General features: G+C 57.2%; 54 protein-coding genes (2 of these 54 running past the window's edge). 31 read left to right on the top strand and 23 right to left on the bottom strand.

The genetic code is table 11. The features are described from left to right. The 4 genes from ACWKV9_RS11850 to ACWKV9_RS11865 all read right to left on the bottom strand — a co-directional run. On the bottom strand, positions 1–50 hold the beginning of the coding sequence (locus ACWKV9_RS11850) for a dermonecrotic toxin domain-containing protein (RefSeq protein WP_483836293.1). Its footprint begins 3,430 nt before the window's first position; 50 of the gene's 3,480 nt are visible here — the first part of the coding sequence; the start codon lies at positions 48–50; its stop codon lies beyond the left edge, outside the window. A 330-nt stretch (positions 51–380) separates the two neighbouring features. Continuing rightward, on the bottom strand, positions 381–1,754 hold the full coding sequence (locus tag ACWKV9_RS11855) for a PepSY-associated TM helix domain-containing protein (RefSeq protein ID WP_483836294.1): 1,374 nt from the start codon (positions 1,752–1,754) through the stop codon (positions 381–383). A gap of 94 nt (positions 1,755–1,848) precedes the next feature. Continuing rightward, complete coding sequence (locus tag ACWKV9_RS11860) at positions 1,849–2,292, bottom strand: DUF2946 domain-containing protein (RefSeq protein ID WP_483836295.1); 444 nt, start codon at positions 2,290–2,292, stop codon at positions 1,849–1,851. Between the two features lie 25 nt (positions 2,293–2,317). Next, on the bottom strand, positions 2,318–2,797 hold the full coding sequence (locus tag ACWKV9_RS11865; RefSeq protein WP_483836296.1) for a copper chaperone PCu(A)C: 480 nt from the start codon (positions 2,795–2,797) through the stop codon (positions 2,318–2,320). 454 nt (positions 2,798–3,251) lie between these two features. Between ACWKV9_RS11865 and ACWKV9_RS11870 the strand changes: the two genes are divergently transcribed. The 12 genes from ACWKV9_RS11870 to ACWKV9_RS11925 all read left to right on the top strand — a co-directional run bounded on the left by ACWKV9_RS11870 (position 3,252) and on the right by ACWKV9_RS11925 (position 18,681). After that, positions 3,252–4,268, top strand: coding sequence for a glycoside hydrolase family 5 protein (locus tag ACWKV9_RS11870; protein ID WP_483836297.1), 1,017 nt, complete (start codon positions 3,252–3,254; stop codon positions 4,266–4,268). A gap of 589 nt (positions 4,269–4,857) precedes the next feature. Continuing rightward, on the top strand, positions 4,858–6,027 hold the full coding sequence (locus tag ACWKV9_RS11875; RefSeq protein WP_483836298.1) for an outer membrane beta-barrel protein: 1,170 nt from the start codon (positions 4,858–4,860) through the stop codon (positions 6,025–6,027). 69 nt (positions 6,028–6,096) lie between these two features. After that, entirely contained in the window at positions 6,097–6,639 is a 543-nt protein-coding gene (locus ACWKV9_RS11880; RefSeq protein ID WP_483836299.1) for a polysaccharide biosynthesis/export family protein, read from the top strand. An 80-nt stretch (positions 6,640–6,719) separates the two neighbouring features. Continuing rightward, positions 6,720–8,963 (top strand): GumC family protein, encoded by a 2,244-nt coding sequence (locus ACWKV9_RS11885; RefSeq protein ID WP_483836300.1) that lies wholly within the window; start codon positions 6,720–6,722, stop codon positions 8,961–8,963. Positions 8,964–9,041: 78 nt separating this feature from the next. Beyond that, positions 9,042–10,298 (top strand): hypothetical protein, encoded by a 1,257-nt coding sequence (locus ACWKV9_RS11890; protein ID WP_483836301.1) that lies wholly within the window; start codon positions 9,042–9,044, stop codon positions 10,296–10,298. Positions 10,299–10,348: 50 nt separating this feature from the next. After that, positions 10,349–11,470, top strand: coding sequence for a glycosyltransferase family 4 protein (locus tag ACWKV9_RS11895; protein ID WP_483836302.1), 1,122 nt, complete (start codon positions 10,349–10,351; stop codon positions 11,468–11,470). Further along, a complete protein-coding gene (locus tag ACWKV9_RS11900; protein WP_483836303.1) occupies positions 11,424–12,167 on the top strand; it encodes a WecB/TagA/CpsF family glycosyltransferase in 744 nt (247 codons plus the stop codon). Before ACWKV9_RS11895 ends, ACWKV9_RS11900 begins: the two co-directional genes overlap by 47 nt. A 56-nt stretch (positions 12,168–12,223) precedes the next feature. After that, positions 12,224–13,312 (top strand): GumK N-terminal domain-containing glycosyltransferase, encoded by a 1,089-nt coding sequence (locus tag ACWKV9_RS11905; protein WP_483836304.1) that lies wholly within the window; start codon positions 12,224–12,226, stop codon positions 13,310–13,312. Positions 13,313–13,386: 74 nt separating this feature from the next. Beyond that, positions 13,387–14,844 carry a lipopolysaccharide biosynthesis protein gene (locus tag ACWKV9_RS11910; RefSeq protein ID WP_483836305.1) on the top strand — a complete coding sequence of 486 codons (1,458 nt, stop codon included), beginning with the start codon at positions 13,387–13,389 and terminating at the stop codon, positions 14,842–14,844. Between the two features lie 94 nt (positions 14,845–14,938). Further along, positions 14,939–16,138, top strand: coding sequence for a polysaccharide pyruvyl transferase family protein (locus tag ACWKV9_RS11915; protein WP_483836306.1), 1,200 nt, complete (start codon positions 14,939–14,941; stop codon positions 16,136–16,138). 66 nt (positions 16,139–16,204) lie between these two features. After that, positions 16,205–17,014 carry a hypothetical protein gene (locus ACWKV9_RS11920; RefSeq protein WP_483836307.1) on the top strand — a complete coding sequence of 270 codons (810 nt, stop codon included), beginning with the start codon at positions 16,205–16,207 and terminating at the stop codon, positions 17,012–17,014. A gap of 188 nt (positions 17,015–17,202) precedes the next feature. Continuing rightward, positions 17,203–18,681, top strand: a complete 1,479-nt coding sequence (locus tag ACWKV9_RS11925; protein ID WP_483836308.1) for an undecaprenyl-phosphate glucose phosphotransferase — start codon at positions 17,203–17,205, stop codon at positions 18,679–18,681. Between the two features lie 154 nt (positions 18,682–18,835). Here ACWKV9_RS11925 and ACWKV9_RS11930 read toward each other — a convergent pair whose 3' ends face one another. The 9 genes from ACWKV9_RS11930 to exaC form a co-directional block, all read right to left on the bottom strand. Beyond that, a complete protein-coding gene (locus tag ACWKV9_RS11930) occupies positions 18,836–20,797 on the bottom strand; it encodes an acyltransferase family protein (RefSeq protein WP_483836309.1) in 1,962 nt (653 codons plus the stop codon). 652 nt (positions 20,798–21,449) lie between these two features. Continuing rightward, complete coding sequence (locus ACWKV9_RS11935; RefSeq protein ID WP_483836310.1) at positions 21,450–22,178, bottom strand: LexA family transcriptional regulator; 729 nt, start codon at positions 22,176–22,178, stop codon at positions 21,450–21,452. Between the two features lie 414 nt (positions 22,179–22,592). Beyond that, the gene (gene ppa, locus ACWKV9_RS11940) at positions 22,593–23,120 is read right to left on the bottom strand and encodes an inorganic diphosphatase (RefSeq protein WP_282379152.1); all 528 of its coding nucleotides are present in this window, start codon (positions 23,118–23,120) and stop codon (positions 22,593–22,595) included. A gap of 107 nt (positions 23,121–23,227) precedes the next feature. Further along, positions 23,228–24,046 carry a M90 family metallopeptidase gene (locus tag ACWKV9_RS11945; RefSeq protein ID WP_483836311.1) on the bottom strand — a complete coding sequence of 273 codons (819 nt, stop codon included), beginning with the start codon at positions 24,044–24,046 and terminating at the stop codon, positions 23,228–23,230. A 3-nt stretch (positions 24,047–24,049) separates the two neighbouring features. Further along, positions 24,050–24,697 carry a DedA family protein gene (locus ACWKV9_RS11950; protein WP_483836312.1) on the bottom strand — a complete coding sequence of 216 codons (648 nt, stop codon included), beginning with the start codon at positions 24,695–24,697 and terminating at the stop codon, positions 24,050–24,052. Between the two features lie 258 nt (positions 24,698–24,955). After that, complete coding sequence (locus ACWKV9_RS11955) at positions 24,956–25,414, bottom strand: GNAT family N-acetyltransferase (protein WP_483836313.1); 459 nt, start codon at positions 25,412–25,414, stop codon at positions 24,956–24,958. A 116-nt stretch (positions 25,415–25,530) separates the two neighbouring features. After that, positions 25,531–26,364: an ethanolamine ammonia-lyase subunit EutC gene (eutC, locus tag ACWKV9_RS11960; RefSeq protein WP_483836409.1), complete on the bottom strand. Its 834-nt coding sequence runs from the start codon at positions 26,362–26,364 to the stop codon at positions 25,531–25,533. 11 nt (positions 26,365–26,375) lie between these two features. Beyond that, entirely contained in the window at positions 26,376–27,770 is a 1,395-nt protein-coding gene (gene eutB / locus ACWKV9_RS11965) for an ethanolamine ammonia-lyase subunit EutB (RefSeq protein ID WP_483836314.1), read from the bottom strand. Positions 27,771–28,157: 387 nt separating this feature from the next. Further along, positions 28,158–29,678 carry an acetaldehyde dehydrogenase ExaC gene (gene exaC / locus ACWKV9_RS11970; RefSeq protein WP_483836315.1) on the bottom strand — a complete coding sequence of 507 codons (1,521 nt, stop codon included), beginning with the start codon at positions 29,676–29,678 and terminating at the stop codon, positions 28,158–28,160. Positions 29,679–29,976: 298 nt separating this feature from the next. Here exaC and ACWKV9_RS11975 point away from each other — a divergent pair, with 298 nt between their 5' ends. The 4 genes from ACWKV9_RS11975 (at position 29,977) to ACWKV9_RS11990 (ending at position 34,366) form a co-directional block, all read left to right on the top strand. After that, the gene (locus ACWKV9_RS11975; RefSeq protein ID WP_483836316.1) at positions 29,977–31,890 is read left to right on the top strand and encodes a sigma-54-dependent Fis family transcriptional regulator; all 1,914 of its coding nucleotides are present in this window, start codon (positions 29,977–29,979) and stop codon (positions 31,888–31,890) included. 217 nt (positions 31,891–32,107) lie between these two features. Then, positions 32,108–33,457 (top strand): UDP-N-acetylmuramate:L-alanyl-gamma-D-glutamyl-meso-diaminopimelate ligase, encoded by a 1,350-nt coding sequence (gene mpl / locus ACWKV9_RS11980; protein WP_483836317.1) that lies wholly within the window; start codon positions 32,108–32,110, stop codon positions 33,455–33,457. Then, on the top strand, positions 33,454–34,083 hold the full coding sequence (gene ubiX / locus ACWKV9_RS11985; RefSeq protein ID WP_483836318.1) for a flavin prenyltransferase UbiX: 630 nt from the start codon (positions 33,454–33,456) through the stop codon (positions 34,081–34,083). Before mpl ends, ubiX begins: the two co-directional genes overlap by 4 nt. After that, positions 34,076–34,366 carry a YceK/YidQ family lipoprotein gene (locus ACWKV9_RS11990; RefSeq protein WP_483836319.1) on the top strand — a complete coding sequence of 97 codons (291 nt, stop codon included), beginning with the start codon at positions 34,076–34,078 and terminating at the stop codon, positions 34,364–34,366. The genes ubiX and ACWKV9_RS11990 overlap by 8 nt, the downstream gene beginning before the upstream one ends. A 153-nt stretch (positions 34,367–34,519) precedes the next feature. On the opposite strand, the gene ACWKV9_RS11995 is transcribed toward ACWKV9_RS11990, so the two are convergent. The 3 genes from ACWKV9_RS11995 to ACWKV9_RS12005 all read right to left on the bottom strand — a co-directional run bounded on the left by ACWKV9_RS11995 (position 34,520) and on the right by ACWKV9_RS12005 (position 37,604). Next, positions 34,520–35,161 (bottom strand): NAD(P)H-binding protein, encoded by a 642-nt coding sequence (locus tag ACWKV9_RS11995; protein ID WP_483836320.1) that lies wholly within the window; start codon positions 35,159–35,161, stop codon positions 34,520–34,522. A 119-nt stretch (positions 35,162–35,280) separates the two neighbouring features. Further along, on the bottom strand, positions 35,281–37,008 hold the full coding sequence (locus tag ACWKV9_RS12000; RefSeq protein WP_483836321.1) for a C13 family peptidase: 1,728 nt from the start codon (positions 37,006–37,008) through the stop codon (positions 35,281–35,283). A gap of 140 nt (positions 37,009–37,148) precedes the next feature. Then, entirely contained in the window at positions 37,149–37,604 is a 456-nt protein-coding gene (locus ACWKV9_RS12005) for a MaoC family dehydratase (RefSeq protein ID WP_483836322.1), read from the bottom strand. Positions 37,605–38,019: 415 nt separating this feature from the next. On the opposite strand from ACWKV9_RS12005, the gene ACWKV9_RS12010 reads away from it, so the two are divergent. From ACWKV9_RS12010 to ACWKV9_RS12020, 3 genes are read left to right on the top strand one after another with little or no spacing between them, the layout of a single operon-like run. After that, positions 38,020–38,382 (top strand): CidA/LrgA family protein, encoded by a 363-nt coding sequence (locus ACWKV9_RS12010; RefSeq protein WP_483836323.1) that lies wholly within the window; start codon positions 38,020–38,022, stop codon positions 38,380–38,382. Continuing rightward, complete coding sequence (locus tag ACWKV9_RS12015; RefSeq protein WP_483836324.1) at positions 38,379–39,095, top strand: LrgB family protein; 717 nt, start codon at positions 38,379–38,381, stop codon at positions 39,093–39,095. The genes ACWKV9_RS12010 and ACWKV9_RS12015 overlap by 4 nt, the downstream gene beginning before the upstream one ends. Positions 39,096–39,106: 11 nt before the next feature. Then, positions 39,107–39,697: an LON peptidase substrate-binding domain-containing protein gene (locus ACWKV9_RS12020; protein ID WP_483836325.1), complete on the top strand. Its 591-nt coding sequence runs from the start codon at positions 39,107–39,109 to the stop codon at positions 39,695–39,697. 106 nt (positions 39,698–39,803) lie between these two features. Here ACWKV9_RS12020 and ACWKV9_RS12025 read toward each other — a convergent pair whose 3' ends face one another. Both ACWKV9_RS12025 and ACWKV9_RS12030 read right to left on the bottom strand, forming a co-directional pair. Next, positions 39,804–41,120 carry a bifunctional DedA family/phosphatase PAP2 family protein gene (locus ACWKV9_RS12025; RefSeq protein ID WP_483836326.1) on the bottom strand — a complete coding sequence of 439 codons (1,317 nt, stop codon included), beginning with the start codon at positions 41,118–41,120 and terminating at the stop codon, positions 39,804–39,806. Between the two features lie 3 nt (positions 41,121–41,123). Continuing rightward, positions 41,124–41,795, bottom strand: a complete 672-nt coding sequence (locus ACWKV9_RS12030; protein WP_483836410.1) for a DNA-3-methyladenine glycosylase — start codon at positions 41,793–41,795, stop codon at positions 41,124–41,126. A 302-nt stretch (positions 41,796–42,097) separates the two neighbouring features. Here ACWKV9_RS12030 and ACWKV9_RS12035 point away from each other — a divergent pair, with 302 nt between their 5' ends. The 12 genes from ACWKV9_RS12035 (at position 42,098) to lipA (ending at position 53,546) form a co-directional block, all read left to right on the top strand. Next, positions 42,098–43,372, top strand: coding sequence for a glutamate-5-semialdehyde dehydrogenase (locus ACWKV9_RS12035; protein WP_483836327.1), 1,275 nt, complete (start codon positions 42,098–42,100; stop codon positions 43,370–43,372). A 49-nt stretch (positions 43,373–43,421) separates the two neighbouring features. Continuing rightward, positions 43,422–44,099 carry a nicotinate-nucleotide adenylyltransferase gene (gene nadD / locus ACWKV9_RS12040; RefSeq protein ID WP_483836411.1) on the top strand — a complete coding sequence of 226 codons (678 nt, stop codon included), beginning with the start codon at positions 43,422–43,424 and terminating at the stop codon, positions 44,097–44,099. 16 nt (positions 44,100–44,115) lie between these two features. Further along, on the top strand, positions 44,116–44,544 hold the full coding sequence (gene rsfS, locus ACWKV9_RS12045; RefSeq protein ID WP_483836328.1) for a ribosome silencing factor: 429 nt from the start codon (positions 44,116–44,118) through the stop codon (positions 44,542–44,544). A 9-nt stretch (positions 44,545–44,553) separates the two neighbouring features. Then, positions 44,554–45,021, top strand: a complete 468-nt coding sequence (gene rlmH, locus ACWKV9_RS12050) for a 23S rRNA (pseudouridine(1915)-N(3))-methyltransferase RlmH (protein ID WP_483836329.1) — start codon at positions 44,554–44,556, stop codon at positions 45,019–45,021. 32 nt (positions 45,022–45,053) lie between these two features. After that, positions 45,054–46,952: a penicillin-binding protein 2 gene (gene mrdA, locus ACWKV9_RS12055; protein ID WP_483836330.1), complete on the top strand. Its 1,899-nt coding sequence runs from the start codon at positions 45,054–45,056 to the stop codon at positions 46,950–46,952. Positions 46,953–46,983: 31 nt separating this feature from the next. Next, positions 46,984–48,087: a rod shape-determining protein RodA gene (rodA, locus tag ACWKV9_RS12060; protein ID WP_483836412.1), complete on the top strand. Its 1,104-nt coding sequence runs from the start codon at positions 46,984–46,986 to the stop codon at positions 48,085–48,087. A gap of 17 nt (positions 48,088–48,104) precedes the next feature. Further along, positions 48,105–49,115 (top strand): lytic murein transglycosylase B, encoded by a 1,011-nt coding sequence (gene mltB / locus ACWKV9_RS12065; protein WP_483836331.1) that lies wholly within the window; start codon positions 48,105–48,107, stop codon positions 49,113–49,115. After that, a complete protein-coding gene (locus tag ACWKV9_RS12070; protein ID WP_483836332.1) occupies positions 49,115–50,155 on the top strand; it encodes a septal ring lytic transglycosylase RlpA family protein in 1,041 nt (346 codons plus the stop codon). The genes mltB and ACWKV9_RS12070 overlap by 1 nt, the downstream gene beginning before the upstream one ends. 181 nt (positions 50,156–50,336) lie before the next feature. Then, entirely contained in the window at positions 50,337–51,497 is a 1,161-nt protein-coding gene (locus ACWKV9_RS12075) for a D-alanyl-D-alanine carboxypeptidase family protein (RefSeq protein ID WP_483836333.1), read from the top strand. A gap of 78 nt (positions 51,498–51,575) precedes the next feature. Then, positions 51,576–51,851, top strand: a complete 276-nt coding sequence (locus tag ACWKV9_RS12080; protein WP_268799432.1) for a DUF493 domain-containing protein — start codon at positions 51,576–51,578, stop codon at positions 51,849–51,851. Then, on the top strand, positions 51,851–52,498 hold the full coding sequence (lipB, locus tag ACWKV9_RS12085) for a lipoyl(octanoyl) transferase LipB (protein ID WP_483836334.1): 648 nt from the start codon (positions 51,851–51,853) through the stop codon (positions 52,496–52,498). The genes ACWKV9_RS12080 and lipB overlap by 1 nt, the downstream gene beginning before the upstream one ends. A gap of 1 nt (position 52,499) precedes the next feature. Beyond that, positions 52,500–53,546: a lipoyl synthase gene (gene lipA / locus ACWKV9_RS12090; protein WP_483836335.1), complete on the top strand. Its 1,047-nt coding sequence runs from the start codon at positions 52,500–52,502 to the stop codon at positions 53,544–53,546. Between the two features lie 190 nt (positions 53,547–53,736). On the opposite strand, the gene ACWKV9_RS12095 is transcribed toward lipA, so the two are convergent. The 5 genes from ACWKV9_RS12095 to leuS all read right to left on the bottom strand — a co-directional run. Continuing rightward, entirely contained in the window at positions 53,737–55,056 is a 1,320-nt protein-coding gene (locus ACWKV9_RS12095; RefSeq protein WP_483836336.1) for a lytic murein transglycosylase, read from the bottom strand. A gap of 85 nt (positions 55,057–55,141) precedes the next feature. Continuing rightward, positions 55,142–55,300, bottom strand: coding sequence for an alternative ribosome rescue factor ArfA (gene arfA / locus ACWKV9_RS12100; protein WP_483836337.1), 159 nt, complete (start codon positions 55,298–55,300; stop codon positions 55,142–55,144). Between the two features lie 222 nt (positions 55,301–55,522). Next, entirely contained in the window at positions 55,523–56,560 is a 1,038-nt protein-coding gene (gene holA / locus ACWKV9_RS12105) for a DNA polymerase III subunit delta (RefSeq protein ID WP_483836338.1), read from the bottom strand. A 42-nt stretch (positions 56,561–56,602) separates the two neighbouring features. Continuing rightward, complete coding sequence (locus ACWKV9_RS12110; protein WP_483836339.1) at positions 56,603–57,208, bottom strand: LPS-assembly lipoprotein LptE; 606 nt, start codon at positions 57,206–57,208, stop codon at positions 56,603–56,605. Between the two features lie 88 nt (positions 57,209–57,296). After that, positions 57,297–57,299, bottom strand: partial view of a leucine--tRNA ligase gene (leuS, locus tag ACWKV9_RS12115; protein WP_483836340.1) — the 3' end only. It continues 2,619 nt past the right edge of the window; 3 of the gene's 2,622 nt are visible here — the last part of the coding sequence; the start codon falls outside the window, past its right edge; its stop codon occupies positions 57,297–57,299.

The following is a 57,299-nucleotide window of genomic DNA, read 5'->3' on the forward strand; positions in this document are numbered from 1 at the left end:
GGAGCGCGTGTTGGCGTCGTACTGACCGATGAGTGAACAGGGGTATTCATGTTGCTGGCCTCAATGGCAATGATGGAGGTTCGGCAAAACGTCACCGAATGCTTCATGCCATGGAGTCAGAGCTGACGTGGACTGTCTGTAGGACCTGGTAGACCCATGCTTGTGGGCTTTGTATGCGCGACTTGTAGGAAAAGGCGCAGTCCGAAGGCGAAAACAGAATTTGTAGGAACGGATTTGTCCGTAAAGAAGCCTGTGTTTTCAACATCGATAGGGCGGGCGTTCATCTTCGAGCGAAGTGAACGGAGCGGAGCCTGAAACCGTATATGAGGAGGAATTCATCACAAAGCCACTCACTGGTCTCAGGCCCCGCAGGACGCAATCTATGCTGTTGCGGCGGATTTGGCAAAGCGCGAAAGGACTATCCGATCGAGCAACCACACAATCAGCATCGAAACGCCCACCAGCGGGAACATCACACCGAGCGCAATCATCACCATCGTCGCGGTTTTCCAGCGTGGCAAGTCATGACGCAGTGGTGGTACACCTAGCCCGTTTTGTGGACGGCGTTTCCACCAGATCACCAGCCCGCTGACCGAACTGAGCAGCACCATCAGGCACACCAGGAGGATCAGCAACTGATTGAGCCAGCCGAAAAACTTGCCTTCGTGCAGCATCACGCCCAGCTCGGTCGCTTTGGACACGGCGCTGTAATCGGCATAACGCACGTCCGCCAGCACCTTGCCGGTGTATTGATCGATATGCAGGGTGGCGTCGTTACGTGGATCGTCCGCGAACACTGAAACCGTGAACACGCCGTCGGCGCTGGCCGGCGCGCTGATGCTGTAACCGGGCTCAATACCCTTGTCGCGAGCGATATCGACTACCTGTTGCAGCGATATATGGGGCGCAGCGGGGGCGCTGGACATGCTGCCGTGATTCATATGCTCGGCGTGATCACCCGTAGAAACCGGCATGGGCGTGTTTTCCATGGCCCACGGCACGGTCTGCACGCGGGCAGTGTTCAACTCCCCGGCTTGCCTGTCCGACTTAGGCACTTCGTTCCACATGGCAGCGGGGAAGGTGTTCCAGACATCTGCGTATTGCTTGCCCCACAGACCGGTCCACGTCATGCCGCTCACCAGCATGAACAGCAGCAACAGCGCGCCCCAGAATCCGGTGACAGCATGCAGGTCGCGCCATAACACGCGACCGCGCGCGGTCATGCGCGGCCACAGAACGCCAGCCGGAGAACGCCCGCGTGGCCACCACAAATACAAACCCGATACCACCAGTACGATGCCCCAGCCTGCGGCCAGCTCCACCAGTCGATCACCTACTTTGCCGATCATCAACTCGCCGTGCAGCTCCCGCGCGATTGCTTGCAAGTTCTGCTTGGCGTCCTGGGTGCCAAGGATTTTTCCGCTGTAAGGATCGATGAACAGGTTCACCTCACGACCGTCAATTTTCACCACGAACTGCGCGCTGCCTGCTGCGTTGAGTGGCGGCAGGTATTTGCTCACCGCCGCGTTCGGGTAAGCCTGCAAGATCAGGCGCTGTTGCTCATCGGCGCTGAGTTGATGGTGCGCCGGGGTGACGCTCAGCAGGTCGTTGTACATCAGCGAATCGAGCTGCGGTTTGAACAGATAAATGATCCCGGTGAGCGACAGCAGGATCATGAACGGCGCAACAAACAGGCCAGCATAGAAATGCCAGCGCCACGCCAGGTTGTAGAAAGATACGTTCGGTTTGGACATGAGAAAACGCTCCCGTCAGGGATGACACACGGCGCAATCCGCTGGCAGCAGAAGGGCTGACAGCGGTTGCGAAATCATTGTTCGATTGTGGGATTCAAGCCAGTGACGAGGGCGGCGGGGCACGACTGCGGGCGTTGGGGAAGACGCTGCGCTGGGCATGGCCCTGGTGCGGCGCGGCGTTAAAGAAGTCAGTAGGTTTGGGCGGCGTTGGCGCAAGAATCGTCAGCGCCTGAGGCAATGCCGGGCAACTGAACAGCAGCGTGCAGTACCCGCATTTGGCCCACAGCACGTGATCCATTGCTGCAGGATCGGCTGCGGTTTCGTGCTGCATGCCCGCGTGCTCGCCGGACATTTGCATGGACGATGACATGTCCATCGTCGCTGGCATCGACATCCCGGCGTGATGTTCCATCGGCATCGCTTGGGAAATCAGCGGTCCGATGAAGATCATCAGCATGGCAAACAGGCTCAGCCAAGTGCCCGAGGTTTTGCGCTGGGGGCTGGATGCTCTGTTGCGAGGTGCGGCAGTGCGGTTCACGTCAGGTCAGGGTCGTGTTTATCAGTCAGTGCGCGTGGGCCGGAGCGGTTGCAACTTCGGGTGGTTGTTTGAGTACCTGAACCTCGACCGTTACATCACCGGCTTTCTCGAAATGCAGGGTCAGAGCAAACTGCTTTCCTTCCACCAGCATCGAGCGGTCTTTGAGGTCCAGCAGCATGACGTGATACGCCATGGGCGCAAAGCTGACATTGCCGCCTGCCGGGATGTCGACATTCTGCACCTGCTGCATCTTCATCAGGCCATCTTTATGTACGTGTTCGTGCAATTGAGCGCTGCCGGCAATCGGGCTATCGACACTTGTCAGGCGATCCGGCGCCGCGCCGCTGTTGTGAATCGAGAAGTAGGCGGCCACAGTCGGCGCGTTTGGAGGCAACTCCATGGACCACGGTTGATCAATGCTCAACGAGCCTGCGCTGTATTCATGAGCCTGGGCAGAAAAGGCGGGCAGCAGTAGCGCGGTCAGGAGCAGATATTTTTTTAACATTTGGGGCTTGGCTCTCCAATGTTCTGATGCAGGCAGCGCGTGAGGGGAGGGAAATTCAACGCGGCGCATAATTATTTTTGGGGGAGTGGTGCCGTTGCAGTTTGCCTGGCATTACCCCGTATCTGCGGGCGCACAGGGTAGATATTTAGCCTGAATAAGCGGGCGATGTAAAAAAGGAGGATGTGACGTGGGTCGCCGTCTGTGCAATTGCTGCCGTTGGGTGTTCCTTACTCCACCTGAACCTGTGCTAGGTTGTCTTGGGTGCTGGCCCGAACATATGAACAGCGGCGGATAAGAGAACAACATCACAGGCTTCAGGATTGCTTGATCCCAGTGAGAATCCGAGCCCATTGCCGCAGCGCCACGATCACCTTCAATTGCTAACGAAATACCCTGCCAAGGCTATACGTGACCCAACTTAATGCGTTATCACGCAAGCGAGCAGGACGACGTCATGACACGGTTTTTAAGCGCTTTATTGTTAGTCAGTTCCGGCCTTCTCGGGGTGTGCGCCCAGGCCGCAGATCCGCATCCCATGATTCAAATCAATGTTTCCGGCGCCGAGTTCAATGCCAAGCTCCTACCGGGCAGACCCGGTTACGACTTCATGTTCCCCTCCGCCACGTACCTGGATCAATGGCAGGCAAAGGGCATTAAAGTTGTCCGCGTGCCCCTGACTTGGGAGCGCTTGCAGCCTGCTTTGGATGGTCCCCTCGACCCGACCTACGCCAAGCTTATCGATAACCTGGTGACCCAGGCCGAAAGCAGGCAGATGGCTGTTCTGCTCGATATCCACAATTACGGGGTTTATCGCAAACAGCCTATCGGGTCGGTGGATGTGCCCTACACCGCATACGAGAATTTTTTGTCCCAGTTGGCTGAGCGTTGGCAGGGGCGTGCGGGGGTTCATGGCTACGACATCATGAATGAGCCAAACGGCCCGGCCGATGCGAATTGGCCGAGCGCGGCCCAGGCGGGTATCAGGGGTGTGCGAGCTTACGACAAGGTCAAGCCGATTTATGTAGAAGGCCGTTCATGGTCGAGTGCTTCTCAGTGGGCCAAAAATAATGATGCTCTACTGACGCTTCAGGACCCGGTTAATAATCTGATTTTTTCTGCACACCTCTACCTGGATTCCGACGCCAGTGGGACCTACCAGGCAGGGCCCGGACCTAATTTTGACCCAGACATCGGCGTCAAACGGGCTAAGCCGTTCGTCGACTGGTTAGTGCAAAACGGTAAAAAGGGACATATAGGTGAGTTCGGCATACCCGGTAATGATCCTCAGTGGGCAGAAGCAGCCACACGGTTGTTAACCTATCTGAAGACTAACTGTGTACCTCTGGCCTACTGGGCTGCGGGGTCGTTCTGGGGGTCTTATTCACTTTCGGTCGAACCGAAGGCGGGTGTTGAAAAACCTCAGTGGGCAGTGCTCGCGCCGTTCGTCGACGGCAATAGTAATTGCCAGTAGTGCGGCCACAACTTTATTCATGTAAAGCAAGTACTTAGTGGGCTAAATATTCGGCGCAGTGTAAGTGGTGTTTTTTTTTGACGACTAATGCACGGCGTCGATTAACAGTAGTGGCACTTTGGAATAATAGATAGTGGCCTTTTGTACTAGTTGAAAAAAGTAAGTCGTCAGTTGAACTTATACGAAGCTTCAAGGCTCGTATCAGGTGTAAGTATCTGTTCAGATCCGCTGGATGTACTCAAACTGAAACAGCTGTACCAGTAGAGTTACATTTAATGCCGTGGTTCCGGACAAAGCATTTTGGCTCGTTAGTCTTCAAGCGCTAGACGCATTGGCTACGGGACCAACGTTCACACAGCGCTGGCGCAGATCAGCGTTTGAATAATAAGGAGCCGAGAGGCTCCTTTTCGATTTTAAATCCTGCCCGTGTGTTGACGACTCCCCTTTTTGAGAGGGGCGGGGTCTCTGTGTCATTCATCATTGTGCTACCCCACGTCTTCAAGGATTGACGGAAAATCTTGGGGCGGTAGCGTGGGTAGCGTCAATCCTGTTCAAATGACATTTCCTCACTGATTCCGCCGGAAATACTATGAGCTTGAAATCCAGTGCCCGATCTCTGATGAAACTCTCGGCTTTGCTGTGCGCCAACGCTTGCGCGGAAGAGCTGCACATCCCCCAAAGCATCAAGTTCGACAACGGCCTGACCTTCACACCGGTGCTGCAGACCAGTGAGCGCTACGATGACAACTTCAGAGAGGTCGAGCGTCACGTCGAATCCTCCTGGATCACGGCGGTGACCCCAAGCTTCAACCTTGCCTCCACCAACAGCAAAAGAGCCTTTAAGCTGTCATATAAAGCTGATAGCGATACATTCCATTCAAGCCCGAAAGACAACAATACCGACCAGTATCTTGATGGTACGGCCCGCTTTGAATTCAATGCGCGTAACCGTTTGAAGTTGGACACGGGTTATAAGAAAGTCGAAGACACCGCGACGCTTGATCAGCACATAGAAAACGACAAGTACACCTATACCCACGCGGGTGGGATGTACACTTATGGCGCGCGAACAGCACGTGGGCAGATCGAGCTCAGTACTGACTATTCGCAAATGCGATATCAGAACAGCGATGGCATCAACAACGACAAAGAGCGTGACGCCCACGCAACAATCGGAACTTTCTACTTCAAGGTCGCCCCCAGCACTCGTGCATTGGTGGAATCACGCTGGACCCGATTTGATTATGTGTCTAATACCCGTCTGGATAACGACACAGTGGCATTGCTTGGCGGCTTGAGTTGGGACGCTACTGCCAATACCACTGGTACCGCCAAGCTGGGTGCCGAGCGCAAGCGTTATGACGATAAGACTGTCGGCAATAAAGGCGGGTCGCTGTGGGAAGTAGGGGTCGACTATAAGCCGCGGTCGTATTCGACATTTACATTAAAGACCCACCACTCGTTGGACGAAGGCACCAACGGCGCATCGGCTATCGATAACCTGACCACTTCGCTGGCATGGGAACACGAATGGCTACAGCGACTCAGCACCGTAGCTACCGTATCGCACACGACCAAGGAGTATCAGGAGGTCGATCGCGAAGACAAAATCAATCGCTACGGCTTTGCGGTGAAATACCAGATGCGTCGCTGGCTGGGCTTTGATCTTGGGTACCGCCATGGCAAAGAAGATTCAACGGTTGCGGATGAAAGCTACGAACGCAATATTTACAAGCTCAGTATTACTGCAACACTGTAGCCACTCAGGCGCACTTGGCATGTCCAGTCAGTGGCCGTTTCACGACATCCTTCAGGAGCGGACTACTTTATGATCATTCGTACCATCAGCAGCCTGTTCCTGGGCCTTTTGATGCTTGTTGCCGGTCAGCAGGGGGCGTACGCCGCCGGTAATTCCGAATACAAGCTTGCCTCTGGCGACGTGATCAGCATCACGGTGTATGGCGAAGAAGATATGAGTTTCAAAAGCCTGCGGCTTACCGATGCAGGCACCTTCTCCTATCCGTTCATCGGAGAGGTCAATGCCAAGGGTAAGACGGCTTCGGAGATCGAGGGGCTGCTGGTGGCCAAGCTCAAGGGCGATTATCTGGTCAACCCGCGCGTCTCGGTCAGTGTGTTGCAGTATCGCGAGTTCTACATCAGTGGCGAGGTCAAGACTCCGGGTGGTTACCCGTTCCAGCCTGGTTTGACTGTTCGACGCGCTGTAGCGTTGGCAGGCGGTTTTACTGAACGCGCGTCGGAAGGGAAGATCACGATCAATCGTGATCTCAGTGCCAAGCCGACCGAAAAGGCCAGTCTTGATGCATTGGTCAGTCCTGGAGACACCATCACCGTGCCTCAGGGTTTTTTCTAGTAAAGACTATGCGGTGATGGTCCATGCGTCGCTACTGGCGCGATTCGTCCCGCAATACGTCCTTTTCAGGGTTGCCCATCATGGATACAAATATTCCAGTCTCTGCGTCCCGCATCGGTTCATCCCGCAAAGATAACGGTGACGACGCCATCGATTTGCTCAAGCTGTGGCAAACGATTTGGCACCGCAAGAATGCAATTTTTGCTTTCACAGGCGTTGTGATCGTCATTGCGCTCGTGGCCGTCTCGTCAATGACTCCGGTATATCGGGCGCAAGCGACGCTGGTGATGGATGCCAAAGGCTCGAAGGCTGTGTCGTTCGACGCGGCAGTCGCGGGCGGTGAAAGCAATGCTAGCCAGTACATGGAAACCCAGGCTGAGCTGTTGCAGTCGCGGACGTTGGCCGAACGCGTAGTGCGCGACCTGGATTTATCCAATAAGCCTCAATTCGACCCCGGCGTCCAAAGCAAGCCATTTGCGTTCATTGGACGCTGGCTCGCGAGCACTGGCCTGGACAAACACCTCCCAGATGGCGTGGTCGCCAAGTTCAGCGAGGCTCGACAACCCACTGAGCAGCAGCGCCTGGCTCGCACCACTCGCGCGTTCATGGAGCTGGTGAGTGTTGAGCCCCAGGGTAAAAGTCAGCTGGCCAATGTCATGGTGGACATGCAAGACCCTGAGCTCGCTGCACAGGCGGCCAACGCGCTCTCGCGCGCCTTTATCGAAAGTCAGCTGCAGTCCACCATCGGCGCGTCGGAGTCGGCAACCGTCTGGATGAACAGCCGCCTGGTGGAGTTAGGCGAAAAGCTGAAGGAATCGGAGTCGCGCCTGCAGGCCTATCGCGAGTCGGAAGGTCTGGTGGACGTGAAAGGCGTCAGCACGATCAGCGCTACCGAGTTGTCGCTGACCAGCGAAAGAATGATCGACGCCCGGCGCCAGCGTGCCGAAGCCGAAAGCCAGTTCCGACAAGTCCAGGCGATGGGTAAGGGCGGATGGCAGAAAATGGCCAGTGTTCCAGCGGTTCTCGCCGATCCATTGGTCCAGCAATTCAAAGCGCAGGAAGCTCAGGCCCGAGCCAAAGTCGATGAGCTGTCGAACCGTTATGGCCCTAAACACCCCGCGATGGACGCTGCGCGGTCTGACCTGAATGCTGCATCCGCCGCTTTGCGTGGCCAGGTAGAGCAAGTAGTCGCCGGTATCGAGCGCAATTATCAGCTTGCCGCTGCAAACGAAAGTTCGTTGCAGTCATCGTTCAATACCAACAAGTCGCAAATTCAGGACATCTCGCGCAAGGAGTTCAAGTTGCAAGAACTCCAGCGTGAGGTGGACGGCAACCGTGCGCTGTATGACACCTTCATGACCCGCCTGAAAGAAACCGCTGCAACCGCTGATATCGACAGCGCGAACATTCGCGTGGTCGACCCTGCAGTTGTTCCGATCGCTCCGATCAAACCAAAAAAATCACTGATTCTGGTCATCGCCGCAGTCTTGGGACTATTCCTGAGCGCGTTGTGTGCCCTGCTTATCGATGCGTTGAACAATACCTTCCGCAGCGTCGAACAAGTTGAAAACCATCTGAACATCCCGGTAGTAGGCATCTTGCCGTTAATCACCCGTCGGGACAGAAAGGATCTGGCCAAGACCTTCAACGACCCAAGGTTCAACCGCTTCACAGAATCGATCCGGACTATTCGCACCAATGTTGTATTGAGTGGCTACGACAAGCCCCATCAGATCATTCTGGTGACTTCATCCGTTCCGGGCGAGGGTAAAACCACTGTGTCGATTAATCTTGCGGTGGCATTAGGTCAGATGGAGCCGGTGCTATTGATGGATGGCGATCTGCGTCGCCCATCACTCGCCAAAGCATTGGGCGTGTCGGCTGACAAGCCAGGCTTGTCCGATCTGATTGCCGGCAAGGCCACGCTAGAACAGTGCATCAGTCATATCGACGGAATCGACGTGCTTTGCGCAGGCAGCGCGACCAGCAATCCGCTTGAGCAATTGGCGTCGCAACGCTTCGCACAACTGCTTGAGTCCCTTAAGGCCAAATACAAGCGGGTCATCATTGACTCGTCCCCAACCCAAGGGGTCAGTGACACGAAAGTGATCTCTACTCTGGCGCAGTCGGTCATCTATGTTGTGAAGTCTGGCGCTACGTCGATTTCGCTGACGGAAAAAGGCATTGCTCAGTTGCTCCAGCATAAAGCCCCGGTGCGCGGCATCATCGTCAATCAGGTGGACATCAACAAAGCCAACCAATACGGCCATCGTTTTGACGGCTTCTACGATTACCACGGTTACAGCCAGAAAAAACCTGCGTAAGAAGTCGTGTCGTCAGCCTGCCCGAGCGGCAGGCGCATGTGATTGACCAAAACGGGAAGCGATCAAATGGAGCGCTCAATGCCGCGAACGGCAAACTTTGCTGGCGTCCACACGCAAAATAAAACGGCGGATGTCGCCGATCGGCGGGTAGTGGTTTTAACGTTTTTCGCTGTTGGTTATAACGCCTTGCTGTCCTTCGTTAACGCCCATGCCGCCGGCCTGAATTTCGGCGTAGTGGCGCTGACCGAGATATTGGTCATCTTCGGCGGGTTGTTTTTGATCCTCCGTGGCGGCCTGGCCAAAGCAGACAAAAACATTATTTACCTCGTATGCCTGTTTGTAGTGCTCGGCCTCATGGTCAGCATGATCAACCAGCGGATTTTTGTGGATGCGCTGAGAAACGCACTGATTGTCTCGATATTTGTGTGCCTTGGCCGCCGGTCGTCCCGTGAAACAGTAATGGCAACCTTCCTTTGCTGCAGCGTGTTGGTGCTGGCTGTGCTGATTCTTGAAGTGTCGTCGGTGACCACATACGCGGCCATGCTCAAACCGGCCCAGTACTTCATCAATACCCGGGGTATGGTTGAGTTCAAGTACAACGAAACCGGGTTGTTCAACAACGCACTGGGGTTCAAGGGGCGGTTTTCCTACGGGATATTCGACGGCCCCAGGACCTCCTCTATCTTTCTGGAACAAGTGTCGTTGGCAAACTACGCGGCGGTGACAGGAGTTTTTCTGGTGTCGCTGTGGAAGTTCATCAGTCCGAAGCAGCGCGCGCTTCACATCGCGGTTGTGCTACTGATCATTGTTTCCAACAACACCCGCATGACATCTATTCTGACGTTGCTTTCGCTGGTGGGTTACTTCCTGTATCCAAAGGTGCCGAAGTATTCAAATACGTTTTTGGCTCCCATCATCATGGCGATTGCGGTAATGGTTTATCTCGCATTCCCGCTTGATCACTCTGATACCTTCGTCGGAAGGACTTCGAAGACGGGAGACTTTCTGTTCAATATGCCGTTAGGTGAATATTTCGGTAACAACGTTGGTGCCACCGGCGCACTGCTGGACAGTGGTTATCCTTACTTGATTTCGACAGCGACCATTATTGGGTTCATCGCGTACTGGCTTTTTGTATGTTTCATTGTTCCCCAGAACACGCCAGAACGCAGGCGCTGCGCGAACGCCTTGTCACTCTATATATTCATGAATTTGCTGGTGTCTGGAACAGCCATCTTTTCGATGAAAACAGGAGCGCCTTTGTGGTTGCTGGTTGGGCTGATGTCGGGCCCCCTTTTTAAACGCCCCGATAGGTTTATTCAAACCGCTGCATAAGATGCGCCTCTTTCCATCGAGCGAATTACTTCGACTGATAAAGGTTCTCCATGAAAATAGTTCATGTCGTGAGACAGTTTTATCCGAGCGTCGGCGGTCTTGAGGACTACGTCCTCAACTTGTCAAAGGAACAGCGCTCGGCAGGTCACGAAGTTGTTGTACTGACGTTGGATTCCGATTTTCAGACAGGTAAAAAACTCCCTGATACCGAAGAGCATCAGGGGGTGAAGGTTTTAAGGCTTCCGTGGAAAGGCTCGAAACGTTATCCGATTTGCAAGCCAGACCTTGAACTGCTGAATCAGATGGATATGGTTCATGTTCATGCGGTTGATTTCTTCATCGATTATTTGTCGCTCATGCGAAGGCTCGGCCGACTCACCGCGCCATTGGTACTGTCGACGCATGGGGGATTTTTCCACACACGGAAAAATCAGTGGTTAAAAAAGGTTTTCTTCGAAGTCATTACGCGCTGGACGCTGGGGGGAGTTGAGGCAGTAGTCTGCAATAGCTCCAACGACTATTCAGTGTTTGCACCTATCTCGCGCCGCGCTCAACTGGTGAATAACGGGATACGGGTGAAAAAGTTTGGGACGGGTACGTCGAGCGGATCTGCACCGGTTGATGATTTGGTTTACTTGGGCCGGTTTAGTGAAAACAAACGCTTACCTTGGCTCATCGAAAACTTCGCAAAACTGGAACGTCCTGCCGGTCTGTTGAAAATCATTGGGCGAAGCAAGACCGGGGATGCCGCAGAGCTAACGTCGCTGGTGCAACGTCTGGGTTGCGACGCGAAAGTAAAACTTATATTCGATATCAGCGATGAAGAAATCGCTGATCATATTGTCAATTCAAAATACACAGTAAGCGCTTCGGAATATGAAGGGTTCGGGCTGGGTGTTGTGGAATTAATGTCATATGGACATGTACCGTTTTTGGCTGAGGAGCCGCTGTCGTTCAAGGACTTCGTGAATGATTCTGGAGTTGGGCAGATATTTACTGTTAGCCCGTCCAACTTCAGTTTGAAATACGAGGCTCTGATCAGTGAGTGGACTCCTTCAGCCGCAGTAAGCGCGGCATCATATGCCAAACAATTCTCATGGACCACAGTCGCAGAGGAAATCTTCCATGTATACGAAAGCACCCTTGAGAACAGCGTCAGCGCTTATCGATAGGCTTCATATAATAGAAGACGATAGCCTCGACACCTTTATTGATGAGCTGCTTGAAAGCAAGGATCAAAAAGTTCTCGGGTTCTTGAATCAATATGGTTATAACCTGGCTGCAGAAGAAGAGTCCGTACTGTCCAGTTTTGCGAATATTGATTACCTGCTGCGCGACGGAGTCGGGATCAAGCTTGCTTGCAAATGGAACAAACTGGCGCCTGGAGCAAACCTGAACGGGACGGACTTTATTCCTGAGCTGATCAAAAAGTCGCAGGACTCTCCGCTCGAGATCGACTATTTCGTATTCGGTACGCAATCGCCCTGGCTCGAAACCGGAGCGCAGAAGTTGATGGAAGGGAAGGCCTGCCACACCTTGCACGGCTTTCACAGCGAAGAGAAATACCTGAAGTACCTGAAGACATGGGCCCGTAAAAACGTGCTCGTGATTGTCGTTCTGGCGATGGGAATGCCCAAGCAGGAACACCTTGCGGGTCTATTGCGCAAGGCCGTAAACGGGCCGATGCTGGTGGTCTGTGGCGGGGCAATCATCGACTTCCAGGCAGAGCGCTTTGACCGCGCGCCCCCGCTCATGCGTCGCATGAATCTTGAGTGGCTATTTCGATTGATCAGAGAGCCACAACGGCTGTTTCGGCGTTATTTGCTAGGCATCCCCAAGTTCTTTTATTACCTGGTGGCTAACAAATAATTTCGCGCTTCAAATCGGTCATCACTAAGCCCCAAAGGTATACAGGAACGTAGCCCATGAATGTCTTCTTTGTCTCAGGGCATGATGCAAGTGCAGGTCGAAAAGTGGATTTTCATTTTTGGGCGGACTGCCTGGAAAGAAAGGGAATACACGTCGACTTCATGACAGTGGGTCTGAGCTATGCCACAGGTATGAAGAAAAACAGCCGGCACTTCAGTCGGCCATTCAATACCTGGATTCGCATGTCGGACCTCGTGCAGAAATACGTCTGGCGGCCGTTCGTTCACCCCTTCAGCCTGGGCAACAAAAATCTCGACAACATCACCGCCCCGGTCTTTTCGATCTATCCAAGTCTGGTCCCCGAGGCAGTAAAGGATCGGGTGCGTCAGGCGGATATCGTGGTGATAGAAAGCGGTGTGGGCTTGATGCTGGTGAAGCTGTTCGCAAAGTTGGCGCCTAACGCAAAGTTCATCTACAGCGTTAGCGATTTGCTGGAAACACTGACCTTTCACCCTATGGTGCTTCAGGCGGAAAGAGCAGCACTCCCGCTGTTTGATTCCATCCGGGTTCCCGCTGCCGTCATGCAGGAAAGCTTTCCAGCAAGCGCACCTATCACATACGTACCGCCCGGACTGGACACCGACGTTTTCGATGCGCCAGCTCGTAATCCATTCACAACATCGAAGAACGCGATCAGTGTTGGCGACATGCTTTTCAACCCGGTTGTGATTGAAACGCTTGCCGGGCGTTTTCCAGACTGGACATTTCATGTGTTCGGCAAGAAATCTCACCTGACCAAACCCTTTGAGAATGTCGTCGAGCATGGCGAGCGTCCGTTTTCAGATCTCGTGCCTTATTTGCTGTATTCCGACATTGGTCTGGCCCCTTATAAAGACGCACCCAGTGTTGCTTACATCAGCCAGTCCAGTTTGAAGATGGTTCAGTACACGTACTGCCAGTTACCGATCGTAGCGCCTCATTTTGCAGCCGCCGGCCGTCCCCATGTGCGTTCGTTCCACCCGGATGCAGACGAAGCCTCACTGGTGTCGGCGTTCGAAAGCGCGATGGCCTATGACCGCAATTCGATTGACCGCTCTCAAGTCATGAACTGGGAAAAAGTGACTGAACAAATGTTTCTTTCCTGATCCGGATTCGGGGTTGTCGCTGCGTCGTGTCATGCGCATCCGTTCGATGTTTCCACTCATATCAACAGGTCCTTATGTCAGCTAACTTCACCGCCAACAACATTGGCCGGGGCGCATTTTGGTCCATCATCAATCAGTCGGTTGCGCAAATTCTCGCGCTGCTGGTTTTTCTGGTAACCGCTCGATTTGTTTCAAAAGAAGCGTTTGGCATCATGGCTGTATGCCTACTTCTGGTTGAAGCGTTCCGGCAGATAGGGATTGAAAGCGTCGCAGCGTCGATTGTTTCCCGGCGCGATGTCGGAGACTCAACGTTCAATGCAGCGTTCGTTCTGATGCTGGGCAGTGGTGCGGTCGGGGCGCTGTTGTTGTTTCTGCTGGCCGAACCTATTGCCCGACTTTTAGATAACAGTGAAATCGCATCGTCACTGCAGTGGACCAGCATTCTGCTGTTCACCACTGGACTGTCGAAGACGCATGAGGCTTGGCTGACCAAGCAATTGATGTTCAAGGTTCTGGCGATACGGTCTTTGCTGGCGATTTCAGTCGGCGGTGCGATCGGTATCGGCATGGCCATTCAGGGGTACGGTTTGTTGAGTCTTATCGCTCAACAGTTAGTGACCTCGCTGGTTGGGACCGTAACCTTGTGGCTGACCACTCGCTGGAAGCCCAGTCTTAACACCACGTACAAAGACGTTGCATCAGTGCTTCACCATTCGCGACACGTATCGTTATCGGCGGCCGCTTCATTCGTGAGTATGCAAAGCGATGTGTTCTTTGCGTCTTACTACCTGGGCGCTGCTGAAACCGGCGTGTTCAATGCAGCGAAGCGCATCAGCGTCGCTATGTGGCTGATGATTTCCAGTTCGCTGAATTCCGTGGCACTGCCTATCCAGGCGGCGCTGCGCGATGACGCGAAACGCTCTAGCGAAGCGTATCTAAAATGCGTTTATCTGAGCATCTGCATTACCGGGCCGTTGTATGTCGGAATCGCCGCGCTGTCGCCTGACGTCGTGTATGTATTGTTGGGAGCGAAGTGGGCTGATGTTGCACCGGTTCTGGCATTTCTCTCGCTTAGCGCTTTCGTCACTGCGCTGTCTCAATACAACTCCAACATTTTGATGGTCTTCAGCAAGGCTCATTGGCAAACCAGCATCACGCTCATTAGCGGTGCGGGCAACTTCATCCTGTTTTTCGCGCTTGCCCGGCATGGACTCATTGCGCTGACGAGTGGCTTTTTGATTAAGACGATTGTGTTTTCGCCGCTCTCGATTCTGCCCACTTTGCGCTTGCTCGGCATTGGTTGGACGACTTACCTCAAATGCATTATTGCGCCGCTCGTTTCGTCGTTAGTCATGGGCGCCTGCGTCTATCTTCTCGCGCAGCAAATGGCGGCGCTTTCATCGGGGGTGCGGCTTTTGCTGCTCATTCCTGCCGGCGTTTTTATCTATCTGGTGGCTATGCTGGTGACCAATCGCCGCGCCGTGGTTGAAGTGCTTAGTTTGCTCAAGCAAACACTTCGACGGGAAACGTGACTGCACCGTCTAAACGCGCCCACGGTCGGGGCTTATATATTCAGCGCACCGTGGGATGGCTCATCCAACGAGTCGTCATGTGGGGAATATTTTCATGAATGTTTTGATCTTCAACGATAAGTACAGCACCAACGTAGGCGACGGGCTCCTTTCCGACTGCCTTGAACACGAGCTTAGAAAGTGTTTGCCCGACGCTCACGTGAGCTCCATCGACATTGACGGCAAATCGGATTTTCCTGTCAGTGAAAGCGTTGGCAAAGCGCAATTGAAAGGCACGTTGAAAAAGGTCATGCCCGAATGGCTGCTCTCGCGCATTGCGGACATCAAAAACATAAAGCGCACTGATCGCAGGCTCTCTGCGCAGATAACCGTGGCGCCTCCAGCCCAGACCACTCGATTCGTCATTGGCGGCGGCCAGCTCGTCACCGCCACGTCTTCTTATTTTCCGGCCCGGCTGTATTCGATCATGCGTCTGGCGCAGCGACTGAATGTTCAGGTGTCGTTTTATGCAGTGGGTGTCTCCAGCGAGAAAACCTGGCTTGCTCATTCCGCCCGCCTATTGCGCAAAGCGCTGCACAGACAACCACTGATTCGCTTTGTCTCTGTGCGAGACGGGTTGTCGGCCCAACACTGGACCGCCTACGTCGATGCCGACGTCCAGCCGCAGTTTTGCCGTGATCCCGGTTTGCTGGCCTCCAGGGTTTACCCGGAACGACTGGCAATCCCTGCGGGCGAGCGGCAACTGACCGGCCGTGTTGGCGTCGGCGTAATTGATTCCAAGATGGTCAATGCAATCATCCGCGCTGAGGATGTGGCCGAGGACGCAATGATCACGTTCTTCGCTGACGTGTCACTGCGGTTGATCGACAAAGGTTTTACCCCTGTGTTGTTCACCAATGGCGATGTCGAGGATGAAGAAGTTCTGGCGAAAGTGGCGGCGCGTGTTCCCGGTTGCGAGATTTCACCACGGCCTTTGAACGGCGGAGAGCTGTATCGCGTTATCTCAAGTTTTGATGGCCTGATAGCTCACCGAATGCATGCAAACATCACGGCTTACTCTTTGAAAATTCCCCATGTCGGCCTCGGCTGGGACGTCAAACTGAAAAGTTTCTACAAGTCGGTAGACCGCGACGCGTTTTTTGTGGAAACCAGCCGGTCCTCGCCAGCAGATGTGGTTGAGATTTTTATCGCGGCCATGACACAAGGTATCGATCCGGATATGCACACTCAGGTACTTGAAGAGGCTCGCGCCGGGGTCAAGACCTTGGCTCGAGCGCTTCAGACGGGAAAATAACTTACAGATATCTGCCTGGAATATCACAGGTTGCCGGCTGATCAATTTCTAAGAGAGGCATATAACGTGGTTTTCAAACTGACCTTTGTTATTCCGGTGAGGCACCCGGCCAACTCTAAGGATTGGGAGCAGAACAAAAGAAACATAGCCGAAACGGTGAAGTCGATTGTTGCCCAGCAGGGCGATGATTGGGCTGCAGTGATCGTTGCCAACGAAGGCGCCGAATTACCCCCTCTGCCATCACGCATTCAGGTTGTGCGTGTCGATTTTGAGCCCAACCCACTGCATGAATTGAGTGATGCGGGGCGTGCGGCATTTTACGATGCAGTACGGCTGGATAAGGGCCGTCGGGTCCTCGCAGGAATGCTGGCGGCGGCGCCCACCGACTATTTCATGATCGTGGATGACGATGACTTCCTCAGCAACAAGCTCGCAGCCTTTGTGTCGGAACAACCGCTCTCCAACGGTTGGTACATCAATACTGGCTTTGTTTGGTCTGAGGGTACCCGTTGGGTCTTCCTGCATCCCGAGTTCAACGAGTACTGCGGCACGTCTTACATCGTGCAGGCCGGTCTTATGAAGCTGCCCGGCTCCTTTGCCCAAGCCACTGATGAATATGTGAAGGAAGTGCTGGGCAGTCACAAATTTATCAAAGCCTTGATGATCGAAAACGGGACGCCTTTGGCGCCGCTACCATTCCCAGGTGCGGTTTACCGGGTCGGTCACTCCGGAGCGCACAGCAAGTCAAACTCTGTAGTGCGTACGTTTTTGTTGAATAAGAGCAACTTGAGTTCGCCTGTAAAACTCGTTACTTCAGCCAGAAAATTTCGACACGTGAATAAGTCGATGAACAGTGAATTTACTCTGCCTCTCTAATCTGCCTTTTTTGGCTGTTTTAAAAACTGATATCAGATAGATCCTGAGCGAGCATTTCGAAGTCGCCGTTCGGTTTAATTAGCTTAAGGGTTTTCATTGTGGCGAGTGCTGACACGCTTGCGCTGATAAGCGCTTGTGCGCGATGAAAAGTTCAAACATCTAACTTCTATCTCTAAGGTGCTCTTGCAATGGACAACCACATTCAACGATCTATGGACGATCTAACAGCGTTCCAGCGTACGCCGACCGTTCTACAGAGCTACGCCAACTACCTTCTTTATTTCACTGACATTCTCGCGATGACGCTCACGTCGCTGATCGTCTATTTCGGCGTGCAGTATTACGTCGAAGATGGGCCTGCGTCGTACGTTCGCTACGGTACTGCCGTGGTCATTGCCGTCGTCACGTTCAGTATCTTTGGCTTCTCCAGTGGCCAGTACGAATGGCAGCGCTTCAAGCAACAGGTCAGAGCGCCTTTCATCACGTTTGGCGGGCTGGTCTTCGCGTTCGGTGCGCTATTGCTGATCGGTTTTGTTTTCCGGATGACCGAGAGTTTTTCCCGCCTGTGGGTAACCACATGGTTTGGCGGCTTCTCGCTCTACATCCTGTGCAGTCGTCTGATGTTGATGTGGTATTTCGCACGTCCTTCTCAAGCCACGCGCGGCAGCATTTTCCGACGCCGAGCATTGGTTCTGGGTGCTGGTGCGGTAGGCCAGCAAGTGGTTGAGCACATGCGTCGCTTCAATGATCAGAACATTGATGTGGTGGGGTTTCTCGACGATCGGGTTACCCGTATGCCGCCAAATAATCACGGCATCCCTCTGCTGGGAAGAACCGATTTGTCTGACGAAATGGTGCGCAAGCACGGTATCGATCTGGTGATCGTTGCCGAGCCATGGCAGGAAACCGCCCGCATCGAGGCGCTCGTGAGCCGGTTTTCATCTTGGAGCGTCGACGTGTACCTGGCCCCGGACAAGCTGGGCTTTATGTATGCGGACCACCCCGTATTGCAAGTAGGCGGCGCGTACTTTCTAAGCCTTCAGGCTCGGCCCATCAGCGAATGGAACGCGGTCGTCAAACGTGTCAAAGACGTCGTCCTTTCCCTGACGGCTATTGTTCTACTGTTCCCTGTGCTGGCATTCGTCGCGCTGGCCATCAAGCTTGAGTCCAAAGGGCCGGTGTTGTTCATCCAGGAGCGTTTCGGCTTCAACAACGAGACTATCCGGGTCTTTAAATTCCGTTCGATGTACACAGACCGGGGTGATCAGCGCGGCGCACAACAAACGGTAGCGGATGACCCGAGGGTTACGCGCGTAGGTCGCTTTATCCGTAAAACCAGCATCGATGAGTTACCTCAGCTGTTTAACGTGCTGCTGGGCACCATGTCGTTAGTGGGGCCCCGTCCTCACGCCACAGGTATGCACTCGGGCGGCTGCCTGCTGCATGACTTGTTAAGCGATTACGCCCGGCGCCATCGCGTGAAACCTGGCGTAACCGGCTGGGCGCAATGCAACGGCTGGCGCGGCGAAACCGACACCCAGGAGAAACTCGATAAGCGCATTGAGCATGATTTGTTCTATATCGAAAACTGGAGCGTCTCGCTGGATATCATGATCATCATCAAAACAGCCTTGATGCTGGTGAAGCGCGATAAAAATGCTTATTGATGCCTCTCGTCCTCAACTTCGACATGCAAGGGGGGCCGCTCATCAGTGATTGTTAATTCGTATCATCCAAAATTGAAAAACCCCGTCCTTGAAAAAGCACGGGGTTTTTTTTGGCTTTGAAAAAGCACGGTATCAGCGTACGGGCTTGGTCAGGTCACTCAGCAATCGCCATTTTCAAGGGTTCGCTCAGTAGCTTCGCACCCGACGCACTAAGGTGGTTGTCGTCCAGGTAATAGAAGCGCTTGTCCTTGCCTATTTCGCACGTCGTGGCATCGCAGAAGTACTGTTTGGTGCGGATGACCTTAAGTAGTCCGCCGCTGGCCTCACTGTCCAGCATTGCCATTTCCCCTTGATCCCATGCATCGATCGCCGTGCGCGGCACGTTATCGCCCAGCGCACTGACGACCGCTTTGACGTGACCGAACATCTGGATGTCTGGCACCTGCTCAACGATGAACAATTTGCTAGAAGGCGTCGTGCGGGTGAAGAACTTGACCGTAGCCTCCACGCCCGCCGCCACGACTTGCTGCGGCGTCAGCCCTTTCTCCCCGGTTTCGAGCTGCAACAGATGGTGTTTTTTCTGCAGCACGTTCTTCTTCTGCCAGCCATGCATGTACAGCGTCCAGCGCCCCACGAGAATAATTTTCTCGGGTTGAAGGCTGGCCACCTGATCGGCGTATCGCGCCAGCTGTCCCGGTTTGTCGCAATTGGAGCTATTGCCGATCCCGTCATAGCGCTCAAGCCCAACTAGAGGCGGGCAGCCCGGTATTGAGATGAACATGTACGTCATCGCCGCGTCTTCGGTGAAGGCGTCAATCAGCGGCAATACGTGGGAGTCTCCGAACAGCACCACCAATCGGCTGCCGTTGCCGATCTTCTTGCACACCAGTTCCGAGCCGCCAGCGTCGTAGCCTGGACAGTCCTGCACGTTGACGGCCAACGGGTCGACTTTGGGTGTGAAGACCGCATTTAAGGTCCCGCCAATAGCCAACAGCAGCACGATGCTTGCCGTAGCCCATTTGAAAATGCCCGCTTGGGAAATCCTGTTTTTGTAGCGGAAGGGCGCCTCGATGTATTTCCAGCTGATCCACGCCAGGAAGAATACCGTCACGATCAGAAGAGGAAAGATGGCCTCGTCATACGCCGACAGCTGAAGCGGCGACAGCCTGTACAGCGCGAAGATCGGCTGATGCCAAAGGTAGGCGCTGTAGGACACCAGCCCGATGGCGACCATGGGTTTGAGCGACAGCACCTTGCCAGTCAGACACTGGGGCGAGGCAAACAAAATGATCAGGCACGTGCCCAGCACCGGCACCACGGTGTACAGGCTGGGGAAGGGCGTTGCTTCGTCGAACACGAAAATCGAATACAGCACCATGCCAATGCCGGTTATAGCCAACGCCGCTTTGTATGGACTGAAGGCTGGCGCCGCGGCTGTAATTTTCGGGCGACTGAAGAGCAGCATCGCAACCAGCGATCCCGCCAGCAGCTCCCAGGCCCGGGTCGGCAACAGGTAGAAATTGATTGCCGGATGGTACGTCGCGCCCCACTCGGACAGGGCCAGCGATACGCAGGTGATGCACAGGATGAACAGCGTCAAACCCGGTTTCTTGAGCTTCCAGGCGAGCAGAAGGAACAGCGGGAAGAAAATATAATATTGCTCCTCCACCGCCAGGCTCCACGTATGCAGAAGCGGTTGCTCACCTGCCGCAGGGTCGAAGTAATCCGTGTTGCGCCAAAAGAACAGATTGGACGCAAACACCGCGACCGACATGATGCTGCGTCCGAGATTCTGCAGATCACTGTCCAGCATCCAGGCCAGGGCAAACGGCACCGTCGTGATGATCACAAAAAACAGCGCAGGCAATATGCGCCGAGCACGGCGCTCGTAGAATTTGAGGATCGAGAAATTTCCCTGAGCAATCTCCGCCGCCAGGATGGAAGTAATCAGATATCCCGAAATCACGAAGAAAATATCGACGCCGACAAACCCACCGGAGAAGAACGTAAACCCTGCATGAAACAGGATCACCGGCAAAACGGCCAAAGAGCGAAGTCCGTCGATTTCGGGCCGGTACTTAATGACGCGCTCTGGATGGGCTACGGCTGGATTCATGGGAGGCCTGATCGTCGAAGTTAAAAGAACTCGAGGGATGGCACTCCAGAAAAACAGGGAATCCATTCGCCGTGGTCAACCATAGAGGAATGGAGCGCCCAGTCAAATTAATGGCTTGAATGGGGGTTGGGATTGGTGGTTGGTTTGGGGGTGTCAAAGATATGGCAAGCTGCTTCGGGCCTTTGTAGGAGAGCGCTTGCCCGCGATAGATTTTTCCAGCCGAAACAAATGCGGCGGACTCAACTGCCTATTCGCGGACAGGTCCGCTCCCATAGAAATTGGTTCTGATCGAGGAAATCAGGCGTACAGGAAATCAATTGTCGGAGCGGACTTGTCCGCCAAGAGGCCGACTATAAAAAGTCTCAGCAACGCCGAGACAATCATCCAGACATTAAAAAGCCGGCTTGTGGCCGGCTTCTCGTGGGCAGGTTTGGTTAGTTTTTGGCTATCCGCACCCGCCTGCAAAAGTGCGTTCTGCAAGAGAGCGCTTGTGAGGTAACCGAGGCGGGCCGTGGCCGGTGCCTGGTTTGTCATCCCTGTGCGGGTAGCGCAGGGGTGATGAAACGAAGGCGCACAGGATACTGATGTTCGCCTTGTCTGCCCAGCTTCGATTGCTCGTCACGCCTGCGATTTGCAGCGTACCTGCCAGGTTTCATAACACAGTGGCCGGATGGCGCCGGTTGTTGAGCGTGGACCACCAGAAAATCCAGCCAAGCACCCGAATATGCTGTTCCTGAATCTGCTCGGCAGTGAAGAGTTCGTCGGGGTACTCGCTGGCGTTGTGGCTGCGTAGTCTCAAACCGCCACCGGGAAGGCGATATAGATATTTCACCCGCAGCATGCCGTCGTGCTCCAGTGCATAGATTTCGCCGTCGATGACGTGGATTTTCCCCCGATCGACACCAATCAGCGAGCCGTCCTGGATCTTGTCCGCCATGCTGCTGCCAGTCATGGCGATACAGATGGCGTTATGCAGTTCCACGTCCATGGCGTCGAGAACCCGGCGTGACAGCCGAATTTTCTGGTTAAGGATTTCGCCCACGGCAGTGCGGCCGTCACCGTGGTTGTGCTGTTCGTTGTAGACCGGCAGTTCAAGTTGATCGCGGGCATTGCTTCGTTCGTTGCGTGTTCGTTGGGGGGTGGGTGCAGGTTGGCTTTTGACCCGTGGCTCCCCCGGGTGTTTGGGACCGCTGCCTGTGCGCAGCCAATGTGCATTGACGCTGAGCAGCTCGGCGATTTCCTCGACCCGCGCAATAGGAATGCCGCGTTTGAACCAGTTGTTTACATGTTGCGGCGTCACCTTGCGGTTGGCGGCGAAGTCTGTGGCAGAGAGCTGGCACTCCCGCAAAAGGACGCGTAATCGATCACCTGATGTATTCATGGGATCAAGTTTACGGGGGCTTGAAGGCTGTTTAAATGAACGAAGTGTTCAAATGCGAGGGCCATCAACGTTAGGGCTGTGCGGAAAACTTACGCCTGTAAGTTGCACATGTAGGGCGTTTCCATGGCTGTTGATATTTGCGTCAACAGTGTGGCTTGCCTTGAATTACGGAGGGGGCGGTGAAAGTCAATGAAAGACTGTTGATATAGAGCCTTTCCATACACTTGATTTATTGTTGGGACCTTGAGGCAAGTTGCATAAAGCGTTAGCGCGCAAACCTGAGTAAACATTTCGTTTAAAGCAGAGTTTTTTAAACATTTAAACAGAGATTTTTTTACGCAGTCGTGCAAAAACCGGGGAAGTGCTGCCTGCCAGACACCCGAAGAGCGGATGCCGAGCAGGCAGCGAATCGGATCAGCCCTTGTAGGCAGCTACCGATTTCATGATCTCGGTGCGGGCTGCTTCTGCGTCGCCCCAACCTTCGATCTTCACCCATTTGCCTTTTTCGAGATCTTTGTAGTTCTCGAAGAAGTGCTTGATCTGCTCCAGCAACAGCGGCGGCAGGTCAGTGTATTCCTTCACATCGACGTACAGCTGGGACAGCTTGTCGTGCGGGACTGCGATGACTTTGGCATCGCCGCCGCCGTCGTCGGTCATGTGCAGGATGCCCACTGGACGGGCGCGGATGACCGAACCTGGGGTGACCGGGTAAGGCGTCACAACCAACACGTCGAGCGGGTCGCCGTCGTCAGCCAGAGTGTTGGGAATGAAGCCGTAGTTGGCCGGGTAGAACATGGGGGTGGCCATGAAGCGGTCAACGAACAGGCAGTCGCTGTCTTTGTCGATTTCGTATTTGATCGGGGCGTGGTTAGCCGGGATTTCAATTGCGACGTAGATGTCATTCGGCAGGTCTTTGCCAGCCGGAATCTTGCTGTAGCTCATTGGGCAGTGCCCCCTTTGTTGACCAGTCAGAATCTGGCGTCGAACGCCAAAAAGTGGGCCGGATTATAGGCGTATTCCAGAAGGGTTGCCATGCGGCTCGGCGGCTTCTAGACGTTGGTATGAGCCTGATAGACCGGGTTTTCCCTTTGAAGTGCCGTCAGTCGGGCGAGGGTGTCCTGCCGATAGAAGGCTTTGAGCTGCTCGTAGACGGCGGGGTAGGCCTGGACCAGCAAATCCGGGGCGCTAAAGAAGTATTCGCTGGTCACCGCAAAGAACTCGGCGGGGTCTTCGGCGGCATACGGGTCAATCGCGGTTTCAGTGTCGGGATCGGCATCAAGTTGGCGGTTGAGATCATCGAAGGCGCTTTGCATCGCGACTGTCCATTGCTGGACCTGCATGCCTTTGTGCAGCGGCGGCATGCCGTTGGCATCGCCGTTGAGCATGTCCAGCTTGTGCGCAAGCTCATGAATGACCAGGTTGTAAGCTTCCCATCCGCCGCTGGACAACACGCCGGCCCACGCCAGAATCACCGGCCCTTGCGACCACGCCTCGCCGCTGTGCTCGCCGTCCCACTCGTGTTCTATACCGCTGGCATCCCGATGTTTCTGCGGACTGATGAAGTCGTCGGGGTAAAGCACAATCTCGTGGAAACCCTGATACCAGTTCAGATCGCCAAGCGCCAATAACGGCAACTGCGCTTGAGCGGCGAGAAACAAGCGCGACTCGTCATCCAGCACCACGCCATCGAGTGCCGTCAGGGTTTTGCTCTGCAGGAAAAGGATGCAGCTGTCGAGCAGATGTCGATTCTCGTCGGCGCTCAGCCCGTCGAGGATCGGCAATCGTTGACACACCCGATCCCACAACTCAGCAGGGACCGGATGACGCGCCAGGGTACGGCGTTTGAGCCAGCCGCCAAGCGACCACATGGCTCAGCGCGCGTCAGCAGACCGGCCTGTACGGCCACGGACCAGGCCGATGATCATTGGCAGCAGCGAGATGAGGATAATGACCAACACCAGCAGGGTGAGGTTTTTCTTGATGAACGGGATGTTGCCGAAGAAGTAGCCCAGCGTAACCAAGCTGCCGACCCACAGCACCGAACCCAGCACGCTAAAACCTAGAAAGCGTGGGTAGTGCATCTTGCCCACGCCCGCTACGAACGGCGCGAAGGTGCGAATGATCGGAAGAAAGCGCGCCAGGGTGACGGTTTTGCCGCCGTGGCGATCGTAGAATTCGTGGGTGCGGGTCAGGTAGTCGCGGCGGAAGATTTTCGAGTTCGGATTGCTGAACAGCTTGTCGCCAGCGGTGCGACCGATGATGTAGTTGGTGCTGTCGCCGAGAATGGCCGCCGCCATCAGCAAGCCTGCCAACAGCACAGGGTCCATGCCGCCGCCTGCGGCGACTGCGCCGGCGATGAACAGCAAAGAATCGCCCGGCAGGAACGGCATCACCACCAGACCGGTCTCGCAGAAAATCACCAGGAACAGAATCGCGTAGACCCAGGTGCCGTAGTTGGTAACCAGTAAATCCAGGTAAACGTCGAGGTGAAGAATGAGGTCCAGCGGGTTGAAATCCATGTGCGGCACCTGGGTGATGAGACCCGATCAGGGTCGCGTGCGGGTCGAAACAGCAATCGTGTGGGCGGCATTATAGGGGCAAGAAACATGATGTCGCTGGCTTGCGATCAACATTGAAACATTTGGTCGCAGTCGGATTGCGTTCGCCACGTACCGTTGTAGGAGCGCGCTTGCCCGCGAAAGGTTTATGCCTGTGACTACTATTTTGAATGTGACATGGTTATCGCCGGCAAGCGCGCTCCTACAGTTGGTCTTCGCTCACTGGTCGCTGATCGGCAGCACGTAGTTCTTGAACTGCGTGTCTTCCTTGAAGCCAATCGACTCATAGACCTTCTGCGCCACTTCATTATTGCTGCTGGTCGAAACCCGCATCCGCACCGCATGGGACTCCTTGGCCATCTTTTTGGCCTTCTGGATCAGGTGATCGGCAACCAATTGGCGGCGGGCGTCTTCGGCAACGTAGATGTCATTAAGGATCCAGACGCGCTTGAGCGATAGCGACGAAAAGCTCGGATACAGCTGACAAAAGCCCAGCAGCTTGCTGTCGTCGTCATCGTGCAGCGCCAGGTAAATCACCGACTCTTCACGACGCAGGCGTTTTTCCAGAAACGCGCGGGAGGAGTCGGGGAAGGGCAGCTCACCATAGAACTCTCGGTATTTGACGAACAGCGGCGTCAACAGGTCCAGATGCTCCAGGTTGGCTTGAACGATCCGCATGGTTGGGCCTCAACTTCATTGTCAAGAAAGCATGAATGGGGGAGGTCGCGCCTGGCTGCGACGCAGTCAGACCCGACTTTGCCAAAGCGATTTAGAAAGGGCAATCCAACGGGCGGTCAATCTTTCGGGCCTGCGAGCAGGAAGTTTCCGGCAGCTTTGCCGGGCACGTCTGACGCCACTGTCTGCAACTCGGCCTCATCTTTGAGGCTCACCCCTGACAACTGTCGCCGACACGCCTCACGCATGAGATACAAAAGCCGATGCGCCGCCATGCCGTAACTCAAGCCTTCGAGCCGCACATTGGAAATGCAGTTACGACTGGCGTCAGTCAGGCCGACTTTCGGCGCGTAAGTGAAGTAGAGGCCCAGGCTGTCCGGAGAGCTGAGGCCTGGACGTTCACCGATGAGGATCACCACCATTTTGGCGCCCAGGCGCTCGCCGATTTCATCTGCGACGGCGACGCGGCCCTGCTCCACCAGAATGACTGGCGACAACGACCAGCCTTCCGCGCGGGCCTGCTCTTCCATACGCTCCAGAAATGGCAGCGTGTGGCGATGCACCGCCAGCGACGACAAACCGTCAGCCACGACTACAGCCAAATCGATGCCGCCGGGATGGGCCTGGGCGTAATCGGTCACTGCTTGAACAGAAGCCTCGTCTAGCTTGCGTCCCAGATCCGGACGTTGCAGATAGGCATTTCTGTCAGCGGCGGCACTGTGCAGCAGCAGAGTGTCGCGGCCTTTGGCCGTGAGCGATTCGATGATGGGCGCATGCTCGAACGGTAAATGCACCGCGTCCCGGGCCTGAGCATGGGCGGCCTGGAAATCCAGTTGCGCGCTGGTAGGGATACTGGTTCCGGTGCGTCCAAGGGCGATGCGCGCCGGGGTCAGGCGGCGCAGGTCGAGCCAGGGGTTTTCTGTTTTTTGCGTCAGATCGTTCGTTTCATCCATGGGTTCTTTGCTCATGCCAAGTGCGCCAACGCCTGACGGAACGCAGGCGGCAATGCATCGCCGAAACGCACGTGTCCGTCGGCCTGGGTGAAGATGCCCATTTTCTCTAGCCATGCCTCGTATTCCGGCGCCGCACGCAGGCCCAAAGTTTGTCGGGCGTACAGCGCATCGTGAAACGAGGTGGTCTGGTAATTGAGCATGATGTCGTCGGAGCCCGGGATGCCCATGATGAAGTTGATCCCGGCCACACCGAGCAGCGTCAGCAGTGTATCCATGTCGTCCTGGTCGGCTTCTGCGTGATTGGTGTAGCAGATGTCGCAGCCCATCGGCACGCCCAGCAATTTGCCGCAAAAGTGATCTTCAAGCCCGGCGCGAATGATCTGTTTGCCGTTGTACAAATACTCGGGGCCGATAAAGCCCACCACCGTGTTCACCAGGAAGGGATTGAAATGGCGCGCCACGCCGTAGGCTCTTGTCTCGCACGTCTGTTGATCTATCCCGTGGTGGGCGTTGGCAGACAACGCGCTGCCCTGGCCTGTTTCGAAATACATAAGGTTCTGGCCGAGCGTGCCTCGATTGAGGCTCAGGCCTGCTTCGTAACCTTCCTGCAGCAAGCTCAGATTGATCCCGAAGCTGCTGTTGGTCGCTTCGGTGCCGGTGATCGACTGAAACACCAGATCCACCGGCACGCCACGGTTTATCACTTCGATGGACGTCGTGACGTGGGTCAGCACGCAGGCCTGCGTCGGGATCTCGTAACGCTGGATGATCGCGTTGAGCATTTCCAGCAGGGCGACGATGGACGAAGTGCTGTCTGTGGCCGGGTTGATGCCGATCATGGCGTCGCCGTTGCCGTACAGCAGGCCGTCGAGAATGCTGGCCGCGATGCCGGAAGGTTCGTCGGTCGGGTGATTGGGTTGCAGGCGAGTGGATAGGCGCCCGCGCAGGCCAACGGTGTTGCGGAATCGGGTCACGACGCGGATTTTCTGTGCCACCAGAATCAGGTCTTGGACGCGCATGATTTTGGAAACCGCGGCGGCCATTTCCGGGGTCAGGCCGGGGGCGAGGGCGCGCAGGCTGGTTTCGTTGGCGTGATCGCTGAGCAGCCAGTCGCGAAAACCTCCCACGGTCAGATGACTGACAGCGGCAAACGCAAGGGTGTCGTGGGTGTCGATGATCAGCCGGGAGACTTCGTCGGTTTCGTAGGGGATCAGTGCTTCTTCGAGAAAATGCTTGAGCGGGATATCGGCAAGCGCCATTTGCGCCGCGACGCGCTCGGCATCGTTGGTGGCCGCAACACCCGCCAGAAAATCCCCGGAGCGCGCCGGACTGGCCTTGGCCATGACGTCCTTGAGGCTGTCGAAACGATAGGTCTGCGCGCCGACAGAATGGGAAAAGCTTGCCATACAGAATCTCCATGCTCCGCGGATTCATATGATCCGGGCGTAGTGTCTCGACGCTGACTGTGGCCGCCGACGGTGAGAAGCAATGCAAGCAATTAATACTCCATCGTGGCGGGGAGTGCTAATTGTTGGGATTCAAGCACGTTCTTCGTCCCATGTCGGGTGCCTCACGTTCCAACATGGCGCACTGAGGACTTTGTAGGAGCTGACGAGCTCCGCGAGGCTCCGGGGTCGCGCCCGACCGATCGCGGTGCATCAGACAAAACTGAGTTGAATGACAAACCGCTTCGCAGCCTCGCGGTGCTCGTCAGCTCCTACATGGGCAACCGGTGCTCCGAAAACACCAATGGCCTCCGAAGAGGCCATTGGCAGTCCATCACTCAACCGCTTTTAGAAGAAGCCCAGCGGATTGATGTCGTAGCTGACCAACAGGTTTTTGGTCTGTTGATAATGCTCAAGCGCCACTTTGTGAGTTTCACGACCCACACCGGATTTCTTGTAGCCGCCGAACGCCGCATGCGCGGGGTAGAGGTGATAGCAGTTGGTCCACACGCGACCCGCCTTGATCGCACGTCCCACGCGATAAGCGCGGTTGATGTCGCGGGTCCACAAGCCGGCGCCCAGACCAAACTCGGTGTCGTTGGCGATGGCCAAGGCTTCCGCCTCATCCTTGAAGGTCGTGACGCTGACCACCGGGCCAAAGATTTCTTCCTGGAACACGCGCATCTTGTTGTTGCCTTTGAGCAGCGTCGGCTGAATGTAGTAGCCGGTCGACAAGTCGCCTTCCAGCTTCTCCACTTTCCCGCCGGTCAACAGCTCGGCGCCTTCGCCCTGTGCGATCTCCAGATAAGACAGGATTTTGTCGAACTGCTGCTGCGAGGCCTGCGCGCCGACCATGGTGTCGGTGTCCAGCGGGTCGCCGCGTTTGATCTTCAGTACCTTCTGCATCACCACTTCCATGAACTGCGGGTAGATCGACTCCTGAACCAGGCAGCGCGAAGGGCAGGTGCAGACTTCGCCCTGGTTGAAGAACGCCAGCACCACGCCTTCAGCGGCCTTGTCGATGAACTCAGGCTCAGCGCTCATGATGTCTTCGAAGAAGATGTTCGGCGATTTGCCGCCCAATTCGACGGTGGACGGGATGATGCTGTCGGCGGCGAGTTTCATGATGTGCGAACCCACCGGCGTGGAGCCGGTGAACGCGATCTTGGCAATGCGCTTACTGCTGGCCAGCGCTTCACCGGCTTCGCGGCCATAGCCTTGCACCACGTTAAGCACGCCTTTTGGCAACAAGTCGCCGATCAGTTCCATCAGCACAGTGATGCCCAGCGGCGTCTGTTCTGCCGGTTTGAGCACGATGCAGTTACCGGCGGCCAACGCTGGCGCCAGCTTCCAAGCAGCCATCAGGATCGGGAAGTTCCACGGGATGATCTGACCAACGACGCCCAGCGGTTCATGAATGTGATAGGCCACAGTGTTGCCATCGATCTCGGCAGCGCTGCCTTCCTGGGCGCGAAGCACGCCAGCAAAGTAGCGAAAATGATCGACCGCCAACGGGATGTCGGCATTGAGGGTTTCTCGCACAGCCTTGCCGTTGTCCCAGGTTTCGGTGATCGCCAGCACTTCCAGGTTCTGCTCGATGCGATCGGCGATTTTCAGCAGGGTCAGCGAGCGCTCCTGCACCGAGGTCTTGCCCCAGGCGTCGGCGGCGGCGTGCGCTGCATCGAGGGCCTTATCGATGTCTTCGGCAGTCGAGCGAGGGAACTCAGCGATCAGGTTGCCGGTGATGGGCGAAGTGTTTTCAAAATACTGGCCTTTAACCGGCGCGACGAATTCGCCACCGATGTAATTGCCGTAACGGGTTTTGAAGGTAACGAGAGCGCCTTCAGTACCGGGATGGGCGTAACGCATGGTGAATATCTCCTTGCTCTTGTGATTGTCTGGGGATAACGCGCTGCTGCGTTATAGAGAGCTGCGCTTGATACAAGCGTAGAGCAAAGGGCGGGCCAGCGCCTTGCGGGGCAATGAATCCGGGCGTTTGAGCGTCTTTCCTGAGGTTTGCGCGCAATGGGTGTATCAAGCTCGGAGCAGCGGGTGTGACAGTGTGTATCGAATCCGGGACAGTCCGTCCGCTTGCGCCTTTAGGAGCATTGCATTGGCCGGGGGCGAAGAGGATGCTGGTCGCGACTCCTTCGGAGAACAATAAAAAGTGCAGAGCAATCATCTGATTCGCCATGCCCAGCAGGTCTTGACCGTGGCTCAAGGCCAGGCACATCAATACGGCCCCGGTAGCGATCCTTCCATCGTGCGCTCCTGGTTGCGCTGCTTGCAGGACTATCATCTTGACCCCGCTCAAGCCATGGCGCCGACCGTGCTCGAACACGCCCGCGTGTTGGAAAGTCGTGAGCGCTTGCAGCAGGTGCTGAAAATCGCTGGCGCTGAAATGAACAGCCTTCACCAGCAACTGGCCGGCGGAAATGCCGTGCTGCTGACCGATGCCCGTGGGGTGATCCTCAATTGCGTAACGGAGCCTGGCGAGCGGAAGATCTTCGAGCGCGCCGGGCTGTGGCTCGGCGCCGACTGGAGTGAAGCGCGCGAGGGCACCAACGGCATCGGAACCTGCCTGGTCGAGCGTCAGCCGCTGACCATTCATCGCGACGAGCATTTCCGGGGGCGCCACACGGGACTGACGTGTTCGGCCAGCCCGGTGTTCGACCCTCACGGAGATTTGTTGGCGGTGCTGGACGTGTCTTCGGCACGGCACGATGTCTCGCGGCAGAGCCAGTTCCACACCATGGCGCTGGTGAATCTGTCGGCGAAGATGATCGAGAGCAATTACTTCTTGCGTCACTTCGATGATCAGTGGCTGCTGCGCTTTCATTTGCAGTCCGGTTCGGTAGGGCTGTTCAGTGAAGGACTGCTGGCGTTCGACGGTGAAGGCCGGGTCTGCGCGCTGAATCAAAGCGCACTGAATCTCTTGAGCCTTGGCCGGGGAGATCTGGTCGGACAGCCGGTGCAAGCACTGTTCGATTGCTCGCTGGATGAGTTGATGAGCCGCGCCACCGTTGATGCCGCAGCAAGCTGGCCACTGCGGACCCGCGATGGGCGAGGATTTTTCGCGCTGGTACGTGGGGTGGCGCGTGAGCAATCGCGTCAGGTGGCGAAGGTTGCTCCGCTTGAAAAGGTATTGCCCGCGCCGCGTCCGATAGGCCTTTGTCTGGGGGACGCTGCGCTGCAAACCGATTTCCGACGTGCACTGAGGGTGTTCGAGCGCGATGTGCCGCTGCTGATCAACGGCGAAACCGGCTGCGGGAAAGAGGCGTTTGCCAAGGCTGTACACCAAGCCAGTCAGCGCGCAGGCAAACCGTTCGTGGCGCTCAATTGTGCGGCGATCCCCGAAAGCCTGATCGAGAGCGAACTGTTCGGTTATCGCGGCGGCAGTTTCACCGGGGCGCGCAAGGAAGGCATGCGCGGCAAGCTGCAACAGGCGGATGGCGGCACGTTGTTTCTCGATGAAATCGGCGATATGCCGGTAGCGCTGCAAACGCGGTTGTTGCGGGTGCTGGAAGACCGTCTGGTCGTGCCCATCGGTGGCGAACCCCAAGCGGTGGACGTAAGAATCATCAGCGCGACCCACCGGAATCTGCTCGGGAAGGTGGCGGACGGCAGTTTTCGCGAGGATCTTTATTACCGCTTGAACGGGCTGGAAATCGGTTTGCCGTCGTTGCGTGAGCGCAGTGACAAATCCCAGCTGCTGGATTTTCTGCTGGAAGAAGAGGCCGGCGGGCATGCCGTCGTGATTGACAGCGAGGCGCGTAAAGCGCTGCTGGGGTTCAACTGGCCGGGCAACGTGCGGCAACTGCGCATTGTGCTGCGCACGCTGGCGGCGTTGTGTGAAAACGGGCGAATCGGCCTGGAGGATTTGCCGTCAGCCATACAGCAGATGGGTGTCGAAACGCCCCTCGCCTCCGCAACGGATACGCCTTTGGACCACGCAGAGCGCGCGGCACTGATTGCAACGCTGCAGTCCCAAAAGTGGCACATGACCCACGCGGCACGGGAACTGGGTGTCAGCCGCAATACGCTTTATAGAAAGCTGAGAAAACACGGAATCGCCCGCTAATACGCCGGCTTTGCGCGAGCGAATGTATTGCCTGACGCGATGCCGCTGTAGGAGCGCGCTTGCCCGCGAAAGCGCTGGTCAGGCGCCGATTGTTTATCTGATCCGCCTCAATCGCGGGCAAGTGCGCTCCTACAGGCCTTGATTCGGCCTGCCGACAAACCAAGTGCGCATTCACCGCCTCTACGCTAACCTGCGCCCATGTTTTAAGAGGTCGGTCATGCACATTCATATTCTCGGTATTTGCGGCACGTTCATGGGCTCGTTGGCGGTGCTCGCTAAGGAGTTAGGCCATAAGGTCACTGGCTCTGATGCCAATGTCTATCCGCCGATGAGCACGCAGTTGCAGGCTCAAGGCATCGAATTGACGCAAGGTTATGATCCGGCGCAGCTCGATCCGGCGCCAGACGTCGTGGTCATCGGCAACGCGCTGTCCCGTGGCAACCCTGCCGTTGAATACGTTCTCAACAAGGGCCTGCCATACGTTTCAGGCCCTCAGTGGCTGGCCGACCACGTGCTGCAAGGCCGTTGGGTGTTGGCCGTCGCGGGGACGCACGGCAAAACCACCACCAGCAGCATGCTGGCTTGGGTGCTGGAACACGCGGGCATGGCGCCGGGCTTTTTGATCGGCGGTGTGCCGCAAAACTTCGCTGTCTCGGCACGCTTGGGCGATACGCCGTTTTTCGTGGTCGAGGCCGACGAATATGACAGCGCCTTCTTCGACAAACGCTCCAAGTTCGTTCACTACCGTCCGCGCACGGCGATCCTCAACAACCTTGAGTTCGATCACGCTGACATCTTCCCGGACCTGCCCGCCATCGAACGTCAGTTCCACCATCTGGTGCGCACGATCCCGAGCGAAGGCCTGGTGATTCACCCAACGACCGAACCAGCGCTGCAACGAGTGATCGAAATGGGCTGCTGGACGCCGGTGCAAACCACCGGGCAAGACGGTCAGTGGCAGGCGAAGTTGCTCAGTGAAGACGGGGCCAGATTCGACGTGATCTTCGACGGCGTGACCCAAGGCACTGTCGACTGGGACATGACTGGCCAGCACAACGTCGCCAATGCCCTTGCGACCCTGGCTGCCGCGCGGCATGTCGGCGTCGCGCCCAAGCAGGGTGTCGAAGCCTTGAGCGCGTTCAAAAGCGTGAAGCGCCGTATGGAGAAAGTCGCTGATGTACGCGGCGTCATCATTTACGACGACTTCGCACACCACCCGACCGCCATCGCCACGACGTTGGACGGGCTGCGCAAGAAAGTCGGTGACTCACCGATCATCGCCATCATCGAGCCGCGTTCCAACTCAATGAAGCTCGGCGCCCATCGCGACGGTTTGCCCGAGAGCGTGACCCAAGCGGACCAGGTGGTTTGGTACGCACCTGCCAACCTGGGCTGGGACCTTGCCGCTACTGCTGCGCTGTGTTCGGTGCCGTCGGTGGTCTGCGATTCGCTGGACGCTATCATTGAGCGCGTTAAAGGCCTGGCCCAACCCGGCACCCACGTGGTGATCATGAGCAACGGCGGCTTCGGCGGCTTGCACGGCAAGTTGGCCGAGGCGCTGAAATGAGCGGTCCGGAACGCATCACTCTGGCCATGACCGGCGCGTCCGGCGCGCAATACGGCCTGCGTCTGCTCGATTGTCTGGTGCGTGAAGATCGCGAAGTACACTTCCTGATCTCCAAGGCCGCGCAATTGGTCCTGGCCACGGAAACCGACGTTTCGCTGCCGCCCAAGCCGCAAATGATGCAGGCGTTCCTCACCGAATATACCGGCGCCGAAGCCGGGCAGATTCGCGTGTACGGCAAGGAAGACTGGATGTCCCCGGTGGCGTCGGGCTCCGGCGCGCCGAGTGCGATGGTGGTGGTCCCGTGCTCAACCGGCACGTTGTCGGCGATTGCATCCGGGGCGTGCAACAACCTGATCGAACGCGCGGCAGACGTAACGCTAAAAGAGCGCCGTCAGTTGATTCTGGTACCTCGGGAAGCGCCGTTTTCCAGTATCCATCTGGAGAACATGCTCAAGCTGTCGAACCTGGGGGCGGTGATTCTGCCTGCCTCGCCGGGCTTCTATAACCAGCCGCAGACCATCGATGATCTGGTCGATTTCGTGGTGGCGCGGATTCTAAACCTGCTGAATATCCCGCAGGACATGCTGCCACGTTGGGGGGAGCATCATTTTGGCGCGGATGAGTAAGCGACTGATCGTCATCACACTGGGTCTGGTGTTGACCAGCGGCTGCGCGACTGTCAGCACGCTGGATGCCAATCAGCCGGGCGCGCCGGTGGTATACGCCGGCACGCGGCTGGACCTGTATGCGATGGAAGGCGGTTGCTGTGCCAAGGACCGTTTCGGCACTGAAGCGCCGAAATATCCGAGTCTGGATCTGCCGGGGAGTGCACTGCTCGACACCCTGCTGCTGCCTTTGTCGTTGTTAACCGCGCTGGGCGTAGGATTTCAGGCGACGGGTGGGTTGTAGCAGGATTCGAAAATCATTGTGGGAGCGGACCTGTCCGCGAAAAGGTCGGCACATCCGATAGAGGTCTGTCGGCTGTACTGAAGCATTCGCGGACAGGTCCGCTCGCACATGTGTTTGCGCCGTTGGAAAGTGCGCGTCAGGTCCGTTACATCCTCACTTGCCTAATCTGCGCAGCTCATCAGATTCCACCACCCGCACCCCATCTTGCTCTTCAAGCGCCAAACGCCATAGCGCGCGGGCCAGAGCGAGGGCTTCGATGCCGCCGTATTTGCCAGGGATCAATTTGGACAACGGCGCGGCTAGTTGCTCGACCAGTCGCTGATCCTGACGCTCGCCAATCAATAGCGAAGGGCGGGCAATGGTCAGCTGCGGCCAGTTCTGCGCCTTCAACGCCTCTTCCATTTCGCCTTTCACACGGCTGTAGAAGATGCTCGATTCCGGGTCTGCATTAACCGCGCTGATCACCAGCAGATGACGCGCGCCCAGCGCACGAGCGCGCGCTCCGAAAGCCACAACCATGTCTTTATCGACGGCGGTGAAAGCCTCCTGCGAGCCGGCTTGTTTTATCGTGGTGCCCAGGCAGCAATAGGCGATATCCACCTGGCCGCCCAGCGCAGGCAACAGCGAGTTGAATTCGCCAACAGGGTTTTCCAGATGGGGGTGGTCGGCAAGCGGCCGACGACTCGGGGCCAGCACGCGGCTGACAGTGGGCTCGTTGAGCAGGCGATCAAGCAGATGTTCGCCCGTCAATCCCGTGGCTCCGGCGAGCAGGATGTGTTGCGGCGTCAAGTACATGGTCATTCTCCCTTGATACGTCACAGCTTAGGCGATCTGGTCTCGCTGCTCGCGGACGCCACCATGAAATTTGATTTATCCGGCAACCTGCACAATATGTCTGCCGGATTTGTGCTCCATTAATGTGTGCTGGCAGCCTTTACTTCCCTGCGCGCAGAAACTGTGTTGAGCGCCCGTTCCGCCTGGCTTTTGCGAAACTGCATCCAGTGCGCGACCACGCCTTTGGGCGCCCACATCTGAGGCTCGGAGGCTTCGAAGTTCTCGGCGATTTCGCGCTGGGCGACCCATTGGCGCGCCTCATTGAACGCCTGCTGCAAGTCATCGGTTTCGACTAATGCCTTACCGAATAGTGCCTCGCCAAAGTAGGTAAAGTCGGACTCTTCGGAACAGCCGAACGAAACCCGATCTTCGCGAGAGGCGGTAATGACCATGGTTTTTTCGTCCTTGATTGCCGGGATGAATCCACCGGAATAGCACGCTGAAATCACCACCACTTTGTCGCGGTTCTTCAACGGCAGCAGCGCAGCCGCCAGCTCGTTGGCAGGCAGGTCAGACAATTCAAGGCGCGGCTGATCCAGCACCAGCTCGTGATCCTGGGTGCCGTGGCTGGTCAGGTAAATGAAGATCAAGTCTTCCGGGCCGCTGCGTTGAGCGAGGGTCGCAATCGCGCGGCTGATGGTTTCGCGAGTCGCCATTGGACGGTCGGCCATGTGGTCGCGATGGTTGACCAGACTGATCTGTCCAAACGCGCCGAAACGAGTGCCCAGCAGGTTGCCGACGTAATCGGCCTCGCGCATGAACACGCTCTGCTTGCCGTCGCCGCCCACCACCAGGCTGTACAGCTCGGTGGCTGGCGTTGATACCGGCACTGCTGCGAGGGCTTTTTCCAGTAGAGGTCCTTGGGCAAGCAGTCCGGTTTCCAGCGGATCAGGCAACAATTTGCCCTTGGCATCACGCACGCGCTGACCGTTGGCCCAAGTGCCGCTTTGCACGCTGCCGTCGGCCGAGATCAAAACGCCTTGGCCTTCGTAGTTGTCGTTGGCGAAGTGGCCGACAAAAATGCTGCCATCGACCATGGTCAGGCGGCCTTCGCCGGAGTAGCGCCAATTGCGGAACAGGCCTTGATAGTGACTACCATCGGAGCCGATCAACTCGCCTTTGCCGGTGAACGCGCCGTCTTTGAATTGACCGACCCACACATCGCCATCGCTGTTTTCGTAGCGGCCGCGACCGTTCAATTGATTGTCGCGAAACCCACCGACGTATTGATCGCCGTCTGCGCTGGTGAAGTTGCCGTTGCCTTCGAGCTGGCCGTTGACGAACTTGCCGCCGAACTGATTGCCGCTGGCGTCGCTGCGCTGACCTTCGCCATTGGGTTTGCCTTTGGCGAACTGGCCCTGATATTCGCTGCCGTCAGCCAGTTCCAAGCGCCCGAGGCCATCATACTGATCGGCCTTGAACGAGCCGCGATAGGTCATGCCGCGCTCTTTGAGCGTGCCTTCGCCGTCCCGCCGCCCCAGTTTGTAGCCGCCGACGTAGCTCCCGCCATCTGCTGTAGTCAGTGTGCCCTGGCCATCGAACAGGCCATTTTGAAAGCCGCCTTTATAGACGTCGCCGTTACTGGCGTGCCATTCACCCTGACCGCTCCATCGCCCGTCTTTGAACTCGCCGGCGTACCAACTGCCGTTGGGGTAATCGATCCGCCCCTGACCTTGCAGCAATCCGTTCACCACATCGCCGCGATAGCGACCGCCGTCGGGCAGGCGAGCGTCCGGAGGCGACAGCGATTCACCGTCACCGCAGGCAGTCAGCAATAAAATCAGGGCGAGTGGAGCAAGCGCGCGCATGGTAAATCCCGAAAATTGGATGTTTCGGCGTGATCAGGACGCACTTGAGCAGAGTCGAGGTCCCGCAGCCGCAGCGAGTATGCCGCAGCGGGGAAGTCTGACGAAACAGTCTGTTACGACTGTTTCGTGATTCAGGAGCGTTACACGAAGCAGAGCGAGAGGGGTTCAGCGATAAACGCAGGCTTTTCCTGACCTTCTATTTCCAGCGTGGCCGTGGCTTTGAGCAGCCATTGCCCCGGTTTCTTCTCGGTGACTTCTGTCAGCGAGACTTTTAGACGAACGCGCGAGTCAACCTTGACCGGCTGAATGAAACGCACGCTGTCCAGGCCGTAATTGACCACCATCTTCAGTCCCTCAGGCAGCACCAGCAAAGATTCCATGAGCTTTGGGATCAGCGACAACGACAGAAAACCGTGCGCGATGGTGGAGCCAAACGGCGTTTGCGCGGCCTTGATCGGATCAACGTGAATGAATTGAAAATCGCCGGTGGCTTCGGCGAACAGATTGATGCGTTCTTGATCGATGGTCAGCCATTCGGAACATCCCAGTTCCTTGCCTTCATAACTCTTGAGTGCTGCAACAGGTACATAGGGCATCGTTACTCTCCTTGTGAGTTGTTTCGTCGTGCAGTTTGTTTTTCAGCGAATCTACCGCTATAGGCTTCTTTATTGCTTAGCCATTGACCCCGGATTTCTGTAGGAGACAACTTGTTGGCGAAGCGAACAACGCGGCGTGCCAGGCAAGCCACCTCGCGAACAAGTTCGCTCCTACAGAAAGCGATGATTGGCCAAAAACGCCGGATTTCTGTAGGAGACAACTTGTTGGCGAGGCGAACAACGCGGTCCGTCAGGCGAGCCGCCTCGCGAACAAGTTCGCTCCTGCGGATGGCGTAAGTCTGAAGATCAGCACGGCATCGGTCGTTGGTCAAGAATCGACACGCTGGCGAATATCCCTACATAGCCACCGAAAGGGCGTGCGTATAATTGCGCCGCGAAATAGCTGGAGTTTTTTATGTTGCTCAGAGGCCTGACCTGGCTGGTGCTGTTCCAATTAGTCGGAACCGCCCTTAATCATTTAATCCTGTCGATTCTGCCGGGCCCGATCATCGGCCTCGTGCTTTTACTCATTTACCTCATGACCCGTGGCGAAGTCAGCGAACCCTTGAGCCTTGCCGCCAGTAGCCTGCTGCGCTATTTGCCGCTGCTATTAGTCCCGCCTGCGGTTGGCGTCATGGTCTACGCCAATCAGATCGCCGATGATTTCTGGGCGATTGTCGGCTCATTAGTCCTCTCGGTACTGATATCCCTGACCTTCGCCGGATGGCTAATGCAAAAGCTGATCGAGCGCCAGGCGCGTCGTCGGGAGCCGTCATGAGTCCGGACTGGCAAGGCGCGTGGCTGTCGGTCATTCATCATCCGTTGTTCGGCATCGCGATCACGTTAGGCGCCTATCAAGTGGTGCTGGCCGGGTACGAGAAAACCCGCTGGGTGTTTCTGCAGCCAGTGCTGGTGTCGATGCTGGTGGTGATCTGTGTGCTGGTGTTCTGCGGCCTGGATTACACGGAATACCGCAAAAGTACGGAAATTCTCAGCGTCCTTCTCGGCCCCGCGACTGTTGCGCTGGCGGTGCCGCTTTATTTGAACCTGCGACGGATTCGGCAGTTGTTTTGGCCGGTGTTGACTACGCTGGTGATTGGCGGGGTCTTGGCCACCGCACTTTGCGTCGCGCTCGGCTGGGCATTCGGCGCCAATCACATGATCCTGATGACCATGGCGCCCAAGTCGGTGACATCGCCGATTGCGATGCTGGTGGCTGAGCAGATTGGCGGCGTTGCCGCATTGGCTGCTGTTTTCGTTTTGATTACCGGGGTGATTGGGGGTATTTTCGGCCCCGGCCTGCTGAGCCTTGCCGGTGTGGAAAACCCGGCAGCGCGCGGTATGGCGTTGGGTCTGACGGCGCACGCTGTGGGCACGTCAGCCGCGCTGCAGGAAGGTGAGGAATGTGGCGCCTTTGCGGCGCTGGCAATGAGTCTGATGGGTATTGCCACGGCGTTGTTCCTGCCGCTGGCGGTGTCTTTGGTTGCTTGAGGAAGGTGTCTATGTCGCTGCCGTTGTTTGCACTGAACGCTGTGCTTTTTCCAGGATGTGTCCTCGATCTGCAGATCTTCGAGGCCCGTTACCTAGACATGATTGGCCGCTGTATGAAACAGGGCCAGGGCTTTGGCGTGGTGTGTATTACCGAAGGCAGTGAAGTCGGTGACGTGCCCGAAGGTTTTTCGGAGATTGGTTGCGAGGCACTGGTGACTGACTTCCAGCAGCAGGACAACGGTCTGCTGGGCATTCGTGTCGTCGGCGGTCGCCGTTTTCGGGTGATCGACTGCGAAACGCAGAAGGACCAGTTGTTGGTCGCTCAGGTGCAATGGTTAGAGGAGCCGGAGGATAACCCCCTGCAGGAAGAAGACGACGATCTGGTCGCCCTGTTGGCCGCATTGGCGGAGCACCCGATGGTTGCTGCTTTGAACATGGGGCTGACCGCAACCGGGCAGCAGTCACTGGCCAATCAACTGGCTTATCTGTTGCCGTTCACTGAAGAAGACAAAATCGAACTGCTGGAAATCGACGACGCCGAAGAACGACTCGATGCGATCCAGGAGTTGCTGGATGAAATGCAGGGGGATATGCAGGTTTAGCGCGTCTTGCGACGCGTTATCTGTAGGAGCGAGCTTGTTCGCGAGGCTTTTGACCTGATACTTCGCGTCAATCCTCGCCAACAAGTTGGCTGCTACAGACGCACCATCAATACTGATACCGAATCACGCCCGGCGCGAAGGTATGCAGCGCCAGTCCGCCAAACAGCGCAACCAACAGCGGCAAAAGCAGCCACCAGACTTTAATCGGCAGTGCCGGCATCGGCGTTTTGTTCTGCACAAAGGCAAGGCTGGTCGCGCAGGCAAAGAACGCCAGCAGCATCCCGGCCAGCACGTCGGTCGGCCAATGCACGCCCAGATACACACGCGACATCGCGATCATTGCCGCCGGAATCCCGCCCAACAGCAGCCAGGTCAATCGCAACCGCACCGGTTGTCCGCGCCCTGCCAGCACTGCCATCGCCATGAAAAACGCGAAAGATGCCGACGCGTGTCCACTAGGCATGCTGAAAGTAGTGAGCGGCTCAAGCAGTACTTCCGGGCGAGCGCGGGCGAAGGTGAACTTCATGCTCTGGTTGACCACCGCCGCGCCCAATGTCGTGCCCACGACAAAAATGGCGTGGCGCCAATGACGCGTGACCAGCAGCACGATCAACAACAGCGAAGCCGCGTAGAACTGGGTCCTGAAATCTCCCAGGCCGGTGACTATGATCACGAAATTCTGGGCGATGTCGTTGCGATGCTCCTGCACCAGCGCCATGATTCCTTGATCCAGATGCGCCAGATACGGCCAGCCCACAAAGATCGCTGCGAGCAGGATGAAGCAAGTCAGCGCAATCAGTTTGGTTGCGTATTGCTTGCCCCGAACGCTGCTCTGTATGGCGACACCCAACAGCAGCGCCAGCCCGGCGCCAACTACCGCTGCCTCAGGCCAGAAGCCTTCGGGCAATGGCAAGCGCATCGCCGCGCCCGCCGCCCAGCCCGGCAGAATGTAGGCGATGGACCAACCCGCCGCCGCTATCACACTGACTCCTGCGAAACGCACCACCGGCATGTCGAACATGCCTGCAACCATCGGCAGCATTGGTCGTAGCGGACCGATGAAACGCCCTACCAGCAAACTGGCGATGCCATAGCGCTGGAAATAGGTTTCGGCGCTGCCGATCCATTCCGGGTGGTTGCGCAGGAAAGGCAGGCGCCGAATGTTCTGGTGAAAACGCCTACCAAGAAAGTACGAAACGGCGTCACCGAGCAATCCGCCGAGAAACCCCAGCAGCAATGCTTCGCCAAGGGGCAGGATGCCGCTGCCCGCCAGCGCTGCTATCGCAAACAGCGCTACCGTCCCGGGGACGATGATGCCGGCAATAGCCAGACATTCGATAAATGCCACTAGAAATATCGCCACACTGAGCCATGAAGGGTTGGCTGTCAGCCAAGTGGTGATGCCGTCCAGCCATGAGCCCATGGGTCAGTTTCCTTGCTCGATGAAATGGTAATCGCGACCTTCGACCTGTCCGCGTCTGACCGGGTTCCGTGTGCAAAAGCGTGCGTAAGCAGCATCAACGAAGCGATACATCAGGTGTTCGTCGCGCCCTGTGGGGATGCCCAATCGGGTGGTCTGGATGATGCGCGGGGGCGTTTGTCCGACGTCCTCGACGAACAGCAACTCCTGGTCAAAACGCTTGGCGTCCCAGGTCGGGACCTTCAAACCCAAGGCTTTGCACAGCAGGGTCTGACCGGCACACAACCGCTCTGGCGTGCGGATCGAGCCGTCTGGATTGGGATTGTTCACAAGCATCTGCGCCAAGCTGTTTTCGTTGGAGAAGGCATCAACCCATGGGTAGGCCGACTTGATCAGCACAGCGTTGCCTGGCCCCTGCGCGCTGAAGTTCAGGGAGTCACCGCCACGGGCGTAATACATGTAAATGTGGCCGCCATCCAGAAACAAAGCCTTACGCTTTTCTGTATAGCCGAGTGAGGCATGGCTGCCTTTTTCTTCGAAGTAATAAGCTTCGGTTTCGATGATCCGCGCCGACAACCAGAGCTCGCCGACCTTGTGCCGAATGACCTTGCCCAGCAAGTCACGGGCGAGGGTCTGGGCATCGCGGTTGAAGAAACTGTCGGGGAGGGCGGTTGGCAGTTCGTCGAGCATGAATGGCAGGCTGGCCGTGGGATGGAAGCGCGATGATAGCAATATCGGGCTTAATTGGAGCTGAACAGCGAACGCCCTTCTGTAGGAGCGAACTTGTTCGCGAGGCTGTTAACCTGACACACCGCGTCAATCCTCGCCAACAAGTTGGCTCCTACAGAGATCAGTGCATCCATGTGGGGTTTCACCCAGCGTTTTCAGCTTATATCGACCATCCGCCTGTGACTGCTGTCGCTGCGCACGCCCGACAGCTATAATCCGCCGCTTTCCTCTTTGCCAAGACCTCTGAGACCATGACTGAGTCCGTTCTTGACTACATGACCCGCCTGGGTCGCGCCGCTCGCGAGGCTTCCCGCGTGATCGGCTGTGCCAGCACTGCGCAGAAAAACCGCGCCCTGCAGGCTACCGCTTCAGCGCTAGACGCTGCTCGTGAAGAATTAATAGCCGCCAACGAGCTGGATCTGGCCGCCGGCCGTGCCAACGGCCTGGCCCCGGCACTGCTCGAGCGTCTCGCCCTGACCCCCGCACGGATCGACAAAATGATCGTCGGGTTGCGTCAGGTAACGAGTCTGCCGGACCCCATCGGCACCATCCGCGACATGAATTTCCAGCCTTCCGGCATTCAGGTCGGCAAAATGCGCGTGCCGCTAGGTGTTGTGGGCATCATCTATGAATCCCGTCCGAACGTGACCATCGATGCCGCCAGCCTTTGTCTCAAGTCTGGCAACGCCACCATCCTGCGTGGCGGCTCGGAGGCGATCAATTCCAATCGAGCCATCGCTGCCTGCATCCAGCGCGGTCTGGCTGAAGCCGGTCTGCCCGCTGCGGTGGTGCAAGTGGTCGAAACCACTGACCGTGCAGCCGTTGGCGCCTTGATCACCATGCCCGAGTACGTGGACGTCATCGTTCCCCGTGGCGGCAAAGGCCTGATCGAACGCGTCAGCCGTGACGCCAAGGTCCCGGTTATCAAACACCTGGACGGCATCTGCCACGTCTACGTCAGCGAATACGCTGATCTGGCTGCAGCCCAGCGCATCTGCTTCAACGCCAAGACCTATCGCTACGGTATTTGCGGCGCCATGGAAACCCTCCTGGTTGACCAGGCCGTCGCCGCCGCATTTCTGCCGCCAATGGCTGCGCAGTTGCGCGAAAAGGGCGTCGAATTGCGCGGCTGTGAACGCACCCGCGACCTGATCGAAGTCAATCCGGCTACCGAAGAAGACTGGCGCACCGAGTATCTGGCACCGATCCTGTCGATTCGTATCGTCGACAGTCTGGATCAGGCCATCGAGCACATTAATCACTACGGTTCGCAGCACAGCGATGCCATCGTTTCCGATCACCAGGGTCAGACTCGCCGCTTCATGGCTGAAGTCGACTCAAGTTCGGTAATGATCAATGCCCCGACCAGCTTCGCTGATGGCTTTGAATACGGATTGGGTGCGGAGATCGGGATTTCTACTGATAAGATCCACGCCCGCGGGCCGGTGGGGCTCGAAGGCCTTACCTGCGAGAAGTACATCGTGATCGGCGACGGTCATCAGTTGCGCGGCCAGGAGCCTGCCTGACTTGGCCCAACACCGACAGCCCGCTACCGACGGTGCGAAGGCTGTGGTCATGGCTGCCAAGGATGCCGTGCCTGTGGCCAGCAAGCCCAGGCGCATCGGCATCCTCGGCGGCACGTTCGACCCGGTGCATATCGGGCATCTGCGGGGGGCGCTGGAGGTAGCGGCCCTGCTGGACCTCGATGAGTTGCGTCTGACGCCTAGCGCCAGACCCCCTCATCGCGACACGCCGCATGTTTCTGCAGAAGACCGTCTGGCGATGGTCGAGAGCGCAGTGGCAGGTGTGTCGCCATTGACGGTGGACGACCGCGAACTGAAGCGGGACAAGCCGTCGTACACGATAGATACGCTGGAATCGATGCGTGCAGAGCTTGCCGCCGACGACCAGTTATTCCTGTTGCTGGGCTGGGACGCTTTTTGCGGACTACCCTCTTGGCATCGGTGGGAAGAGTTGCTGGAGCACTGCCATATCGTGGTGCTGCAACGCCCGGATGCCGACAGCGAGTCACCAGACGCCATGCGAAATCTGCTGGCGGGGCGCGCAGTCAGCGATCCGAAGGCCCTGAAGGGGCCTGGCGGAAACATTACATTCGTCTGGCAGACGCCGCTTTCGGTGTCTGCCACCCAGATCCGTCAACTGCTGGCCAGCGGGAAGTCGGTACGTTTTCTGGTGCCAGACGCCGTATTGGCCTACATCGAGGCGCACGGGCTTTACCGTGCGCCCAATTGAACTGAACGAGTTTTATATGACCAAGCAAAAAAACACCCTGTCCGGCGAAGAGCTGGTTGAACTGACCAAGGCCGCCCTGGAAGACATCAAAGCCCAGGACATCCTGGTCATCGACGTCAAGGACAAGCACAGCCTGACCGACTACATGGTGATCGCCACCGGTACGTCCAACCGCCAGATCAATGCGATGCTCGACAAGGTTCGCGAGAACGTCAAAGCCAAGGGCGCACAGCCTCTGGGCGAAGAAGGCAAGGGCGAGAGCGATTGGGTACTGCTCGACCTGGGCGACGTGATCGTACACATGATGACCGCCGCAGCCCGCCAGTTCTACGACCTGGAGCGTTTGTGGCAGGGCGCCGAGCAAAGCCGCGCCGCCAGCGCTGCACACCACAGCCCGGAAACGCCTCATGAGCACTTCGACAAGCTCAACAAAGACCAGAACTAAGGGTTCGTCGTGCGTCTGCGCTTGATCGCTGTTGGTTCGCGCATGCCCAAATGGGTGGAAGAGGGTTGGTATGAGTATGCCAAGCGTCTGCCATCCGAACTGGCGCTCGATCTGGTGGAAATTCCGCTCAATACCCGAGGCAAGAACGCCGACGTGGCGCGCCTGATTCGTCAGGAAGGCGAGGCCATGCTGGCTAAAGTGCAGCCGGGCGAGCGGATCGTCACCCTCGAAGTACACGGCAAACCGTGGAGCACCGAGCAACTGGCCGTCGAACTCGATCGCTGGCGCCTCGATTCGCGCACCGTGAACCTGATGGTTGGTGGTCCGGAAGGGCTGGCGCCGGAGGTTTGCGCGCGTGCCGAGCAACGCTGGTCGTTGTCGCCGCTGACGTTGCCGCATCCGCTGGTGCGCATCCTTATCGGTGAGCAGATCTATCGCGCCTGGACCGTTCTGTCCGGGCACCCTTACCACAAATAGCGTTGCCGCCCTCCACTGTGAACACGCCCTAAATGTCTCAGCCGATTCGCCTGAAAGATCACGAGAAGGACGCACGTCTAGTGCGCAGCCGAGTCGTGGTCGGTGCAGTGGCGGTGATCGTGCTGATCTGCGTGTTAGTGGCCCGGCTGTATTTCCTTCAGGTCATTCAGTACGACTACCACTCGACGCTTTCGGAGAACAACCGCGTTCACGTTCAGCCGATTCCGCCGAGTCGTGGCCTGATTTATGACCGCAATGGCCTGGTCGTCGCGGACAATCGGCCCAGCTTCAGTTTGAGCATGACCCGCGAGCGTTCGGGTGATTGGGCGCAGATTCTCGACACCATCGTCGAGGTGCTTCAGCTCACGCCGGACGACCGGATCATCTTCGAGAAGCGTATGAAGCAGGGCCGTCGTCCGTTTGAGCCGGTGCCCATTCTGTTCGAGCTGACTGAAGAGCAAATTGCGCTGGTAGCGGTCAACCAGTTCCGCCTGCCGGGCGTCGAAGTGGTTGCGCAGCTAGTCCGTCACTACCCGCAGGGCGCGCATTTTGCGCACTCGGTCGGGTACATGGGGCGCATCAACGAGAAAGAACTCAAGACCCTCGATCCGGTGAATTACAGCGGCACCCACCACATCGGCAAGACCGGCATCGAGCGCTTCTATGAGCCCGAGCTGCACGGTCAGGTAGGTTACGAGGAAGTTGAAACCAATGCCCGAGGCCGGGTTTTGCGCGTGCTCAAGCGCACCGATCCGGTTCCCGGAAAAGACATCGTCCTGAGTCTGGACATTCAGCTGCAGGAAGCCGCCGAAGCTGCGTTGGGCGGGCGTCGCGGCGCTGTTGTCGCGCTTGATCCGAATACCGGTGAAGTGTTGGCGATGGTCAGTCAGCCAAGTTTCGACCCCAATCTGTTCGTCACCGGCATCAGTTTCAAGGCCTACGCCGAGCTGCGTGATTCGGTGGATCGCCCGCTGTTCAACCGGATTCTGCGAGGTCTGTATCCGCCGGGCTCGACCATCAAGCCTGCGGTGGCCATCGCCGGACTGGACACGGGCGTCGTAACTGCCAGTACCCGAGTCTTCGATCCGGGTTACTACCAACTGCCCAATTACGACCACAAATACCGGAACTGGAACCGTACGGGTGACGGCTGGGTCGACCTCGACACCGCGATCATGCGCTCCAACGACACCTACTTCTACGATCTGGCACACAAGGTCGGTATCGACCGTCTCTCGACGTACCTGAACAAGTTCGGTATCGGCCAGAAAGTGTCACTGGATATGTTTGAAGAATCACCCGGTCTGATGCCCTCCCGAGACTGGAAACGCATCACCCGACGTCAGGCGTGGTTCCCCGGAGAGACCCTCATTCTCGGGATCGGCCAGGGTTATATGCAGGCCACACCGCTGCAATTGGCGCAGGCCACGGCCTTGGTCGCGAACAAGGGTAAATGGAATCGGCCGCATCTGGCGAAGACCATCGAAGGACAAAAACCCGTCGATGACAACCCGATGCCTGATATCGTGCTGCGCGATCCGTCTGACTGGAACAAGGTCAATCACGGCATGCAGCAGGTCATGCACGGCGCGCGTGGTACGGCGCGCAAAGCTGCCATTGGTTCGCAATACAGAATTGCTGGCAAGAGTGGTACTGCCCAGGTAGTTGCCATTCGCCAGGGCGAAAAATACGATCGCACCAAGATTCAGGAACGCCACCGCGACCATGCCTTGTTCGTGGGTTTCGCCCCTGCTGACAACCCGAAAATCGTGGTGGCAGTGATGGTCGAGAACGGTGAGTCCGGCTCCGGCGTCGCGGCGCCGGTGGTTCGTCAGGTGATGGATGCCTGGCTGCTCGACGCTCAAGGACGTTTGAAACCCGAATACGTCAGTACTACGCAGCCTCCGGAGACCGCGGCCCGTGAAGAGTAATTTCGACCGCATCCTGTCCAGCGAAGACGTGATGCGCCGCCGCGCCACTTTTCTGCAAAAGATCCACGTCGACGGCCCGTTGCTGATCCTGTTGCTGACGCTGGCCGCTGGCAGTCTGTTCGTGCTGTATTCGGCCAGCGGCAAGAGCTGGGACCTGCTGATCAAGCAAGCGACCTCGTTCGGGATCGGTCTGGTGTCGATGTTCGTCATCGCCCAACTTGAACCGCGCTTTATGGCGCGATGGGTGCCGGTGGCCTATGTGCTGGGCGTGATGTTGCTGGTGGTGGTGGACGTCATGGGCCATAACGCCATGGGCGCCACACGCTGGATCAATATTCCGGGCGTCATTCGCTTTCAGCCCTCTGAATTCATGAAGATCATCATGCCAGCGACCATCGCCTGGTATCTGTCCAAGCGCACGCTGCCGCCGCATCTCAAGCATGTGGCGCTCAGCCTTGCGCTGATTGGTATCCCTTTTATTTTGATCGTGCGTCAACCGGACCTCGGTACCTCGCTGCTGATCTTGGCGTCCGGGACCTTCGTGCTGTTCATGGCCGGGCTGCGCTGGCGCTGGATCATCAGCGTGATCGCTGCGGCGGTGCCGGTGGCAGTGGCGATGTGGTTTTTCTTCATGCACGACTACCAGAAGCAGCGAATCCTGACTTTCCTGGACCCTGAAAGCGATCCGCTGGGCACCGGCTGGAACATCATTCAGTCCAAGGCAGCGATCGGTTCGGGCGGTGTGTTCGGCAAGGGCTGGCTGTTAGGCACGCAGTCGCACCTGGATTTTCTGCCGGAAAGCCACACCGACTTCATCATTGCCGTGCTGGGTGAAGAGTTTGGTCTGGTCGGCATCTGCGCGCTTTTGCTGATCTATCTGCTGCTGATTGGCCGGGGGCTGGTAATCACCGCTCAGGCGCAGACCCTGTACGGCAAACTGCTGGCGGGCAGTCTGACCATGACATTTTTCGTATATGTATTCGTGAACATCGGTATGGTCAGCGGCTTGTTGCCGGTGGTGGGGGTGCCGTTGCCCTTCATTAGCTACGGCGGAACTTCGCTCGTGACGCTGCTGTCAGCGTTTGGGGTTTTGATGTCGATCCATACCCACCGCAAGTGGATCGCTCAGGTTTGATTAAGGTGAACAACTCAATGCAAGTCGTAAGTGGCTGGGCAGCTCGATATGCACCGCTGGTCGGACTGGTGGGCATGCTCGGCACGATGCAGGAGTCGCTCGCCGGAAGTTATGAAGGGTCGCCTCAGGTGGCTGAATTCGTCGGTGAAATGACCCGCGATTACGGGTTCGCTGGTGAGCAGTTGATTGATGTCTTTCGAGATGTCGAGCGTAAGCAGTCGATTCTTGACGCAATTTCCCGACCGGCCGAACGCGTCAAGCCGTGGAAGGATTATCGGCCGATGTTCCTCACCGATGCGCGTATTGCACGCGGTGTGGACTTCTGGCGGCAGCATGAATTGACGCTGGCGCGCGCGGAAAAAGAATACGGAGTTCCGGCTCAGGTCATTGTTTCGATTATCGGCGTTGAGACCTTTTTCGGCCGAAATACCGGTAATTACCGGGTGATCGATGCATTGTCGACGTTGGGTTTCGACTATCCGCCCCGTGCTGATTTCTTCCGTAAAGAGCTGCGCGAGTTTCTGTTGTTGGCCCGTGAACAGCAGGTAGACCCGCTGACGCTCAAGGGTTCGTATGCTGGCGCGATGGGCTTGCCGCAGTTCATGCCGAGCAGTTTTCGGGCGTACGCGGTGGATTTCGACGGCGACGGCCACATCAATATCTGGAACGATCCGGACGATGCCATCGGCAGCGTTGCCAGCTATTTCAAGCGCCACGGCTGGGTCGCGGGTGAGGGTGTTGTCAGCCCTGCCAGCGTCAGTGGAGAACGCGTTGACCAGGGTTTGAGTCCGGGAATCGAGCCGGTAAAGACCGTCGGGGAGTTGCGAGCCTTGGGCTGGGCAAGTCATGATGCGCTGCGCGATGACATGCCGGTCACGGCGTTTCGTCTCGAAGGCGACAACGGTCCGGAGTACTGGATGGGATTAAAGAATTTTTATGCAATCACGCGTTACAACCGCAGTGTGATGTACGCCATGGCCGTGCATCAGCTGTCTGAACGATTGGTTCAAGCTCGGGGCGTCAAGTAATGCGGTCTTTGCCGATTCAACAACCATTGAAACTGATGGCCTTCGCGGCGCTGACATTGTTAATCGTCAGTTGCTCATCAAATACCCCCACCCGTTCCAAGCCGCAGGGCAACATTGTCCGCGCTCAGCCGGGGCTGGACATCAACCGGGCTCACAAAGACGGTGCGCCTTGGTGGGACGTTGACGTTTCGCGTATCCCCGATGCGGTGCCGACTTTGCACACCGGGCCTTATAAGGCCAATCCGTACACTGTACTGGGCAAGACTTACTTCCCGCTCAACGACTCCGCGACCTACGCCCAAACCGGCACCGCGTCGTGGTACGGCACCAAATTTCACGGTCAGAACACCGCCAATGGCGAAGTCTATGACCTGTACGGCATGAGCGCGGCGCACAAGACGCTGCCGCTGCCAAGCTACGTGCGTGTGACCAATCTGGACAACAACCGCACGGTAATCCTGCGCGTCAATGACCGTGGCCCGTTCTATTCGGACCGGATCATCGATTTGTCCTATGCCGCGGCCAAGAAGCTCGGTTATGCCGAAATCGGCACGGCGCGGGTCAAGGTCGAAGGCATCGACCCGGCTCAATACTGGGCTCAGCGTGGCAAGCCGGCGCCGTTGATGCTCGATCAGCCGCAAGTTGCCAGTTCTGCGCCGGTGCGCACTCAGGCGGCGCCAGTGATTACTGCTTCCGCTGGCACCATCGAACAATGGACGCCACCACCGCAGCAGCATGCCGCGCCAGTCGCGCCTGTTCCGGTGCAGATCGACGCAAAAAAAAACGTTTCAGGACAAGCGTCTGGGCTATTTCTCCAAGTGGGAGCCTTCGCCAACCCGGACGCTGCGGAACTGCTGAGGTCCAAACTGAGCGGGATGGTTCGGGCGCCGGTTTTCGTGAGTTCGATAGCGCGCAATCAACAGACGCTTTATCGGGTACGGTTGGGACCGGTCGACACGCCGGGTGAAGCCCAACAACTGCAAAACAGCGTAAGGTCAGCCAATCTTGGCTCGCCGAGCGTTGTCACGTCGGATCAGTGATTGGAGTCTCGGCGACGAGGCCCGATTGAAGTTGCTGCCGACGGCGACTTGCCACAGAGCAAGCGTTACCAGCAACTGTTCACGCGTTCAGCCCCAGGGCCGAGCGCGTTTGCCAGGGTCGCCTGGCACCATAGCTTTGCCCGCGAGGGCATGTTTGCCCATTAGCATTTTCGAGAGACGGATGAACATCACCACCTTTGCAAAACGCCTTTGCCTGCTTATTCCGCTATTCACCGCGCCTGCTGTATTCGCGGCTGAACAGATGACGCCATCTCCACCGCAATTGGCTGCCAAGGCTTACGTGCTGATGGACGCCAACAGCGGGAATGTCCTGGTTGAAAACAACGGCGACCAACGTCTGCCGCCAGCCAGCTTGACCAAGTTGATGACCGCTTACATTGCGACCCTGGAAATCCGTCGTGGCCAGATCGGCGAGAACGACCCTGTGACCATCAGCGAGAACGCCTGGCGCACCGGTGGTTCGCGGATGTTCATCAAGGTCGGCAGCCAGGTTACGGTCAGTGATCTTCTGCACGGCATCATCATCCAGTCCGGTAACGACGCCAGCGTTGCGCTTTCCGAGCACATCGCCGGTAGCGAAGATGCATTCGCCGACATGATGAACAAGACTGCGGGCGACCTGGGGATGGTCAATAGCCACTTCATGAATCCGACCGGCCTGCCAAACCCTGAGCACTACGCAACTGCTCATGACATGGCGATCCTGGCCCGCGCGATCATCCATGAAGACCCGGCTCACTACGCGATCTACTCGCAGAAAGAGTTCTTCTGGAACGGCATCAAACAACCAAACCGCAATCTGCTGCTGTGGCGCGACAAGACCGTTGATGGTCTGAAAACTGGCCACACCGAAGAAGCTGGCTATTGCATGGTGTCTTCGGCTGTACGTGACGGCATGCGCCTGATCGCCGTGGTTTTCGGTACCAACAGCGAGCAAGCGCGCGCTGCTGAAACCCAGAAGCTGCTGACCTACGGTTTCCGTTTCTTCGAAACCCAGAGCTTCTATCAGAAGGGCACCGAACTGGCCCAGGCACCGGTGTGGAAAGGCACCGAGCGTCAAGTCAAAGCCGGCCTGGCTGAAGACCTGACCATGACCATGCCTAAAGGCGAAATGAAAAAGCTCGCCGCCAGCATGACCATGAACCCGCAACTGGTTGCGCCAATCGCCAAAGGCGATGTCATCGGCAAAATCGAAGTGAAGCTGGACGACAAGGTTGTACACACTGCTAATCTGATCGCGCTGGACGCCGTCGATGAAGGTGGTATCTTCCGCCGCCTGTGGGATAGCATCCGTCTGTTCTTCTACGGCTTGTTCAACTGATTCACCGCTCCTTGTGCCCCTGCCGCCCAGCGCGGCGGGGAGCTGTCCGTTTTCTCGGCTTACGAGGCCGTTACTGCCATGACAGATACCGACGTTAAAGCACCAAAAATCGAATTCCCCTGTGCTGACTACCCCATCAAGGTCATCGGCGACACGGGTGTGGGCTTCAAGGACAAGATCATTGAGATCCTTGAGAAACACGCAACCGTGGACCACAACACTCTGGCCGAGCGCCAAAGCAGCAACGGTAAGTACACCACCGTTCAGCTGCATATCATCGCGACCGGTCAAGACCAGCTCTACGACATCAACAGCGAACTGCGTGCCACCGGTTTTGTGCACATGGTGCTCTGATGACTGACAGACTGGGCTTTCGTGACCTCGGATTGGTCGACTACGAGCCCACCTGGCTAGCCATGAAGCGCTTCACCGACGACCGCGATCGCGAGGTTGGCGATGAGGTGTGGCTGGTGCAGCACCCGCCGGTCTTCACTCAAGGACAGGCTGGCAAGCCCGAACATCTGCTGCTGCCGGGAAACATTCCGGTGGTACAGGTCGATCGCGGCGGCCAAGTGACATATCATGGCCCCGGTCAACTGGTGGCCTATCTGTTACTGGATGTGCGTCGCCTGGGTTTCGGTGTGCGTGATCTGGTCACCCGCATCGAGCACACCCTGATCGCTCTGCTCGCCAGTTACGGCGTGACAGCGGCGGCAAAGGCGGACGCACCGGGGGTCTACGTCGACGGGGCAAAAATTGCCTCGTTGGGCCTTCGTATCCGCAATGGCTGTTCGTTTCATGGATTGGCGCTGAACGTCGACATGGATCTTGAACCGTTTAAACGGATCAATCCCTGCGGTTATGCGGGGCTGGCAATGACCCAGCTGCGTGACCATGCAGGGCCGATTGAATTTGCCGAGGTTAGTGCCCGGCTGCGTGCGCAGCTCGTCAGACACCTCGACTACGCTGAGCAGACGACCCTCACGGGCGGAATCGATTGATATGACTACTGCGCATGACACGGCTGAAGCCGTTCAAACAGAAAACGCCGTTCAAACCCTGATCCCGACAGTTACGGTGAACGCCGGACGTCCGAAAGTGGAAGCTGGCGTCAAGCTGCGCGGCGCGGAAAAAGTCGCGCGTATCCCGGTAAAAATCATCCCGACGGTGGACCTGCCGAAAAAACCAGACTGGATTCGCGTCCGTATTCCGGTTTCGCCAGAAGTCGACCGTGTCAAACAACTGCTTCGCAAACACAAGCTGCACAGCGTGTGCGAAGAAGCGTCCTGCCCGAACCTGGGCGAGTGCTTCTCCGGCGGCACTGCGACCTTCATGATCATGGGCGACATCTGCACACGCCGCTGCCCCTTCTGCGATGTAGGCCATGGTCGTCCGAAGGCGCTGGATGCCGACGAGCCGAAAAACCTGGCCATCGCCATTGCGGACATGCGCCTCAAGTACGTGGTGATCACTTCGGTTGACCGCGATGACCTGCGTGATGGCGGTGCTCAGCATTTCGCTGATTGCATCCGTGAAATCCGCGCGCTGTCGCCCAATGTGCAGCTGGAAACGCTGGTCCCGGACTACCGTGGCCGCATGGACATCGCGCTGGAAATCACCGCTGCAACGCCACCGGACGTGTTCAACCACAACCTGGAAACCGTGCCTCGTTTGTACAAGGCTGCGCGTCCGGGTTCGGATTACCAGTGGTCGTTGACGCTGTTGAAGCGCTTCAAAGAAATGATGCCTCACGTTCCTACCAAGTCTGGTTTGATGCTGGGCTTGGGCGAGACAGACGAAGAAGTCATCGAAGTGATGAAGCGCATGCGCGAGCACGATATCGACATGCTTACGCTGGGCCAGTACCTGCAGCCGTCGCGCAGCCACTTGCCGGTCGAGCGCTTCGTGCACCCGGACGTGTTCGCCTGGTTCGCCGAGGAAGGCTACAAGATGGGCTTCAAGAACGTCGCGTCCGGCCCGCTGGTGCGTTCTTCGTACCACGCTGACGAACAGGCGAACCTGGTCAAGTCGATGCTGACAGCGGGCTGATACACCGCCGCTTCTTGCGCATAAAAAAACGGGCCGGATAGTGATATCCGGCCCGTTTTCGTTGCTGTGAATTAAATACTTACCCTGTAGGAGCGAATTTATTCGCGAGACGTGGGTATGGGTGATCAATCCTCATCCTGCGCACCATCGATTCGCGAATAAATTCGCTCCTACAGGTGGCGCGCCTTCCCTACGGTTTACGCAGGTTGTCCAGCAATTCATGGGTCGGATAACCATCTGCCGGCCAGCCAAACGACTGCTGCGCGCTGCGGATCGCTTTGCGCGTATTGGCGCCGATGATGCCGTCTGGCGCGCCCGCGTCATATTGCCTGGCCGAGAGCAGGGTTTGCAGCTCGATACGCTCAGATCGACTCAGAGGGCGATCACCGCGCGGCCAGTCACCCAGCACATAACCGCCGCCATTGAAGCGCTCGGACAGCAGACCGATACCCAATGCATACGACGAAGAGTTGTTGTACTTGAGGATGGCTCGGAAGTTATCCATGACCAAGAAAGCCGGTCCTTTATAGCCCGCAGGCAGTAGCAAAGCGGCTTGCTGTTGCAGGAGATTGGCCGGTAGTCCGGAACCGTTCGGCAGCTTCAAACCCAGTTGCTGCCAGTCACCGATGCTCTTTCGGGTGGATGCATCGGCCAGCGCGTAGTCGAATCCCTGCGCCAGGCGCACCTCGAAGCCCCAAGGCTGGCCTTTCTGCCAACCTGAGCTTTGCAAGTAATGCGCAGTCGATGCCAGCGCGTCGCCCGGGTTGTTCCAGATGTCCCGACGACCGTCGCCATCAAAATCCACGGCGTGGGTGTTGTAGGTCGTAGGAATGAACTGCGTCTGTCCCATGGCGCCTGCCCACGAACCGAGCATGCTGGGCGCATCAATGTCGCCGTGCTGGAGGATTTGCAAAGCGGCGATCAATTGCTCCTGAGCGAACTGCGGGCGGCGGCCCTCATAGGCCAGGGTGGCCAGCGAGCGAATCACCGACTGCGAGCCCTGGAACTGGCCGAAGCTGCTTTCCATGCCCCACACCGCGACGAGTGCCTGACGATCAACGCCGTAGCGCTGCTCAATCTGTTGCAGCACGTCTGCGTATTGCGTCAGCAATGCCTGGCCTTTGCGAACCCGCACTGCCGACATTGCCCCGTCCAGGTATTCCCACACTGGGCGACTGAACTCAGGCTGGCTGCGGTCGGCTTTGACCACGCTCATGTCCGGCGTCACGCCCGCGAAGGCCGTGTCGAAAATGTCCGGCCGGATACCTGCACCCAACGCCTGGGCACGGAATGTCGACTGCCATTCGGCAAACGTCATGGGCGGCTGGATTTCGAAATTGGTGTCATCGGGTTGCGCGACTGCGCTGGGAATGCTCGGCGCCGTGTTGGCGACCTGGAGGGGTGTGGCGACCGCGGCGGTAGGTTGTTCTGCGCAGGCGACCAGGATGAGGAGACTGGAGACAGTGATCAGTTGGCGCACATGCCAACGACGTGGAAAACAAAAGGGCATTCTTGGGTCCAGAGCGAAAAACCGTTAGGTGCAGACCTTAACATGCCTGCCCGCTTGACGGGGCTTCGCACGCGCTAGCGGTCATTCAAGCGGCCATAACGGAAGAAGCCTCCCAGCTATTAGACTGGAAGGCTTCGCGGCGGTAGCTGCCTTTGCCCTTGGCCGGTTGTTCCTGACGGCTTCGGAACAGTGGTTGGGCGATGATGGATTTGGCTTTGTTCGGCCGTTTTTTCGGCTTGCTCATGGCGAGTGCTCTCTTGGGGGATGTATGAAGCGGGGGAGATGATCAGGCAGATTGGTGGGGGTGTCTAATTGATGTGCGCTATCACCGCAGTGGCCGAAACTGTAGGAGCGCGCTTGCCCGCGATTGCAATATTCCTTTGAGATCGCTTTCGACGGATATACCGATATCGCGGGCAAGCGCGCTCCTACAAGTTTGAGGCCTGCTGATTATTCAGACGACAACTTATTCAGACGGCAACGCCAATCGCTGTCCGGCCATCAGCAACGACAACCGACTCAGACTGCTCCAGACCGAACCTGCCGCCTGACCTTTGATCTGCGCATCGATGTGCTGGGCGTCCATTAGCAGATGCCCCCAACGACTGGCCGAATGGCGTTGCAGCGCCTTGCTCATCAACGGCTTGCGCTTGTCCCAGATCGGCGGGCGGGCCTGGCTGAACGCCTTGTCCAGCGGGATGCCCTGATTGACTTGCAGCGCCAGATTGGCCAGCACCCGCAGCTCTCGCGACAAGGCCCAAAGAATCACCGGCGGCTCGACCCCTTCACCACGCAAGCCTTCGAGCATGCGCAGGGCGTGAGCGGCTTCGCCGTTGAGGATTGCGTCAGTCAGGCCGAACACGTCAAACCGCGCGCTGTCGGCAACCGCCGCTTGCACCGTCTCGACCGTGATCTGACCTTCTTCGGCCATCAGCTTGAGCTTTTCGATTTCCTGCGCGGCGGCCAGCAAATTGCCTTCGACGCGGGCGGCGATCAATTCCACCGCATCCTGAGTGGCCGACAAACCAGCCTGTGACAGGCGCTGTCGAATCCATTGTGGCAACTGCCCGGCATCCACAGGCCAGATTTGCACGAACTGGGTCTGCGCACCTTCGACCAGCGCCTTGCCCCACTTGGTCTTCTGCGCGCTGCCATCGAGCTTTGGCAGGCTGATCAGCAGCAGCGTGTCTTCGGCAGGGCGCGCGCAGTATTCCAGAATGGCAGCAGCGCCTTTGTCACCGGGCTTGCCGGAGGGCAAACGCAGCTCCAGCAGACGACGCTCGGCGAACAGCGACATGCTGGCGCCCGCCTGCAACAGCGTGCCCCAGTCAAAGGAGGAATCGGCGCTGAACACCTGGCGCTCATCAAAGCCTTGCTGCCGGGCAGCGGCGCGGATCGCATCACACGCTTCCTGACACTGCAGCGGATCATCACCGCTGACGATGTAGATAGGCGCGAGCGTGCCGTTAAGGTGTTTGCTGAGTTGGGCGGGGGCGAGTTTCATCAGTCGAAGAAGGTCGGGGCTGGCGGACCAGCCCCGAGGCCTTTACTGGGCAGGGATCTGGACGGGCGATTGCTGAGGCGTCTCGTCGCGAATGCGCTGTGCAGCGGCTTCTGCGTCGGCTTGGGCCTTGGCGGCAGCTTCAGCTTTGGCTTGCAGTTCGTCGAGGTGCTCAGGCGTCAGCTGCTGCAGGCGAGCCATCAGCTTCTGCACGATATCGCTGCGCATTTCCTTACGGATCTGGTCAGCTTCCTGATCCGACCCGATCAGGTTGTTGCCGTCGTGTACGAAGGTTTTCTGCGACTGAACGCTGTCGTCCAGCAGGAGTACATCCTTCACACCGTGGATTTCATATTTCACGACGTTGGTCAGCTCATACTCGGCCGAACGTCCGGAGCCTGCATAGCTCGCGGTGCGTTGGGTCTCGTCTTCACGGACCAGGATCAACTTGTACGGTGCGCCGGTGTAGACCTTCACGCCGCTGCTTTTGAGGACTTGGGTCAGTTGAGTCACGACTTCGCCGTAGAGGTTACGCGCGCTGACATCCAGTTCCTTGATTTGCAGTGCCGTGGTGCCGGTACCGCGCAGCTGGAAACCGCAGGCGCTCAGCAATACGGCGAGGCCCATAACCAGCAGATTGCGTTTGATCATCTTGTTGCTCCCCTTGAATCCGTTTGGGTCGGCACTGCCAACCCTGGAAGTATTTTCAGCGCCCGGCATCGCCAGACGCTTGATCCAGTCA

The sequence above is a fragment of the Pseudomonas corni genome (assembly GCF_057128765.1).

Bases quoted from the DNA above. Each gene is read 5' to 3' on its own strand.
- ACWKV9_RS11855 (WP_483836294.1), bottom strand. From the start codon at position 1,754: ATGTCCAAACCGAACGTATCTTTCTACAACCTGGCGTGGCGCTGGCAT.
- ACWKV9_RS11865 (WP_483836296.1), bottom strand. From the start codon at position 2,797: ATGTTAAAAAAATATCTGCTCCTGACCGCGCTACTGCTGCCCGCCTTT.
- ACWKV9_RS11870 (WP_483836297.1), top strand. From the start codon at position 3,252: ATGACACGGTTTTTAAGCGCTTTATTGTTAGTCAGTTCCGGCCTTCTC.
- ACWKV9_RS11875 (WP_483836298.1), top strand. From the start codon at position 4,858: ATGAGCTTGAAATCCAGTGCCCGATCTCTGATGAAACTCTCGGCTTTG.
- ACWKV9_RS11880 (WP_483836299.1), top strand. From the start codon at position 6,097: ATGATCATTCGTACCATCAGCAGCCTGTTCCTGGGCCTTTTGATGCTT.
- ACWKV9_RS11885 (WP_483836300.1), top strand. From the start codon at position 6,720: ATGGATACAAATATTCCAGTCTCTGCGTCCCGCATCGGTTCATCCCGC.
- ACWKV9_RS11890 (WP_483836301.1), top strand. From the start codon at position 9,042: ATGCCGCGAACGGCAAACTTTGCTGGCGTCCACACGCAAAATAAAACG.
- ACWKV9_RS11895 (WP_483836302.1), top strand. From the start codon at position 10,349: ATGAAAATAGTTCATGTCGTGAGACAGTTTTATCCGAGCGTCGGCGGT.
- ACWKV9_RS11900 (WP_483836303.1), top strand. From the start codon at position 11,424: ATGTATACGAAAGCACCCTTGAGAACAGCGTCAGCGCTTATCGATAGG.
- ACWKV9_RS11905 (WP_483836304.1), top strand. From the start codon at position 12,224: ATGAATGTCTTCTTTGTCTCAGGGCATGATGCAAGTGCAGGTCGAAAA.
- ACWKV9_RS11910 (WP_483836305.1), top strand. From the start codon at position 13,387: ATGTCAGCTAACTTCACCGCCAACAACATTGGCCGGGGCGCATTTTGG.
- ACWKV9_RS11915 (WP_483836306.1), top strand. From the start codon at position 14,939: ATGAATGTTTTGATCTTCAACGATAAGTACAGCACCAACGTAGGCGAC.
- ACWKV9_RS11925 (WP_483836308.1), top strand. From the start codon at position 17,203: ATGGACAACCACATTCAACGATCTATGGACGATCTAACAGCGTTCCAG.
- ACWKV9_RS11930 (WP_483836309.1), bottom strand. From the start codon at position 20,797: ATGAATCCAGCCGTAGCCCATCCAGAGCGCGTCATTAAGTACCGGCCC.
- ACWKV9_RS11935 (WP_483836310.1), bottom strand. From the start codon at position 22,178: ATGAATACATCAGGTGATCGATTACGCGTCCTTTTGCGGGAGTGCCAG.
- ppa (WP_282379152.1), bottom strand. From the start codon at position 23,120: ATGAGCTACAGCAAGATTCCGGCTGGCAAAGACCTGCCGAATGACATC.
- ACWKV9_RS11945 (WP_483836311.1), bottom strand. From the start codon at position 24,046: ATGTGGTCGCTTGGCGGCTGGCTCAAACGCCGTACCCTGGCGCGTCAT.
- ACWKV9_RS11950 (WP_483836312.1), bottom strand. From the start codon at position 24,697: ATGGATTTCAACCCGCTGGACCTCATTCTTCACCTCGACGTTTACCTG.
- ACWKV9_RS11955 (WP_483836313.1), bottom strand. From the start codon at position 25,414: ATGCGGATCGTTCAAGCCAACCTGGAGCATCTGGACCTGTTGACGCCG.
- eutC (WP_483836409.1), bottom strand. From the start codon at position 26,364: ATGGATGAAACGAACGATCTGACGCAAAAAACAGAAAACCCCTGGCTC.
- eutB (WP_483836314.1), bottom strand. From the start codon at position 27,770: ATGGCAAGCTTTTCCCATTCTGTCGGCGCGCAGACCTATCGTTTCGAC.
- exaC (WP_483836315.1), bottom strand. From the start codon at position 29,678: ATGCGTTACGCCCATCCCGGTACTGAAGGCGCTCTCGTTACCTTCAAA.
- mpl (WP_483836317.1), top strand. From the start codon at position 32,108: ATGCACATTCATATTCTCGGTATTTGCGGCACGTTCATGGGCTCGTTG.
- ubiX (WP_483836318.1), top strand. From the start codon at position 33,454: ATGAGCGGTCCGGAACGCATCACTCTGGCCATGACCGGCGCGTCCGGC.
- ACWKV9_RS11990 (WP_483836319.1), top strand. From the start codon at position 34,076: ATGAGTAAGCGACTGATCGTCATCACACTGGGTCTGGTGTTGACCAGC.
- ACWKV9_RS11995 (WP_483836320.1), bottom strand. From the start codon at position 35,161: ATGTACTTGACGCCGCAACACATCCTGCTCGCCGGAGCCACGGGATTG.
- ACWKV9_RS12000 (WP_483836321.1), bottom strand. From the start codon at position 37,008: ATGCGCGCGCTTGCTCCACTCGCCCTGATTTTATTGCTGACTGCCTGC.
- ACWKV9_RS12005 (WP_483836322.1), bottom strand. From the start codon at position 37,604: ATGCCCTATGTACCTGTTGCAGCACTCAAGAGTTATGAAGGCAAGGAA.
- ACWKV9_RS12010 (WP_483836323.1), top strand. From the start codon at position 38,020: ATGTTGCTCAGAGGCCTGACCTGGCTGGTGCTGTTCCAATTAGTCGGA.
- ACWKV9_RS12015 (WP_483836324.1), top strand. From the start codon at position 38,379: ATGAGTCCGGACTGGCAAGGCGCGTGGCTGTCGGTCATTCATCATCCG.
- ACWKV9_RS12020 (WP_483836325.1), top strand. From the start codon at position 39,107: ATGTCGCTGCCGTTGTTTGCACTGAACGCTGTGCTTTTTCCAGGATGT.
- ACWKV9_RS12025 (WP_483836326.1), bottom strand. From the start codon at position 41,120: ATGGGCTCATGGCTGGACGGCATCACCACTTGGCTGACAGCCAACCCT.
- ACWKV9_RS12035 (WP_483836327.1), top strand. From the start codon at position 42,098: ATGACTGAGTCCGTTCTTGACTACATGACCCGCCTGGGTCGCGCCGCT.
- nadD (WP_483836411.1), top strand. From the start codon at position 43,422: ATGGCTGCCAAGGATGCCGTGCCTGTGGCCAGCAAGCCCAGGCGCATC.
- rsfS (WP_483836328.1), top strand. From the start codon at position 44,116: ATGACCAAGCAAAAAAACACCCTGTCCGGCGAAGAGCTGGTTGAACTG.
- mrdA (WP_483836330.1), top strand. From the start codon at position 45,054: ATGTCTCAGCCGATTCGCCTGAAAGATCACGAGAAGGACGCACGTCTA.
- rodA (WP_483836412.1), top strand. From the start codon at position 46,984: ATGCGCCGCCGCGCCACTTTTCTGCAAAAGATCCACGTCGACGGCCCG.
- mltB (WP_483836331.1), top strand. From the start codon at position 48,105: ATGCAAGTCGTAAGTGGCTGGGCAGCTCGATATGCACCGCTGGTCGGA.
- ACWKV9_RS12070 (WP_483836332.1), top strand. From the start codon at position 49,115: ATGCGGTCTTTGCCGATTCAACAACCATTGAAACTGATGGCCTTCGCG.
- ACWKV9_RS12075 (WP_483836333.1), top strand. From the start codon at position 50,337: ATGAACATCACCACCTTTGCAAAACGCCTTTGCCTGCTTATTCCGCTA.
- ACWKV9_RS12080 (WP_268799432.1), top strand. From the start codon at position 51,576: ATGACAGATACCGACGTTAAAGCACCAAAAATCGAATTCCCCTGTGCT.
- lipB (WP_483836334.1), top strand. From the start codon at position 51,851: ATGACTGACAGACTGGGCTTTCGTGACCTCGGATTGGTCGACTACGAG.
- lipA (WP_483836335.1), top strand. From the start codon at position 52,500: ATGACTACTGCGCATGACACGGCTGAAGCCGTTCAAACAGAAAACGCC.
- ACWKV9_RS12095 (WP_483836336.1), bottom strand. From the start codon at position 55,056: ATGCCCTTTTGTTTTCCACGTCGTTGGCATGTGCGCCAACTGATCACT.
- arfA (WP_483836337.1), bottom strand. From the start codon at position 55,300: ATGAGCAAGCCGAAAAAACGGCCGAACAAAGCCAAATCCATCATCGCC.
- holA (WP_483836338.1), bottom strand. From the start codon at position 56,560: ATGAAACTCGCCCCCGCCCAACTCAGCAAACACCTTAACGGCACGCTC.
- ACWKV9_RS12110 (WP_483836339.1), bottom strand. From the start codon at position 57,208: ATGATCAAACGCAATCTGCTGGTTATGGGCCTCGCCGTATTGCTGAGC.